Source organism: Motiliproteus sp. MSK22-1, from assembly GCF_001968815.1.
Lineage (GTDB): Bacteria > Pseudomonadota > Gammaproteobacteria > Pseudomonadales > Balneatricaceae > Motiliproteus.
Map to the genome: position 1 here is coordinate 1 of NZ_MIEQ01000029.1, position 57671 is coordinate 57671.

A 57671-nucleotide genomic window follows, 5' to 3' on the forward strand; every position below is an offset into this window, starting at 1 on the left:
TACCCTGGAACGATCAGCCCTCCTGATCAAAAGCTGTTGTTGGGTTACGTTGCGCTAACCCAACTTACCCTTGGCTTTAGCTGAGTCCTAGTTTACAGAAAACCGACTACCCTAGAATAACAAACCCACCCAATCAAGGTGGGTTCCTCAATCGCTTACGGTAGTATGGAGATACGGCGCATATCTACGAAGGAAGAAATTAACGGGCATCCAAGCATTGAAAGCTATCCTCAGAAAAATAACAATTTGATGGATATCCTTGAATTTTTGTTAGCCACGTCGATGGCTGGGAAGGGCTTGCCCAATATGAAATCAAATAGTGCTTAACAAGGTCAGTCAGAGGGAATAAAAAACCGCCGCTTCGCTCTCATTTTTCGTCCACTGCTGGCGGTGTTATTCCCAAGAGAATCCAGTTTTATGCCTGAACCCGATCCAGAGAGAATCATGACCTTTGCAACGCCGAAAGATCTCGGTCGGTGGCTCAAGGTGAATCACGCTACAGAAAGTGAGCTTTGGGTGAAGATATTCAAGAAAAAAACGGGTATTCCAAGCGTGACCTGGGACGATGTGGTGATTGAGGCATTGTGCTGGGGCTGGATTGACGGCGTCAGGAAGTCAATCGATGACCAAGCTTATATCCAGCGAATTACTCCCAGGAAAGCGCGAAGCAACTGGTCTAAAAGGAACAGAGAACATGCGGAGCGTTTGATAAGCGAGGACCGGATGGCGGAGCCAGGGCTCGTGCATATCCGTGCCGCCAAAGCGGACGGCCGATGGGAGAACGCCTATACGGCAAGTGAAATGAAAGTGCCTGCAGATTTCCTGGTGGCGCTGGAGAGCAACCTGAAGGCTAAACAGTTTTTTGAAACGCTCAATAAATCGAATCGTTATACTATTGCGTACGGATTGATAAGTGCGAAGAAGCCCGAAACCAGACAAAGGCGATTCGCAAAGTTTATGGATATGCTTATCCACGAAGAAAAGCCGATTTAGGTTTCGAAAGAAAATAAGGAACGTCCAAACATTAAAAGCTATCCCCTGGAAACAGTGATTTTTTCACAATCGTGGCAGGAACTCAGATGTCTACCACTGTCACATTAATCAATACTGATTCTATAAGCAGGTTAGCTGATCGTAAATCAGCCACTTTTACTGTATAAGTTTTGTTCATGTGTTTGCCCTGACGCTGGGAGGAGTTCCAATGTTCAATAAGGTCTTATTGGGCTAGATACTGCTTTTGTGGGGGAGAGTCGGATAGTTTCTACATCAAATGTCATCAACTAAGGAAAAGGTTAATTCGAAATGGAGAACTCAACTGTAATACTGTTAACAAAGGCCAAGAGGCAGGTGGCTTTAGAGAGACTAATCGCTGTTATTGGCTTGGTGCTGATTTCAATTCAGTTCCTACTTATGCTGTTCGAACTTACGTACCCTAATCATAGCGTTGTTACATGGGGGATGATCATCGGATTAGTTTTAGTCAATAGTGATATTCTTGGCATGAGCCGTGTTACGAAGACACAACTTATTTCTGCATTGGAATCTGAAATTAACAGAGATCCAAACGCTATTGTTTCGAATAGCGAACCAAATTCACAGTAGGGCTGTTAAGGCTATGGAAGTAGTAGTACCGGAACGCTTTGTCTCTGGTCGTAAGTCCCAACCAGAATAGGCATACTTTTCTCTAGATTGGGTGTTTGTGCCCCCCGGCGCTTTGTAGAAGGAATAGTTTTTTATCGTATCTCTTACCTATACTGTTCCATTGGAAAGCATGGGTAAGTTTATTCCTGAGCATATTGAATTCCGAAATGAGCAATATTCTCAGGGACACTTTCAGCTTTTAATCAGTGGTTCTGGAATTATTTGTTTGTTTTATGTACAGCTTTACTCGACATTGAGACCTCAACTGGTTAAAGTTCGCCCCCCTCTTTGACTATGCCTTTATAGGCGCTGTTGATTAACATCCTAATCCGTAAGTACCCAGGAATACTCCCTTGATATCCACCGCTAACATCACCATGCAGTTTGGCGCAGAGCCTTTGTTTGAAAATATTTCCGCCAAATTCGGCAATGGTAACCGTTATGGCCTGATTGGTGCGAATGGCTGTGGCAAATCGACATTTATGAAAATACTGAGTGGAGACTTGGTTCCTACCTCTGGCAACGTTTCAATCAGTCCTGGAGATAAGCTGGGCATCTTAAGCCAGGACCAGTTTGCTTTTGAAGAATATAGTGTGGTCGACGCGGTTATTATGGGAGACGCTGAACTGTGGAAGGTAAAACAGGAGCGTGAGCGTATTTACGCATTACCTGAAATGTCTGAAGAAGACGGCATGAAAGTCGCGCACCTGGAGTCCGAATTTGCAGAGATGGATGGCTACAGTGCCGAAAGCCGTGCAGGAGATCTGCTTCTGGAAGCCGGTATCGCTGAACAATATCATTTTGGTTTGATGAGCCAGGTTGCTCCCGGGTGGAAGTTGCGGGTATTGCTTGCTCAGGCGCTATTCGCCAATCCTGATATATTGCTTTTGGATGAACCGACCAACAATCTGGATATACATACCATTAGCTGGCTTGAGTCGGTACTTAACCAGCGTAATTGCACCATGATTATTATTTCCCACGACAGACACTTCTTAAATTCCGTATGTACCCATATGGCGGATATCGATTATGGTGAATTGCGTATTTACCCAGGTAACTATGAAGCTTTTATGGCTGCTTCGTCGCTTATCCAGGAACAGCTGCTGACAGAGAATGCTAAAAAGAGTGCGGAACTTGATGAGTTACAATCATTTGTGAATCGCTTCTCGGCCAACGCTTCAAAAGCTAAGCAGGCCAGCTCCCGGGCTAAAAAAATGGATAAAATAAAACTGGATGAAGTTAAAGCCTCCAGTCGAGCAACACCATCGATCACGCTTAAACAGGATAAGAAACTTCACCGGCAAGCCTTGATTCTGGAAGATCTCAGTCATGGTTTTGACAATAAGACACTATTTTCCAAAGGTAATTTGATTTTGGAAGCGGGTGCTAAACTTGCTGTGATTGGAGAGAATGGTGCAGGTAAAACTACATTCCTGCGTTGCCTGATCGAAGAAATCAAAGCCAACGAAGGGGGTATAAAGTGGTCTGAGAATGCCTCCATAGGATACTGTCCTCAGGACAGCACTGCTGACTTTGATTGTGATCTGACTCTGTTTGAGTGGATGTCTCAGTGGCGCACACCCAAGCATGATGACCTAAAAGTCAGAGCAATGCTTGGCCGTTTATTGTTTACTGCGGATGACTTTAATAAGAAGGCAAAGGTTTGTTCTGGTGGTGAAAAGAACAGACTGTTGTTTGGCAAGCTAATGATGATGGACATTAACGTATTGATTATGGATGAGCCCACCAACCATTTGGATATGGAAGCTATTGAAGCATTAAACAGCGCGCTGGAAGCTTTTGATGGTACGCTGATTTTTGTCAGTCATGACCGGGCATTTGTATCTTCATTAGCGACCCGTGTTGTTGAAATTAAAGACAGGGGAATGGTGAACTTCTCCGGCACGTTCGAAGAATACCTTGCTAGCCAGAAAGAAGTTTTTAAGGTGGCATAAATCAGGTCTGTTAAAACCTGGGCTGGAGAGAAAATATAACAGAGCAGATATAGCTAATAAGGCTCAACAGCGAGGACCTCAATACAGAGAATGGATATAGTCACTCAAGGTTTGATCGGTGCAACGCTTGCACAGGCATGGGCGAGGCCTGGTGAGGTGCGGTTGGCGTCATTAGTCGGTTTTTGCGCACCGTTACTTGCTGATGCCGACGCACTAATTAGCTCAATTGAAGATCCACTTCTGTACTTGGAGTATCACCGCCACTTCACTCACGCTCTGTTGTTTATTCCCTTCGGTGCCTTGTTTGCTTCGGTGCTGCTCTGGCCCGTATTAAGAAAACGGTTGGCATTTAAGAGAGTCTATTTCTACGCCCTGATCGGATATGCCACAGCAGGTTTTTTAGATGCCTGCACCAGCTACGGCACCCACTTGCTGTGGCCATTCAGCGACGATCGAATCGCATGGAGTATTGTCTCTATCTTCGATCCAATGTTTTCCTTGGTTCTGATCGCAGCCATGGTTTTTGCGGCGGTAAAGCATCAACCGTTCGCAGCGCGGGCCGGTATAGTGTTCGTTGCAGTCTATCTGTCACTGGGTGTAATTCAGCACAATCGCGCTGAATCACTTGCTCAGTTGCAGGCCCAGCAACGGGGCCACGTCGCCGAGCGGCTAATCGTTAAACCCACTCTGGGTAACCTGCTACTATGGCGTTCGGTTTACGAGGCGGATGGTAATTATTACGTTGACGCTGTGCGTGTGGGTCTAACCGGCAACGGCAAGGTTTTTACGGGTCGCTGGGTGAAGGCTTTCGATATTAATCTCGACCTGCCTCAGTTGACGGATCAGATGATGCTTTATCGAGATATTAAGCGTTTTGAATTATTCTCTGATGGCTTTTTGGCCTGGCATCCAGATCACTCCAATGTTCTGGGTGATGTACGTTATGCCATGCTACCGACCAGCATCAGCCCGCTTTGGGGGATCGAATTAAATTTAGAAGCGCCTGACCGGCATGTCAGCTTCGATACTTATCGCAGTATGTCTGGCACTGAGCGCAAGACGTTCTTTGCCATGTTGTTTAATGACTGGCCCCCGGATCCATTGATAAAAAATCCCGGTTAGAGAGAAAACTTCGCTAGCATACTATCGAAAATCAGGGATGCCAGTGTTGCTTTCAATTGGCTAATAGAATTATGTTCGATGAAATATCTCTCTGAAAATCATCCAGCGTTTAGGGGCTGCTTTTGATAGCAAAGGTTTATTCCCGATGGTAGGTTACTTTCTGAGCCTGAACTACTCAGAGTGGATAATAAACAGTCTGATTTTCGCCAACTTTAGTGAACAAAGAAGAAAAGGGATAGGTGTATGAAGAAATTTTTTTTAGTCTTGGGTTTAACTGCTTTTTTCTCTCTGACGGGCTTTACCGCTGTCGCATCAGAAAAGCCAACTTGTGAAGATCTTACTCAGATTGCCGATGATTTGGATGAGATTTCTGCTGCTTTTGCTGATGTAGAAACAATTAAAGAGGGAGATGCAGTTGATGTTGCTCTTGGCGAAATTGTTGATGCTCTGTACTGGGTTTCAGAAGCTGAAGGTGAGGATCATATGACTGCTGCTGTAAACAGTCTTACTGATGCATATGACAATATGGATGGCGAAAAATTTGGACTTGCACTGGATAGCGTTGTCGCTAACATGGATCGTCTTTATAGAAGGGACTGTCAGTAAGGGAGGCTTCTGCTTTCTTTGCTCCTTATTCTGATTTTATCGATTTCCTGGGCAGGTCCAGGGCCTGCCCTGTAAGCGCAGAGAAAGGCGTGGTGAAACGTTCACGCCTTTCTCCAGCAAGGCTGATTAGTTCAGGTCAAACCGGTCTGCTTGCATAACCTTGACCCATGCTTTGACGAAATCATTCGCAAATCTTTCTTTTGAATTATCAAAGGCATAGGTTTCAGCAATGGCGCGAAGTTCGGAATTTGATCCAAAAATCAGATCAACCGGTGTTGCGGTATACAGCAGTTCACCACTCTTTCGATCTAAACCCTGGTAAAGCCCGTCAGTGTCTGACTTTTTCCATTGGGTCGACATGTCTAACAGGTTGACAAAAAAGTCGTTGCTTAAGGTGCCAGGCCTAGTTGTGAACACTCCGTGTTTAGAGTGGTCTGCATTGGTGTCCAGTACACGCATTCCACCCAGTAGTGCGGTCATTTCAGGTACCGTCAAATTCAGCTGGTCGGCCTTGTCGATCAGCATCTCTGCTGGAGAACGGTAGGCTTCACTGGCATTGAAATAATTGCGGAACGCATCGGCTTTTGGCTCAAGTAGGGCAAACGAATTTTGGTCGGTTTTGGCCTGGATTGTATCCCCGCGACCTGATTGAAATGGCACCTGGAGTGTAATACCAGCGTCCTGTGCGGCTTTTTCTATTGCTGCTGCACCACCAAGAACAATGAGATCTGCTAAAGATACCTTATCTTTACCAAAGTTGTCCTGAATCTTTTTTAGCTTGCTTAACACTTTTGCCAATTCTGCTGGGTTATTGGCTGCCCAATCTTTTTGAGGTGCTAGCGCGATACGTGCGCCGTTTGCACCGCCGCGCTTATCACTGGCACGGAACGTAGAAGCTGATGCCCAAGCTGTACGGACCAATTCAGAAACAGTTAAATCAGCAGCAAGAATATCCTTTTTAAGTGCATCGACGGCTTGATGACTAAGGGGTTTTGCTGTCGATAGCGGAATCGGATCTTGCCAGATAAGTGCTTCATTTGGCACTTCTGTTCCTAAATAAAGTGCTCTTGGTCCCATATCGCGATGAGTGAGTTTATACCAGGCTTTAGCGAATGCCTGCTGGTATTCATCTGGATTGGCTAAGAAGCGTTCGGCAATTCTCTTGTACTTAGGGTCGAACTTCAGCGCCAAATCAGCGGTAGTCATGACAGGAGCATTAAATTTTCCTTTAATATGTGCATCAGGCACCGCGGTGTGTAACGACTCATCCGTTGGAATCCATTGAATGGCCCCGGCAGGACTGCGGGTTTGCTCCCAATCAAAGTTAAGCAGGTTTGATAAATATAAAGTGGTCCAGCGTGTTGGTGCCTGGGTCCAGGCTCCCTCTAAACCGCTGGTTACCGTGTCTTCCGAATGACCTTTACCACATTTGTTTTTCCAGCCAAGGCCCTGGTCTTCAAGCGCAGCAGCACCGGGTTCCGGGCCTACACAATCACTGGGTTTATGAGCACCATGCATTTTGCCAAAGGTGTGTCCACCAGCAACAAGTGCAACTACCTCTTCGTCATTCATTGCCATGCGAGCAAAAGCGACACGGATATTTTTAGCTGATCCCATTGGATCGGGCTTACCTCTGGGGCCTTCTGGATTCACATAAATCAAACCCATATGGGTTGCGCCCAGAGGGCGTTCCAACGTTCCATCTTTGTCCTCACGGTCGCTGGCAAGCATTTCTAGTTCCGGTCCCCAGTAAACCAAATCGGGTTCCCAATCGTCGGCGCGACCACCGGCAAAACCATAGGTTTTAAACCCCATGTTTTCCAGCGCCACGTTGCCAGCTAAAACCATTAAGTCTGCCCATGACAGACTGTAGCCGTATTTCTTTTTCACTGGCCATAGTAAGCGCCGGGCCTTATCCAGACTGGCGTTATCTGGCCAACTGTTAAGAGGATTAAAGCGCTGCTGTCCACCGTCTGCACCACCTCGTCCATCTAGTGTGCGGTAGGTACCGGCGCTGTGCCATGACATACGGATGAAGAAGGGGCCGTAATTACCAAAATCTGCAGGCCACCAATCTTGAGAGGCTGTCAGTAGAGAGTTGATATCTTGCTTAACTGCATCTAGATCCAGCTTATTGAATTCTTCGGCATAATTGAAATCAGGACCCATTGGGTTTGAGCGTGAGTCCTGGTCACGCAGTGCTGACAGGTCCAACTGGGCTGGCCACCAAAATTGATTTGATTTAGCCTGTCCGGCAGTCACTTTACCGCTACCCATAGCACCTTTGGGTTTTGATATTTCATCGGTGCCAGCGTAGGAGGTTGTTGCTGCTAACATGCCTGCTATTGCTGTTGTCATCAGTAGATGTCGCTTTTTCATGGTAACTCCCTTTATTTAATTCTGCTTTAACAGCAGTGATTGAATTCACTACAACAGAATAGAAGGGCTGTTGGTATTGATAAAATTGATAAAACTAATTCGCTTGATAGCTTTTAGCAATCAGTAAGGAAAAGACTTGGGATATGGCAACGGTATTCAATAAAATACCGCTGAAGTATCATTGAAATACAGGATAGTAATCAGTTTTCGGCTTGAATTGACTGTTGCAGTATAAGGTTTAAGAATTGTTCATTGTTTTTGCTTTATTCGCGTATGCTTATAACAACAGTATGCGCAAACTTCCTGAACTGCTCGTTACCACCAAACTCAGGGATGAGGTCAAGTCGTAGTCGCTACGAATCATCCGCAACAGCAAAGGTTATCATTACTCATGCGAATCTGGTCAATTCACCCAAGTTACTTGGATTCCAAAGGTCTGGTTGCGCTGTGGAGAGAAACATTGCTTGCTCAGAATGTTCTCAAGGGTAAAACGAAAGGCTATGTCAATCACCCACAGCTGATAAGATTTAAAGAAACAGCAAGTCCCATCGGAGCTATTGCTACCTATTTGAGTGAAATTGCTGAAGAAGCTGATCGCAGAGAGTATAACTTTCAGAAGAGTAAAATCAGCCCAGATAGATATACGGAAAAAATACCTGTTACATCGGGGCAGTTGGAATATGAGTTTCAGCATCTTTTGAATAAACTGGAAACACGTGATCCTGAAAAATATGAAGCTATTTCGGGCAATAAATCTATTTTGGTACACCCTGTTTTTCAAGTGATTTCTGGTGGGGTGGAAAGCTGGGAAATAGTTAAATAGTAACCCCAATCAAGTAAGAATTGGGATCAATAATTAACTTCTCCAATTGTCTCCGTATCGATGTATCTGTTAAAAGGACTGTATAAATGGCGACGATTTTTACACACCCAGCGATTGCGTTAGGACTTAGCCCTTTATTTGGTCCTGTTTTTAGATCAAAGAGTATTTTACTGACGGGAATGATTCTGACGATTATACCTGATCTTGATGTGATTGGCTTACGATTGGGAATTCCATATAACCATCTATTGGGGCATAGAGGAATAACTCATTCACTATTTTTCGCTGCTGGTTTTAGCTGTTTGGTTTCATTATTGATGACCAGAAATATAAGGAATCATTTTTCTAAAATATGGCTTTATTTTTTTCTTTGCATGGCATCTCACGGTGCTCTTGATGCGTTAACGAATGGGGGCCTGGGTATAGCATTTTTTTCACCATTCTCAAATGAAAGGTACTTTTTCCCATATACTCCAATCGACGTTTCCACATTAAATATAGCGCGTTTCTTCCAGGGGCAGGGTATTTCTGTAATTAAAAGTGAAATAATATGGATCTGGATTCCTTGTCTTTTTGTTTTTGTAGCGGGCGTATTTGGTTTAAAAAAATATAACAAAAACTTGTATAAAAATACGAAAAAACACGATGATTAGCAGAATCATAATTTCTGTAATTTCCTTTGTATGTCTGAAAAAACACACACCAAACCTCTCTTATTTTCCGACAGGGGTCTATTCTTGATATTCATTGGTATCTGAAGCATCAGTGATGGAATGGCAACCTCATCACTGCCGGACGTTTACTATCAGAGACAGCCAGCTGTCTCTAGGCTTCAGACGTTAGCTGTATCCATTTAGTGACAATCTATCTCGTTGATAAATAAAATAATTCTATTATATTTTTGATTTTTGTCGCTATTTGGAAACAAAGATTACCCTTTTTCTCTGGAATCTGGATCAAAGGGTGATGTCTTTTATAGGTAACCATTTGAAAATTAAAAAATATTTTTGAATGGCGTGTTTTTTGTAATGCAAGGTTCTGTAGGCTCATTTGATTGCCGGGGGGCGCGGCTGAAAATACGGGAGCATTTTTAGGCTTGTTAACAAAAATAGCTATTAAAACCCTATGTGACACACCCTGTTTTCTAATACCGATGTGGGTAGTAACCGTTCGAGCGCTATCTGGTTTAATCCTTATGCGAATGTAAATAACAACAGGTTGTCTAACAACGGGGTTTATAACAATGACGGGACCGGAATTAATGGAAATCTCAGTTATGACTATAGCAACGTATTTGGCAATAAAAATGGCGATGATTATTATAACGATCTTGCAGAATATGATATTTCAATAGAGCCACAGACTGAATATACCCCTCGGATTGAACCGAACTTTGCCCAATAAAGGATCAGTCAGAGATCATTTGGGTATCGGGGAAACCCCAGTCAATCAATGATTGTTGCTGCCCGGAAGTGACGTTTTTGTCAGGTGCCCATGATGACCGTTGGGGTCATGATCTGCTTCGATAACTGAAATGTATAAAGGCCTCCGGGTTTGAGGCCGTCTATAGCGGTGAGGTTATTAGCTATTAAAGTGTCAGTTTTAACGTGAAAATGTTAACAAAAAATTGTTTTTTTAGCGTCCTATGCGGTCATTGCGTGGCGAGATGCCGAAGAAATCCCGATAACATTTGCTGAAGTGAGGGGCTGAAACAAAGCCACAAGCCATTGCTACATCAATAATGGCTTTGTTGGTTTGTAGCAATAATTGACGAGCGCGCTTTAATCTCAGATCCATATAGTAGCGGGTAGGTACACAGTTGAGGTGCTTCTGAAAAAGGCGCTCCAGTTGACGACGGGATATTCCGACATACTGTGAAAGTTCTTCGAGACTGATGGGCTCTTCAATATTGGCTTCCATCAGGGTGACCGCTTCAGTGAGCTTTGTCTGATTGCTACCCAGTTGTAATTGAAGAGGAATACGCTGTCGGTCCTGATGCCCACGGATGCGGTCACACATAAATTGTTCGGATATGTTCACCGCTAATGTCCCACCGCTGTTCTCGCTGATTAATCCCAGCATCATATCCATGGGGGCATTGCCTCCGGCGCAGGTATAACGGTCCCGGTCTACTTGATAAAGTTCATCTTTGATCAATACCGAGGGGAATTCTTCCCGCATACTGGCCATATTTTCCCAGTGAATGGTACAGCGATACCCATCCAGTAACCCGCAACGCGCCAGTAAATAAGTGCCAGTGCAGATTCCGCCAAGTTTGACGTGTTGTCGAGCAAGCCCACAAAGTGCGCTCTGTAATGTTTTGGTAAAAGCGCCTGAGACATCAATACCAGAACAGATAAACAGAATATCCAGTTTGGGGGCTGAATTGATCGAATAGTTCGGTGTGATGATCAAACCGTTACTGGCTTGAACAGGATTTCCATCCAAGGTGATAAATGGCCATTCGTAGAGGGTTTGCTCTGATAGCCGGTTAGCCATGCGTAACGGCTCAATGGCAGAGGTCACCGCAATCATAGAATAATTGGGGACGACTAGAAATCCATAACGTAGGGGAGTGTGTGGCTGCTCAGCTGTCATTTCGTTCAATAGCCTTAAGCGTTTAGGGGTTTTATTGTTATAGCAGATTAAAGAACCCAGGCAAAACCCCAGTGACGCAGATAGAACACTGTATGCGCTTACGTATGGTTTTTTGGCAATTATTGCCACCTTCAAACAGATCTGTGTTTGCACGATCGTTAAGTGATCAACGCAATACAGAGCGGCGATAGAAGTTTTTTGGTCTCGGCTATAACGCTTTTATTTATAAAGATCCCTCTTCGGTGACGACGAAGCCTGCTTCATCGTCTTATCTATCCAAGCTTATCCAGTTTCGTTTACCTGAAACGATTTTACCTGCTCATCTAGACTTATGACTAAGACTTTTATCAGTAAGTTCGTCAAAAAATCAACAGGATATTCCAAAACGTCCGGAGCAGTTAACAGAGATCAAAAAAACCGCGAAGGTCGGGTACCTTCGCGGTTATTAAGGGAATGGTCTTGAAGCGATATATGTATTGAAATTATACGTTTGAATCTGGGAATGCAGCCTTGCGGCTTTCAATATAATCAAGCAATGCCTGATCAATCGCGGGGTCCAGTTCAGGAGCCTGATAATCCGCCAGCATTTTCTTCCAGATCGCGTTAGCGCGTTGCTCTTGCGTCTTGCAGCCTTCAGCTTCCCACTGTTCGAAGCTGTTGTTGTCGGCAATAGGAGAGCGATAGAAGGCGGTTTTGAAGTTCGCCTGGGTATGTGCGCATCCGAGGAAGTGATTACCTGGTCCAACTTCGCGAATGGCATCCAATGCTTGTCCGTTTTCGGAAAGGTCCACGCCTCTCATCATGGTTTCCATCATGCCTGCCTGATCGGCATCCATGACGAATTTCTCATACCCCATGACTAGTCCGCCTTCCTGCCAACCGGCTGTGTGCAGCGCAAAGTTGACACCCGCAAGTGCGGTTGGAATCAAGGTGCTGACTGCTTCGGACGCGGCTTGTGCATCTGGAACCTTGGCGGCACAGAATCCACCACCAGACCGGAAGGGAACACCCAGACGGCGAGCCAGATTGGCCATAATGTAAAGCACCAGTGCCGGCTCTGGAGTACCAAAGGTTGGAGCACCGGATTGCATGGATATGGAGCTTGCAAAGCTACCCATAACGACCGGAGCGCCTGGATTAACCAATTGCACAAAGGCCATACCAGCGAGTGCTTCGGCCAGAGACTGGGCTGCGGTACCGGCGACAGTCACCGGTGACATGGCACCCGCCAGGATAAACGGCGTAATGACACAGGCCTGGTTGTTACGGGCATAGACCTTGGCCGCACCAAGCATGGTGTCATCAAAGGTCATGGGGGAGTTGGCGTTGATCAAGCTGGTAACGATTGTTTTAGGCTTGCCTGTTTCTGGATCGATGTAGTTATCACCAAACAGGATTTTACACATTTCGACAGTATCTTCGGCACGCTCTGGAGCGGTAACAGAACCCATAAACGCCTTGTCGGAGTATTTCATATGGGTGTAGAGCATATCGAAATGACGCTTGTTGACCGGCAGGTCGACAGGCTCACAGATAGTACCACCAGAATGGTGAAGGCTGGGTGACATATAGGCTAACTTGACGAAGTTCTGGAAATCTTCGAGAGTTGCATAGCGACGGCCTTTGTCCATATCGTAGACAAATGGGCTGCCGTAAGCAGGAACAAATACCGTGTTTTTCCCGCCGATTCTTACGTTACGGGCTGGATTACGGGCGTGCTGAGTGTATTCTGCAGGGGCAGAAGCCTGAATAATCGAACGACACATACCGCGTGGAAATTTTACCAGTTCTCCCTGAACATCAGCGCCGGCATCTCTCCAGATCTGTAGTGCTTCCTCATCATCACGAAACTCGATGCCCACCTCTTCCAGGATTGTTTCGGCATTTTGTTCGATCAGACTTAAGCCTTCATCATCCAGGACTTCGTAGTAGGGGATCTTGCGAGTGATGTAAGGAGTGATTTCTACTGTTTCGGTTTCTGCCCTGCGACCAGCACGGCCTCTGCCTCTACGTCGTCCGCGTGTTGGTGCTTCTGCTTCGCTCATTATCTGTACTCCGTTATTTCCGGCAAACCTTGGTCAATAATGCCAATGTTCTACATCTGTTATCGAATTAAGTGGCTCGAACAAGCAATTGGAAGTCGGATGCCGCGCCGCTGGCCTGACTTCGCTAGACTTCCGTCAGTATGGTTTGGCGGCTGTAGTTAGGCTGATCTACGAGCGACTTTGATCTATGTCTGAGCGTCATTAGCGACCTTTCATTATCACCATGAGGCATTAGCAGCGCTGAGGTCTTGCCATAGATCTGGGTGCGAGGTAGATTCGCGATCTTTACTTCATGCTGACATGTTTAACTGCCATGACTCGCCAGATCGTTTCGCTAATAATTGCTCTGTTGCTACATACCGTTGTGCTTTATCTGGTCTCGGGCTATCCGGAAAATAACGGCCTGGCGGCGGGGGGCGAGGCCCGTTCATTACAAATTACTATGAGTGGTATTAGCAGAGAATCAGGTCCGCCCGAGGATACTGCGACGACAGGAATTACAGGATCTGTCCCAAGACAGAATATGTTGTCTTCCGAGGTGCTTGTCGCGTCACCATCAGAGCCGCAAATAACGGAGAATAGTTTCTCAGAAATCAATGCTTCAGCGCAGAAGATCTCCCTGCCTGATGCCCCTGTTTCCACAACATCAAACCTTTCAGAAACATCAGTCGTTTCCGCTACATCATTCATTTCCAACAACTCAATACCGGAAAATACTATCTCGAAACGCACAGAATCCAGGGATAATCCATCAAGCAATCAAGCTTTTAAGAAAGAGTCATCAATGGTTCAACGATCGATTATGGATCAACCGGCTGCACCCTTATCGGTTGTACAGAATCAGGAATTCCAAGTTGGCACAATGAAAATGAAGGATCAGTCCCGGACAGTTGCAGCCGTTGGCTCAACTCCACAAGCGACTGTTGGGCAATCAAAGAGCGAGGTCGAGGGTTCAAAATCTGCTGCTGTTGGCAGTTCTTCATTAAAACAGCAAGCAGAACAGCTTGAAGCGAATTATCGGACCGAGCTGGTAAATGCCATTTCCCGTTACAAGCGCTATCCCATGAGGGCCCGAAAAAAGGGTAATGAAGGCGATGTTGTCGTAGCGTTTACGATAGAAAAAGATGGACGTATAACGGGGATTGCTGTTGTCGAATCTTCTTCCTGGTCCGCTCTCGACAAGGCCGCCGTCAAGGCTCTTGAAAAACTCAATCGTTTTAAACCGATTCCGGATTCCTTCTTCAGGAAGCAATGGTCCTTCCAGATACCGATTAAGTTCAGTTTACAAAGCTAAACGCCTCTGTTTTGTTTTTTTGCTCAATAATGCCACTTCATCAGAGCCATTGTTGAAGTTCGGCTTTGAACTAATTTCTGTCGATTTCAGGATTGTGGGTAACGGCTGCTATCGTATAGAATGCGCCTCGGAATGGTGCCCTCAATGGGTTAAAAGGGAACAAGGTGCTACGTTTTTACGTTATTCCTTGGCTGTCCTCGCAACTGTAAGCAAGTAGCCCTATTCAATTAGACCACTGGTCATTTCAGGCCGGGAAGGTGGAATAGAGTGTTGATCTGTAAGTCAGGAAACCTGCCATTTCAGCGTCGCGATTCTACCGGACGAGGTATTCAGTAGAGCGGAAATCCGTTAGCTGACGCAATCAAGCGGACCAACGATTTTGGTGCTTGTTTGCGGTTTATATCTCAAACACCCCCTTCTTCATGTCCGCATTTGCTGAACTGATCGACTCGAACCGCCCTTTATGGGTTGTATTTCGGGCGATTCGTTTTGAGCTGTTTGTTTCAAGCTGTTTGTCTCAAGTATGCCGATGACAATGTACTTCTACAAAAGGGTTTTGCGCATGAAGTTTCGCGATGAATTATGTAAGCAACCAAATCAGACTATATCTATCAAAAAGAGCCCCCTGCTGGCCACCGCAGTCACCCTGGTTGCCTCAACTGCAGCATTAAATAGCCACGCAACTGAAACGTTGAATGCAATCAATGTGACGGCGACCCGAACAGCTCTTACTGCTGACGAGACGCTTGCAGCAGTGACCGTCATTAATCAACAGGAAATCGAGTCCAGTCAGTCTCGTGATTTGGTGGAATTATTGGATGGCCTGCCTGGCTTGAGTATGAGCAGTAATGGCGGTTTTGGAAAGAATGTAAGTATTCGCTTACGGGGGACGGATTCAAAAAATGTTCTGGTACTGATTGATGGTATTCGGGCCGGTTCTGCAACCTTGGGTACCGTCGCCTGGCAGGATCTGCCCCTGTCCCACATTGGCCGTATCGAAGTGGTGAGAGGTCCTCGTTCCCACCTCTATGGCTCAGATGCCATCGGTGGCGTGATTCAGATCTTTACCCTAAAAGGACAAAAAGGCCTGCACCTGAATGCCGATGCCGGTTACGGTACTCACAATACTGTTGATACTGCAGCAAGTATTTCCGGGGGGGATGAGGATACGCGTTTTAGTCTGCGGGCTTCTCACTTCAGCACGGATGGTTTTAGTGCGCTTGAAAATAATAATCCGGATAACGACGGTTACGAAAACAACGCCATTTCTGGCAACCTCAGTCATCAGTTTACTAATGGTGCTCAGATCAAAGTGAGCGCTCTGCGGGCAACCGGAAATAACGAATATGACAGTTCCTGGGGGGTGACTAATGACTACGACTCAGATATTGAGCAGCAGGTAATCAATGGCCAGTTACTGTACTCACCCAGTGACAGTTGGGATATGACCTTGATGGTTGGTGAAACCCGGGACCGCAGTACTAACTTTGAAAATGCTGTGTTGAAATCGACGTTTAATACCAAGCGCCGTCAGGCATCCTGGCAGAATGATCTGATGGTGGGGGAAGAGGCTGTGGTTACCCTGGGGTTGGATTTTCTCCGGGATGAGATTGATGGTAGCGCCAGCTATACAGTCCATGAGCGGGATAACACCGGTTTATTTGGCCAGTACCAAAATCAGTTCGATGATAGCAGTCTGACGTTAGGGCTGCGCTATGATGACAATGATTCATTTGGAGGGCACACAACTGGCAATATAGCCTATGGTTATGACATCTCCAGCACTTTGCGGTTGATTGCTTCCTATGGGACAGCCTTTAATGCGCCCACCTTTAATGATCTTTACTATCAGGATCCTTGGGGATCTAATGGAAATCCTGACCTGGAGCCAGAAGAATCCAAAACATATGAGCTGGGGTTAGTGGGTGAGAGTGCAATGGGCCATTGGGATCTGCGCTTATTCCGCACTGAGATAGATGACCTTATTGATTGGATAGAAGTTGCTCCCTGGACTTACCAGCCTCAAAACGTTAATCAGGCGCGAATCGACGGATTGGAATTCGGCCTTAGTACCACTTTGGCAGAATGGAAACTGGCGGGTAGTCTTACATTGCTGGATCCGACGGATAAGAACAGCGGCAAGCGGCTGACTGATCGCAGTAAACAAACCTTACGTATCGATCTGGATCGCAAAATCGGTAAAGCTGATGTGGGAGTGACCTGGCGAGTGCGCAGTGACTCATATAGCGATGCAGACAATACCAAATCCGCAGCAGGTTTTGGTACCGTTGATTTACGTGTTGCTTACCCTTTGGGTAAAGATTGGAGTCTGCGTGGCCAGGTTCGAAACCTGACGGATAAGGATTACCAGACCATTCGTGGTTATAACACGCCAGGGCGTGAGCTTTTCCTATCTGTCGTTTATAAACCGGTCCAGTTGTAACTAGATTGATCTGGCTAAAACCCTGACCGAAAAAAGGAAAGCAAGGTGAACAGTGCTCAGCGGTTATTGATTTTGCTGCTTTGCTGGCTATTGTCAGTAGCTGCTGTGGCTGCCGCACCTCAGCGAGTGGTTTCCATCAACCTTTGCACCGATCAATTGTTGTTGATGTTGGCTGGTCCCGATCAGATCAGTTCCATCAGTCATCTTGCCATAGAGCCGGAAAGCTCTTTTATGGCTGAGCAGGCTTCAAGGTATCCGGTCAATCACAGTAAGGCCGAGGAACTGCTGGCGTTAAAGCCGGATTTGATTGTTGCAGGTCAGTACAGTGCGTCGAGAATGGTCCGGTTAATGAAAGAGCTTGGTTACCGGGTGGAGACATTTCCTATTGTTAATGATCTTGAGGGTATCCGGGCCGCAATTAGCCGTATGGCAGCTTTGCTGGGCAAACCAAAGCGGGGAAAGCAGTTAATTGCACAAATGCAACAGCGATTAGCGGCCGCCAGGCTAAACAGACCGAAAGTGAAACCCGGTGCTGCAATTTACCAGCCTAATGGATACACCAGTGGCAGCAATACTTTGCAGGATGTTGCATTGACATTGGCGGGCTGGAAAAACGTCGCAGCTACCATGGGGATCGATGGCTATAGCACTATTGATCTTGAGAGTCTGCTGCTGGCCAGACCGCAGCAACTGTTCAGTTCGGCTTATGCGCCCGGGACTCAGTCCCGTGCTCAACAGCAGTTGAATCATCCTGCCTTGAAGCGAAGTACGCAAGGGCGTGAGATTGTAAATATAGATTACCGTTACTGGATTTGTGGTGGGCCGATGATCACCGAAGCAGTAGATCAACTGCAAAAAAGCCTGCCTAGATAAATACGAGCATGCTCAGCAAGCACCGCTGGGTGTTACTGACCCTCAGCTATAACGCTATTGACGTCAAATATGACGCTGTTGATGGCAGAACATGACCCTAATATAAGATATCGGGCAATAGAATGCAGGAAAATGAAAAGCTATTGATTCTTTCGCTGGGCGCAGCGGTTATTTTTCTGTTTTTTGTCTCTCTTTTTATCGGTAGTAACCCTGTGCCGGTATTTCAGGCTGCCCGTGAAGCATTCAGCTTGAGTTTATCTGCTGACGGCAAGCCATCGATTATTGCCATTATTCTGACTGAAATTCGACTTCCCCGAGCTTTGATCGGAGCATTTGCAGGTGCGACACTGGGGCTTTGTGGGGCTGTTATGCAAGGGTTATTGCGAAACCCGCTGGCCAGCCCCGGACTTATTGGCAGTTCCAGCGGTGCGGCCTTGGGAGCAGTGATACTGCTTTATTTTGGTTTGGGCTACGACCATATTTACGCCTTGCCTCTGGGGGGGATTCTGGGTGCGTTAGGGGCAACGGTAGTGGTCTATTTTCTGGCTGGGCGTGGTGCCGGAACGCTAACTCTGATACTTGCCGGAGTGGCTATTAATTCTTTGTCTCTGGCGTTGATCTCATTGCTACTTAATCTGGCTCCCAGCCCCTTTGCTGTTAAGGAAATCGTGCTCTGGATGATGGGCTCTATTGCTAATCGCAGTATGAATGATTTTCTGATCATGCTACCGGGTGTGTTAGTCGGTTGGATTATACTGGCCGGGACCGGAAGAGCGCTGGATGCGCTTACCCTGGGGGAGGAAACGGCCCATACGATGGGGATTGACCTGGTGCGTTTACGCTGGCGAATTTTTCTGGCGGTAGCGCTGGCATTAGGATCCGTGGTTTCAATAACCGGATCTATTGGTTTTATTGGTTTGGTTGTACCTCATCTGTTGAGACCTCTGGTGGGTTATCAGCCTAGAAAACTGTTGTTATTAAGTGCATTGGGTGGTGCAGCATTATTACTGACGGCAGACATCTGTGTGCGTTTATTCCCGGCAGGTAGCGATATAAAAGTCGGTGTATTGACTTCATTGGTGGGAGCCCCCTTCTTTCTTTATCTGATTATTAAAGGGAGGAAATACGAGTCATGAAACAACTTTCCGGTCAACAGCTCAGGGTTTCTTTAGGGGATAAAACTATCCTGCATGGCATCGATTTTGATCTTCAGGCAGGAGAGATGTCAGGGCTTATCGGGCCAAATGGTGCAGGGAAGACAACGCTGTTGCGTGTATTGGCAGGATTGCTTGCTCCCAGTGAAGGGATTCTGACGCTGGATGAGTCGGAAATGGTCTCGATTGATCCGCAACAGCGGGCAAAAAAAATTGCCTACCTGGCTCAGAGTGGCACAACTCATTGGCCCATGAGTGTTGAGCGAATTGTCACCCTGGGACGGCTTCCCCACCTGACAGACTGGCAGCGTCTCAGGGCGTCAGATCAGTCGTTAATAGAAGATATGATCCAAAGGACTGATATCGATCACCTTAGAAAGCAGCCTTTTAACACCCTCTCGGGTGGGGAAAAAGCCCGGGCATTGTTGGCCAGGGCGTTGGTGACAGAACCGGATATCTTATTGGCCGATGAACCTGTTGCAGCGCTTGATCTGGCTCACCAGCTTGAAGTAATGGCGTTGCTGCGGGAGTTTTGCGACCAAGGTGGTGCGGTGGTCGTTGTACTTCATGATTTGCGTCTTGCGGCTCACTACTGTGATCAGCTACAACTGCTGAAAGCCGGGTCAACGCTTGCCTCCGGGTTACCCTCGAAGGTACTGACTAATGAGCATATTGAAAATGCCTACGATATTCGTATTCGCCGGGATGCCGGTTCAGTTACAGAGGCTTTCGCACTGAACTGGGAGTTGTCTTAGAGAACCTTCGCTCCTCTTTATTAATCAAATTCCTGTTATTTCTTTACAAACCTCCGCCTCGGTACTATTAGATTAACGAATACCAATAATAAAAAGGTGGAATTAGGTATGCTCAGATCAGTCGACTTAAGAGACTATATGATTGATAACCCAGTCGAAATCTCAAAAGATGCTGGGATTATGGAAGCTGTTCACCTTATTTTGGTGAATAAAATTTCAGGTCTGTGTGTGGTTGATGATGATCATAAATTGGTCGGGGTGTTATCAGAGCTTGATTGTCTGGATGGAATTCTAAAAGCTTCTTATAACGACAGTGGTATCGGCAAGGTCGAAGATGTTATGAGTACCGACCTGGTCGTAGCCTCTCAGGGGGAGGATATCGTTGACGTGGCCAGTGATATGCTTAAAACCAATAGTCGGCGTCGACCCGTTGTGGAAAATGGCAAGCTTATTGGCCAGATTACCTGCAGGCAATTACTTCGAGCAGTTAAAGAGTTCAGTGTCCCTAAGGACAAGCGCGAGTATTAAACTTCTGACGAACCTGACTTGGTGAAGCGCCAAAGTAGTCTTTGAAGCAGTGACTAAAGTGAGTGGAGCTTAGGAAGCCACTCGCCAGTGCGATATTGGCGATAGAGTCATTGCTTTGCAGTAACAGCCGACGGGCATGAGTGATGCGAAGCTCAAGATAATAACGGGAAGGGGTTGTGTCCAAGTGAGTCTGGAATAATCGTTCCACCTGACGCCGGGATATACCGACATAGGAGGCCAGTTCTTCCACACTGAGTGGTTCTTCGATATTTGATCTTATCAATTCCAGTAAGCTGTGCAGGACATCTGGAAAAGCCGGGTTATCCGTCGCCTTTATCAATTTGGTCGCTTCCGGAGTGGATGCCTGTCTGTTGATTTCTGCCGTTTGATCACAACTGAGTATTTCACGCACCGCCCGTACGATTTCTTTGCTCTGAACCTGCTCGACCAGTCTTAGCATCATCTCCAAAGCACTGCTGGGGCCGGCGCAGCTGACTCTCTTTTTCTCAACAACCAGGACGTTTTCGGAAACGGTTACCTTGTTGAAGCGCTCCTGCATAAAGGCATGATTATCTGGGTGTACAGCACAATTCATATTATCCAGTAACCCGGCATGTGCCATTGCAATAGCTCCGTTCCAGAGTCCTCCCAGGGTCATGTTGTTTCTGGCCGCTGTTTTTAAGGTGCTGCTTAGAGGTTGTTGTTCTGCCAGGGAGCAGCGAAAACCGCCACAGACAATGATAATTTCAACCGCCTCAGCCCCTGTCATCGGTAATTGACTGAGCAATCCATCAGTGGATATATCGATCCCAAGATCGCTGGTGACCGTTGTTGATTCCAGGCTGAACGTAGAGAAACGAAATAGGGGGGCAGTGCGTACGAGGTTTGAAGTCACCAGCACATCGATGCTGGCGGTAAACGCCATCATAGAAAAGTGCTCCAACAGGATAAAGCCGACCCGCACGGGCTCTTTGCGTGCCTGTTGAGCTGGGAGGAAGGCACTGTTTGCATCTTGCATTAATGTACTGAACTGGCGCTTGTCTTTGGGACTGTTCATTGCAGTGGCCCTTATCGTTTTGTCATGGTCAACTGAATTTGTACTTATTCTGTTGTTTGTTCTTCCTCAAAAAAATATACCTATCTCAGTCAATAAGCAAAACTGGACGTTTATGATGTAATTATATGTAATGATTTGTAATTATGAATTTATATTTTCTTTGTTTATGTAAAGTTCCTATTTACATCTGTGTGTTTTTATACTTTTTCAGATACCTGGTTTTTTTGGTGATATCCTGTTTGTACCTGATTTTTGTAATTTTGTATTTACAACTCTATCTGTTCTTGCTCTGAAAAGGTACTTTCTTACAAATTATTGTTGGCTGGTTTCTAACAGATTTTGAATGTATAAATCTATTCGTTCTTACCAACTTTCCTACATAAAAGGTGCTGTTTTTCTGGCATTGAAAATAAACGGATCGTAAGAATAAATCGCGAAATTAAAAAAACAATCTTCCAACAGGAAGCCGCGGAGCAGAAAATGAAAAAGGTTATAAATCGTTTTAGTCTCAAATCCATCGCAGCAGGTACATTGATGTTAGGTGTTGCTATGGCATCCTCAGTACAGGCCGCTACTGTATTACGAATTGCTACCACTCATGCACCGGATCAATATGCATCTGAAGTTATTCAGCAGGTGAAGAAGGATCTCGAAGGAGCGGGTGTTGACCTGAAAATAAAGCTCTATATGGCCAGCCAGTTGGGTTCTGGCGAACAGCTGATGGGAGAGGCGGTGCGTGGCAGTATCGATATTGTTCATGCCTTTGTTTACAGCCACAAAGATCCTGTTCTGGAAATCAATTCCCTGCCTTATCTGGTTTCCAGCTATGACGAAATGGAAAAGGTCTTTAGTCCCGGATCAAATTTTTATACTGTCTTTGAGCAGCGTATGGATAAATTAGGCCTGAAACTGCTGGGTGTGACTGGAGAAGGGTTTATTGGTGTCATGTCTTCATCAATGCCTGAAAACTATCGTTCTACCGGCCCTAAAGGTCAGAATATCAGAGTGTGGAGCGCCCAGGCAGCTAAGCTGGCGACTCATGATATGGGATACAACACCACAACAATTGACTGGGGTGATGCTTTCCCTGCTATTCAGCAAGGTGTTGTGGATGGCATGATCGGTGCGACTCCCGAAGCAACCTTTACCACTTTCAAAGAGGCGATTAACCATTATGTGCCTTACAACGCCTTTGTAGAGAATACCGCCTATTACGCCAGCAAGAAAACCTGGGAGAAAAAACTGAATGATGAGCAGCGTAAAGTTGTAAAAGAGGTGTTCGCCAAAGCTGCTTCCAAATTTGTCGCCTGGAGCCGTGAGAACGATGCTGCCAATCTGAAAAAACTGGAAGAGTTTGGTGTCACAATCCTGCCTCTGTCAGATGCCGAGCGTAACGATATAGCGACTGAAATCCGTTCAGCAACCTGGCCCAAGCTTGAAGAGCGACTGGGTAAAGATGTACTGAAAAGTATTGTTGCGGATCTTTGACCGTTGCAGTTTTTGATAATTGTCGTTTTTGACAGTTGTTGTTTCTGACAGTACAGAGGTCATTCAGAGAGTCTTTCACTAGATTATTTTTTATTTTGGTCTGACTAAAAAACAAATCCAGAACCAGGTTTTCAGTTTTTTGGTCGGGCCAATAAAACAGTCTTTATTCTAATTATCTTCTTGTTGATATTTTATAAATTCCTGTCTGGTTGTTTGTTAATGACTTGTGGGGTTATATCTGAATGTCAACTATTAAATAAGAAAAGGTAAGGTGTATGCATTTAAATATACCCAATCCACTCAATAGGTTGGTTTCTTTTCTACTTCGAACAAAAGAATATATTCTGGCTGTTTTCAGCCTTGTATTGGCTTTTGTTTTTTTCTTTGTGGTTATATTACGCTATCTTTTTCAAGCGGACTTATTTGCCTACGAAGAATGGGTGTTGATTATTGCCTTCTGGGTTTATTTCCTTGGGGGGGCCATGGGTAGTTATGAGAATACTCATGTCAAAGCCGATTTTTTACTTTCCCTGATTGATAATCTGCGCACCAAATGGATTGTGATTAACTTTACTCTGTTTGTTGAAGTGTTGATTGGTGCCGTACTGACCTATTGGGGTTGGTTGATGTTGTATGAAGAAATTGCGGCGTATCCCAGTTGGCAAACGACTACTGGGCTACAGCTACCCTTTGCTCTGCCCAAGCTAGGCATATTTATCGGATTTGTACTGATGACCTTCTATACGGCACTGCATCTATACAGTGGGTTGCGGGATGGACCCAGTGAGGAGTGGGAGTCTGACGAAGCGCCCCCTCACCTGTAAACGCTGTTTGTTGCACTTATTCTGACGGAAAAAACCTATGTTTATTTTGCTGACACTTCTGGTGATCTGCGTCGCGCTGGTGGCCGGTATTCCGGTACCTTTCGCCTTTGGTCTGGCGTTGATCTATATGTCGTTGACCGGAGATCATGATCCGGCTGGATTTCTAACTTCGGGACATTGGCGGATGAATGTTCTGGTCTTGCTGGCCATTCCTCTTTTTATCATGGCCGGTACCATTATGGAGCGGGGCAAGATTGCACAACCGCTGGTCGAGTTGGCAGAACTGTTTGTTGGTCGGTTTAAAGGGGGGATGGCTTATACGGCTGTGGGTGCCAGTGCTGTCTTTGGCTCCATTGCCGGTAGCGCCACAGCTACTCTAACCTGTATTGGCAGTATTATGATGCCGCAGCTACGCCGCGCAAATTATCCGCAGGGACTATCAGCAGCGTTAATCACCAATGCAGCGCCACTGGGTTTATTAATTCCTCCCAGCGCTATCCAGATTATCTACGCCTGGGTTACACGCCAGTCAGTGCTCAAGTGTTTTCTGGCGACCATTGTTCCGGGTATTATTCTGGTCATTCTCTTGTGCATTGTAAATTACGTTATGTTGCGCAAGCACAAAGATATCAAAGTGTTACCACCTTCTGATGACTTTACCGGTGATGTGGTTAAAAAAGCGCGCTTTGCACTGCCTGCTTTATTAATGCCATTTATGATTCTCGGGGGAATCTATGGTGGGATTATGACTCCGACAGAAGCTGCTGGAATTGCCGTTGTTTACGCCATTCCTGTAGGTTTTTTCATATATAAAGGGCTGAACAAAAACAACTTTAAAGAGGCTTTGGTCCAGTCTGCAACCACTACTGGTGTGGTTATGGTGATGTTCTTTATGGTGATGATCGTCAGCAGGTTGTTTATCTTTGAAGATATTCCAGACTTGGCAAAAGAGCTTATTTTTTCAGTCTCTGATAACCCGATCATTGTGCTTATTATGGTCAATGTGGTGATGATTTTAATTGGCATGCTGATGGATGATGTCAGTGGTGTTCTGCTGGCCTCACCACTACTGTTCCCAATCGTGATTGAGTTGGGTGTCGATCCGATTCAGTTTGCTGCAATTGTCGGTGTTAATCTGGGGATGGGGAACATTACTCCACCAACGGCTCCTTTGCTTTATCTGGGCTCGCGAGTCACTCAGGTGCCGGTGAGGGAAATGTTACGGCCCACAATGATAATGATTCTGTTTGCCTGGATTCCGACACTTCTGATTACCACTTACGTTCCCCAGATATCACTGTTCTTGCCAGAGTTCTTTCTGGGGTAGCGGGGCAATACCTAAAACCTTGTTGCCTAACTGTTGTCTATTGGCGATTCAAAAAGAGAAGATCAGGCGGTTGAAAAACGGCCTGTTCTTTTTATTAAATGGAAGCTAACTCAAAATCCAGCCCATTATTTTTTCGTCTTCAAATCTGTTGTTGATATTTATGGCGCATCTTTTTATTCCCTCGGTCTCAAACCCCAAGCGGGAATAGAGGGCAATTGCCCGGTGGTTATTGGGAGATACGGTCAGCTCCAGACGTTTCAACTCTATGGACTTGGCCCATTGCTGAGTCTGAGTCAGCAACTCAGTGGCTATGCCCTGTCCCCAGTATTGTTTGCGGACACCCAAAAACAGGCTGGCGCTATGTCTTATCTTTCGCAGGCTACTGCCGGCTGCAGCGAGAAAACCGATTAACTCACCGTCCAGTTCTGAGACCAGAATAGTGCTGTTCTTCCCCTGATTGAAACGATTAATAAAATCTATTTCCTGCTCAAGAGAAGGTGAGTATTCATCGGTTTCAAACAGCATAAAGTCTGTTTCTGAGCATAGCGATTTTCGCAACCTGATCAGTGCTGAAGCGTCGAGAGGCGAGGGTTTTCGGGTAATTGCTTTTATCACTTCCGTGTTGTCCGGCTAAGTAGATTGTTGAGTTGATCCGCAGCTTATAACGTTGCAAATTATCCTAATGCTGTAGTCTTAAAGCATCAACCCCTTTCAGGTAAAATCCTCGGTTGTCTAAGGTGTGAGTTGTTCTTCATAGGGGTCAGGGTAAGTTTGATGCGCTTCCTTTCGACCACGTTGAAACAGGTAAAGACCGCTAGCGATTACAATGGCCCCACCGATAAACGCATAGACATCCGGCAGGTCCCCGAACATCAGCCAACCTAACGCCAAAGCCCAGAATATTTGTGAATACATGAAAGGGGCGACTGTCGTGGCTGCTGCGTACTGATGGGCGATGATAATCAGGCTGTGAGCCAGGCCGCCAAACAGGCCGATCACTGTGAGCGCAGTCCATTGTTCGATGTTACTGGGGGTTTGCCAGATAAAAGGGACGTAAAAACTGGTGACCACGGCTCCTACCATGGCGGTATAAAACAAGGTTACTGGAAGGGAGTCACTGTCCGAGAGCTTGCGGGTGCTGACATTGTAAATGGCGGTGCAGCAGGCTGCGCCGAAAATAAATAATGCTCCGATCCCCAGGCTGCTTGTACCAATACTATCGATACCGGGGCGCACGATCACCAGGGTACCCATAAATCCGATAATAATTGCGATAATGGAGTGAGTGCTTACTCGCTCTCCCAGCAAAGGGATTGAAAGCAATAGGACTAGCAGTGGTACCGTAAAGAAAATAGCGGTTGCTTCGGCCAGTCCGATCATGGTCAAGCCAAAAAAGAACAGGATGGTATCGATTAACAGAATCAGCGATCGGCCTATCTGCATGGAGAGGCGGTTGGCTTTTAGCAGGGCTGTTCCATGCCTGGGCCAGAGTAGCACTGTCATCAATGCCAGATGGCCCAGATAGCGAGCCCAAACAACCTGAGCAACAGGAAGTGTTTCTCCTAAGTATTTGGCGAATGCTTCCTGAATGGATATCAGAAACATAGCTCCGATCATGCAGGAAATACCCTTTAGTTGATCCGTTTTCATCTACATGTCCTGAGCTGGTGGTTGCGGCAGCGGTTGTTTTATCGACCTGTCAGTGTCTTGTCAAAAGACTGGTTATAAATTTTTACAAATGGTCAATAAAGCGTCTGTTGATGGTACCTAAGCGGCTTGCGGATGCAAAATCTTATTATGATTTTTGGGCCTGAGCTTGGCTATGAGTCGACTGTTCTCTGGTTCTCTAACCATTGCTGTGCGGCGACCAGAGTTTGGGTCATGACCGTTTCTAAATTCTGATGTAATACTGCTGGATAAGTTTTGTTTTCAGATGCTGCCATCTGTTCCAGTTCCAGAAGTAGCCGACTGGCGCGGCAGAACCCCAAGGTGTCGCAGGCACCACCCAGTTTATGAGCGATTTCAGTACAGTCGCCGTCAGTCTGATCTAATAGGCTTTGCCGCAACCGGGGCCAAAGCTCGCTGTGAACACGGCAGAAACTGTCCATTAGCTCTGCGAGTTTTTTCTCTCCCAGTAATCGACAGTGAGCGTCTACAACGGTCCTGTCCAGCAAGGGTGCCTCCTGTGGGGTAGAAGAAGAGACTAAGTTTGGTGTAAGTTCCTGTCCAGAGGAATCTGTTTTCCCGGTTAGCTGGTGAGAGGGCTTTTCGAAATTGGTTTTAACATAAGGGTTAGCGATAACCTCCATCAGTTGAATTTCGTTGACTGGTTTTGCGATGACACCACAGAGTCCTGCTTCAAAGTAGCGATGGATATCTTCAGATCTTACACTCGCGGTCAGTGCGGCAATGGGCGTTTCTCTGTTACGGTTGCTTTGATCTGTTCTGATCCGATGGCTGACTTCCAGACCGCTGATCCCAGGCAAATGCATGTCCATTAAAATCAGTTCAAACTGTTGCTGCTGGGTTATGCTCAACGCTTGATAACCATCGGCGGCAACAGTGACCTGATGATTGTGGTGCTCCAGCAGACCGATAACGACCTGCTGGTTGATTCTGATATCCTCAATCAGCAATATTTTAAGGGGATTGGATGGCTTTTGGTCTGGTCGCACCTGGTTTGGTGATTCTCTGTTTTGTAGCCTGTTATTCAATTGTTCTTGACCGTTCCGTGGTTTTGAGAGGATGTCTTTTGAACTTGGGTGAGCCGATTGAGCTGGCTTTGCTTCAACGGTTAGCGGAATTTCCAGCCAGAACAAACTGCCGTTGCCAGGGCTGCTGGTCAGTCCGATTTTTCCCTCCAATGCGGTAGCCAGTTCTTTGCAGATCGCTAATCCGAGCCCGGTGCCGCCAAAGCGTCGAGTAATGGTCTCATCAGCCTGAGTAAAACGGTCAAAAATACGCTCCTGTAGTTCTGGTTCAATGCCAATGCCCGAATCCTTCACCTCAAAACGCAACTGTTGCTGTGAGCCGGAGCTGGACTGCCTGAATACAGATAGTTGAACCGCACCGCTATCCGTAAACTTGATCCCGTTGGCCACCAGGTTAGTTAAAATCTGCCGCAGACTGCCTGCTGCTGCATAGCACTCGTCAGCTATGTCTGGGTCGGTTTTCAGCTCCAGCGCTATGTGTTTTTGATTGGCACTGGGGGTCATCAGAGTGATCAGATTGCCGAGCAGTTTTCGTATTGAAAAGTGGGTTTTTTCGGGGATGTAGGCTCCTTCTACCAGGCGTCCATACTGCAAGACGTGATTAAAGGTCTCCAGCAATGCGCTGGTGGCATCATGCAGCACTTGCATATGTTCTCTTTGGGAAGCTGATAACGTACTCTTTTCCAACAGTTGAATCATGCCTAGCATGCCGTTCATCGGGGTGCGGATTTCATGACTCATGGTTGACAGGAATTGTGACTTGGCATTATTGGCCTCTTCTGCCGCTTCCTTCGCCTGTTGCAGGCTTTCAGTACGCTGCTCTACCATCTGTTGTAGCTGATCACGATTATATTGAAGGGCTTTCTGCTCCTGATCTCGTCGTAGCATGTCTTGTTGGATGGCCTGACGCATTTCGTTCAGGGCTGAGGCAAGCTGGTCGAGTTCGTCGGGGCGTGAGGGCTGATTTCGATCCAGATGCAAGCTGCTCTCCAGCTCTCCTGTACCAATACGACGGCTGTAGTTGGCCATGGTTTCCAGATGGCGGGTAATCTGTCGCTGAAACAGCACCAGTATTACCACCATAATCAGCAGTGCCAGCAGGGTTTGGTTCAACAGGGTATTGAGCCCTGTTTGCCAGACGCGGTGATTAAGCGCCTGCTGATCAAAGATGACTTCCAGGCGCCCCAGTGGGCGGTTCTGCTGGTTGGCTGTGGTGTGTATCAGATTGAAATTTTGGCGACGGATGCTCTGCCCCTCGTCAGGCTGCTGACCGGCAGACATCTTTAAGCTTCCATCAGTGTCCTTGTAGTCCAGTTGCAGGTAGGTGACATCAGGCAGGCTTTGTATGCCCTTCAGTTGTAACTGGATCTGAGCTTTATCCAGATCCCATAAGCTTTTTGCCAGATTAGCCAGATAGCTGCTGCGAATAAGTTCAGCCTGTTGGCTGACCGAGCTGAGTTCGCGACGATAGTCCAGTGTCAGTTGCAGTGCCGTGGAAAGCAGAATGAATGCACAACTACAGGCAGTTACATAAACCATCATGCGGTAACCCAATGGGTGCTCCTGAGCATAATGGGCCAGACTGCGCAGCCGCGACAGGGAAGGGGGCATCCTGATACCTCCAGATAGCTGAATAAAGAAAATCAATCAGGAATCGTTGATATGGGGATCGTCGATATATTGCTGACTGAATTGTTTGGTTAAGCGGCGAATCGTACCGTCTCGATGCATCTCCCTCAGTCGCCGGTTAACAGCAGGCAGGTATTGCTGTAAGCCGCTGTTTTTTCCTACTGCCAGATAATAATATTCAGTGGTAATTACTTTTTGCAGGGCCGTTATATGCTGATAAAACCCCAGTTTACGGCTTTGTAATTGACCGCTGAGTTGTCCTAAGGGCATATAGTCAATGCGTCCCAAAGCCAGTTTCTGAAAGTTCTGTTGCCCTCTGGAAACATATTCAATAGGGCTGTTTTGCTGAACAAAGCGGTCAAAGTTATCACCGAAGCTATCGCCCAGTAAGAGTCCAACGGTTTTACCTTGCAGATCTTCCAGTTGCTGGAAATGAATTGGATTTTCGCGATTAACAAACAGGGTGACGATATCGGAAATCATGTGCTGGTTGCTGTAATTCAGGTAACGTTCGCGACGGGCAATACGATAAGCAGCAACCACAATATCTGCATTTCCCTGCTGCACTTCCAGCAGGCAGCGTTTCCAGTTGCTTTCAGCGCTTAAAATAACCTGTTGACCCAGTTCGGCAAAAATCTGTTGGGTTACTTTCGGGGCAAGACCGGTCAACTGACCATTACTGACCCAGGATACCGGTGGGTAAAAGGGGTGACCGCAGGCAATCAGTGGACGAGCCTTTGCTGTCTCAACGTTGGGCAGTAGCAATAGCAGACCAAGCAGAGTCTGTTGACAATACTTTCTGCAACCGAGCTTCACGTTAGATCCGAGGGTCTGGGGGTGAATAGATAACCGGCGCCATGAATGGTTAATATCAGTTTCGGATTAGCCGGGTCATCACCGAGCTTGCGTCTTAAGCGTCCGACCAGTACGTCGACAGTACGATCGCTGGGCACCCACTCCCGATTGCGAATCAGCTCAAGAATTTGTTCGCGACTCATGACTTGACCCGAATGGTTGATCAGGCTGTTGAGGAGTTTAAATTCGCCTTCTGTTAATTGAGTCGATTGCTGCTTTTCATCAATCAGCTGGCGGCGATCGATATTAAGCTTCCAGCGTTCGAAGCTTTTAAAACTATGGCTGAGAGAATCTGTTGGTTTAGCATGACTGCTGTTACGGACTCTGCGTATCAGGTTTTTTGTGCGGGCAAGAATTTCCCGGGGGTTAAAGGGTTTAGTCACGTACTCGTCTGCGCCACACTCCAGTCCAATTAACCGATCAACTTCGTCTTGTCGTCGCGTGACCAGAATAATTCCCACTTCAGAGTGCACTCTCAGCTCCCGTGTCAGGGTTAGACCATCCTTAGCCGGTAGTCGAATATCCAGCAGAATAACGTCGATAGCTTCACTGCGCAGAATTCCTTCGGCCTGTTCTGCGGTTTCGGCGCAGAATACTTGATAGCCTTCATTTTCGAAATAGCTGCTCAGACACTGTCGGGTAATCTGTTCATCATCAACCACAAGAATCTTGGCATCTGCGTACATAATGATTTATACCCGTAGGTTCCTCAGGCGACGGACTCTGACATCCTGACCTGTTCTTTTTATAGGCTTTATAAACTAGCGCTTCAGATACAGTCAGGGCAAGAGTTGTTTACATTCTGTTTACAAGTATGGACAACTTTGCACGCCATGAGTCCATTATTGATCGGCTGCTATTTATCTGAGTGTAATGACTTCGCGGTGGTTCTGATCAAATAATAACCGTAACTGGGTGTTGTGATATGTCATTTGCATGTCGCATATTTATTGATAGAGGTCGTAGTCAGGCAGTTCGAAGGTGCGTTCTCTGATTAATATCATTGAATTATACAGACCGTAGCTACCCAAAGAGGTGAACAGACCCAATCAGTTTTTGTTTCAGGGCTACGGGTAGTATCTGATACGTTTACAAGTGCTAATTAACGGGTAGGTAGCTCCATGAATGATGCTGAATTAATCGCACAGGCTGAGATGTCCCCTTGTGTTGGGGTATGTAAGCTCGATGAAGCTTCGGGCTGGTGCTTTGGTTGTGGCCGTACAGATGGAGAAATTGAAAACTGGCAGAATCTGGACACTTCAGTTCGGGAAGCTCTGGAAGCGGATCTGCCGGGACGTGTCGAGCAGCTACTGGCAGAGCGTCGTGCCAAGCGTGCCGCACGAGGTGGTGCGAGAGGGCGCAAACGGGCCTGACCCTTATTCAGGAGCAGGGGATGAATATTGTGTTCATCCCATTGGTTGATTTTTGCCCCGGAAGATTATTGAAATCTGTAACTCATACCGTTCTGTAACTCATTCTGTGTAGCAGCCGGTTTTTTGTTCTCTTCTTACCTTCGTTCTGAACATCATTCATTGTTGTTCTGGTTACTCTTTTTTCAGAGTGCTTTTTTCAGAGCACTTTTTTCAGAGCTCATTTTTCAGGATTCGCAGACCGGTTTTCAGCATACAAAAACCTGCTTCTGACATGCACTTTTAAGCGCTGACTTGAGACGCTTTTTCTTTGTAATCGTAGTAACTGATACCCCGCTGAAAGGTAGGTGTTTTAAGGGCTTCCGCTATTGGTGGCTTGTTCCAAATTATGGCCGATGAGTTGTTCTGAGCTTAGAGCGGGATCAAATGATCAGTTCCATAGACGCAATGCCGTTTTTCGTCATTGATTGTCGCAAATCCATAGTATCGGGTCGCTGGTAGGCAGTATGGAAATCTTGTCACTCATTACTATGTTTTCTATCAACACCATCCGTCTATAAAGCCTAAAGCGCGTTGCAGCGGGATTCTGAGGAGAATAAGAACAATGTTTAGTAAGAACGATAAGATCGAAAATTTTGATGAAGTGCTTTGGAACGCAATGCAAGACGAGGTGGCACGTCAGGAAGATCATATAGAGCTGATTGCTTCAGAGAACTATACCAGTCCACGGGTAATGCAGGCTCAGGGATCTCAACTCACCAATAAGTATGCAGAAGGCTACCCGCAGAAGCGTTATTACGGCGGTTGTGAGTATGTGGATATTGTTGAGCAGCTGGCGATTGACCGCGCTAAAGAGCTGTTTGGCGCAGATTATGCGAATGTTCAGCCTCACTCCGGTTCTCAGGCGAATGCGGCTGTTTATATGGCCCTGGTTGAGCCTGGTGACACGGTGCTGGGTATGAGTCTGGCCCATGGTGGTCACTTGACTCATGGTTCTCATGTGAATTTCTCCGGTAAGATCTATAAGGCTGTTCAATATGGTCTGAACGATGCCGGTGAAATGGATTATGACGAAGTTGAAGCGTTGGCCAAAGAGCACAAGCCAAAGATGATTGTGGCGGGTTTCTCCGCCTATTCCCGCACTGTGGACTGGGCCCGGTTCCGTGAGATTGCTGACTCGGTTGGCGCATACCTGTTTGTCGATATGGCGCATGTTGCTGGATTGGTCGCAACCGGTCTGTATCCAAACCCAATGCCTCATGCGGATGTTGTTACGACTACGACACACAAGACCCTGCGTGGTCCTCGTGGTGGTCTGATTCTGGCCAAGGCTAATGCCGAGATTGAAAAGAAACTGAACTCCGCTGTTTTCCCGGGTGGACAGGGTGGACCTCTGATGCACGTGATTGCTGCAAAAGCTGTTGCGTTCAAGGAAGCTCTGGAGCCAGCGTTTACCGACTATCAATCTCAGGTTATTAAAAATGCTGATGCCATGGCTAAGGTGTTTATCGAGCGGGGCTACGACGTGGTATCCGGCGGTACTGATAACCACCTGTTTCTGCTTAGTTTGATCAAGCAAGGGCTGACTGGTAAAGATGCTGATGCGGCATTGGGTCGTGCCTCTATTACCGTTAACAAGAATGCTGTGCCTAATGACCCTCAGTCTCCTTTTGTTACTTCCGGCCTGCGTATTGGTTCACCCGTGATTACAACCCGTGGACTGAAAGAGGAACAGTGTGCAGAACTGACTGGCTGGATTGCCGATATTCTAGATGCAATGCAGGCCGGAAATGCTGATAGTGCCATTGCTGAAGTAAAAGAAAAAGTTCAAGGGCTTTGTGCTGACTACCCGGCTTATAGCTGAGGGCTTTGCCCTGGGTTAAGTAAAGACCTACTTATCACTAGAAAATAATCCGGGCAGGACTCAGCGTTCTGCCCGGCTAAGAGATTGTATCGGTATGGCCATTAGTTTGTTTGACATGCTGAAAGTCGGCATTGGTCCCTCCAGTTCTCATACGGTTGGACCGATGAAAGCCGCTCATATGTTTGCCTCTGCACTGGAGACAGACGGATTGTTGGAGCGCGTTAAGCGCGTTCAGTCTCAATTATTCGGCTCTCTTGGGGCGACGGGCAAAGGCCATGGTTCTGGTCCTGCGGTTTTGCTGGGATTGGAAGGGCAGCTGCCTGAGCTGATTGATCCTGTGATCGTAACCCCTCGTGCAGAGGAAATCAGTGAGCAATCGCAGATTGTCCTGTTGGGTGAATACCCCATTCCCTTTAACGAAGCAGAGGACTTGATCTATCACCGTCTGGAGTCGCTGCCTTTTCATGCTAATGGCATGAGTTTTACAGCCTGGGATGAGGCCGGGCAGGAAATCAGCCATCGTGTTTACTATTCAGTAGGTGGCGGATTTGTGGTGGATGAAGCTGCCGCAGGGGCTGACCGAATTGTAGAAGATACAACCAGGTTACCTTACCCGTTCACCACGGGAGAGGAACTGCTGAAAATCTGTAAGCAGAATCAACTGTCCATTTCCGATGTGATGCTGGCGAACGAGCAGGTTTGGCGAACTGAAGCAGACATTCGTGAAGGCATTCTGGATATTTGGAAGGTCATGCAGGAGTGCGTTAAGAACGGCATTCATAACGAAGGTATTCTACCGGGCGGATTGAAAGTCAAGCGTCGTGCAGCGTCGTTGCACCGTGAACTTAAAAACCGCACTCGAATGGATATGATTACGCCGTCCCTCGGCGCGATGGACTGGGTCAACCTTTATGCATTGGCGGTTAATGAAGAAAATGCAGCGGGTGGGCGCATGGTGACTGCTCCGACCAATGGTGCAGCCGGTATTATTCCTGCTGTGCTGCATTACTACATCAATTTCTGCCCCAATTCTGACGAAGAAGGGGTGATTCGTTTTCTGCTCTGTGCCGCAGCAATTGGTATCTTGTTTAAGGAAAATGCCTCCATCTCCGGCGCCGAAGTGGGTTGCCAGGGAGAAGTTGGTTCAGCCTGTGCGATGGCCGCTGCCGGACTGGCAGAAGCGACCGGTGGCACTCCTGAACAGGTAGAAAACGCGGCTGAAATCGGCATGGAACACAATCTTGGCCTAACCTGTGATCCTATTGGCGGTTTAGTTCAGGTTCCTTGTATAGAACGCAATGCCATGGCTTCGCTTAAGGCTATTAACGCAGCATCGTTGGCCCTTCGTGGCGATGGTGAGCATTTTGTGTCTCTTGATAAGGTGATCCGCACAATGCGGGACACTGGCAGAGACATGTTGGATAAATATAAAGAAACGTCTCGAGGAGGGCTGGCCGTCAACGTTATTGAATGTTGATGGATTAGTTTTCTCGAAGCTAGATTCCAGCCGATGGAGGCTGGATCCCAGTGAGGGTAGAGCAATGCAAAAATACTCAGGATTCGGGCTGTTTAAACACTCCCTGAGCCACCACGAGAACTGGCAGCGGGTTTGGCGTAACCCTAAGCCTAAAAAGAAATATGATGTCGTGATCGTCGGTGGTGGTGGCCATGGTCTGGCGACTGCTTATTATCTGGCGAAAGTGCATAACGTCACCAATGTGGCTGTTATTGAAAAGGGCTATCTGGGTGGTGGTAACACTGCCCGTAACACCACTATCGTTCGATCAAATTATCTGTGGGATGAGTCTGCTCACCTTTACGAACACGCCATGAAATTGTGGGAAGGTCTATCTCAGGATCTTAACTACAATGTGATGTTCTCCCAGCGCGGCGTACTGAATCTTGGTCATACGCTTCAGGATATGCGTGATATTGAACGCCGGGTAAATGCCAATCGTCTTAACGGAATCGATGGTGAAGTACTGGATGCCAAGCAGGTTCAGGAGATCGTACCGATCATGGACTGTTCAGCTAACAGTCGTTATCCGGTGATGGGTTCTTCCTGGCAGCCTCGTGCTGGAGTAGCACGTCACGATGCCGTGGCCTGGGGGTTTGCCCGAGCTGCTGATGCATTGGGTGTGGATCTGATCCAGCAGTGTGAAGTAATCGATATCATTACTGAAGATGGCGCCGCTGTGGCTGTTGAGACTAAACAGCATGGCACCATCAAGGGAGATCGAATTGGCTGCGTAGTGGCAGGCAACTCCAGTGTTCTGGCGAAGATGGCAGGATTTGACTTGCCGTTGGAATCACATCCGCTGCAGGCGCTCGTGTCTGAGCCGATTAAGCCGATTCTCGATACTGTCGTCATGTCCAACCATGTGCATGGTTACGTTTCCCAATCTGATAAGGGTGATTTGGTCATCGGGGCAGGGATTGATGGCTACAACGGTTATGGCCAGCGTGGTGGTTATCACACCATCGAACATACCGTTCAGGCGATTGTTGAGCTGTTTCCGATCTTCAGCCGTGTACGTATGAACCGACAGTGGGGGGGAATCGTTGACACTTGTCCGGATGCCTGTCCGATTATCTCCGATACGCCGGTCGAAAATCTGTTCTTCAACTGTGGTTGGGGTACCGGTGGTTTTAAAGCAACGCCTGGATCTGGTCATGTGTTTGCCGAGACATTGGCCAAAGGTGAAGCCAATGAAATGGCCAAGCCATTCTCCATGTTCCGTTTCCATGACGGTGCGTTAATTGATGAACATGGCGCAGCTGGCGTCGCCCACTAACCGGAGGAGTAACACGATGTTTTATATCTACTGCCCTCATTGTGAGGAGCACCGGGAAGAGGAGGAGTTTCATTCCTCCGGTGAAGCACATATCGCCCGTCCCCTGGACCCGGAAAGCTGCAGCGACGAAGAGTGGGGCAACTACCTGTTCTTCCGCAGAAACCCTCGTGGCCTGCATCATGAACTTTGGGTCCATGCAGCCGGTTGTCGTAAGTTTTTTAATATGACTCGTGATACCCAGACTTACGAAATCAAAGAAGTCTACAAAATTGGCCAGTTGCCACAAGCGGTTGCGGAAGGCAGTTTGCTAAGCGAAGGCGCAGTACAAGAAAGCTCAGAAGAAGCGGGGCGTACAACATGACACAGATAAATCGTCTCCAGACTGGCGGCCGTATAACTCGCAGCAAACAGCTGACTTTTACCTATAACGGTAAGAGCTATCCTGGTTTTGAAGGTGATACGCTGGCATCGGCCATGTTGGCCAATGGCATTGACGTGGTTGCCCGCAGCTTTAAATACAGCCGTCCTCGTGGCATTGTCGCAGCAGGCGCTGAAGAGCCAAATGCGGTCTTGCAGTTGGGCGCAACTGAAGCGACTCAGGTACCGAATGTGCGCGCAACTCAGCAGGAGTTGTTCCCGGGTCTGGTAGCCCAGTCAACAAATGGCTGGCCTAGTACTGAATTCGATATGATGAGTGTGATGGGTAAGGCCGGTGGCAAAATGATGCCTCCGGGCTTTTACTACAAGACATTCATGTATCCCCAGTCACTGTGGAATACCTATGAAGGAATGATTCGTAAGGCCGCAGGTCTGGGCCGATCTCCGCGTGAAAATGATCCGGATATCTATGATCATGTCAATCAGCATGCTGATGTGATGATCGTCGGCTCTGGTCCTGCCGGACTGGCCGCTGCATTGAGTGCTGCCCGTTCCGGTGCCCGGGTGATTCTGGCTGATGAACAGTCTGAATTTGGTGGATCACTGTTGCACAGTACCGAAACTATCGACGGTCGCCCGGCAGCAGAATGGGTGAAGGATGTCGTCGATGAGCTGAGTAATTGTGCGGAAGCTATTCTGTTACCGCGTTCTACTGTTAACGGTTACCATGATCATAATTTTCTGACCATTCATCAGCGCTGCACCGATCATATCAGCGACAAGGCACCGACCGGACAGGTGCGTCAGCGTATGCATCGTGTGCGTGCCAAATGGGTAGTGTTGGCTACTGGTGCTCATGAACGTCCATTGGTTTACGGTAACAACGATGTGCCGGGCTGTATGGTTGCTTCTGCTGTTTCAACTTATATTAACCGTTATGCCGTTGTACCAGGTTCTGAACTCGTACTGATGACGACTAACGATGGTGCTTATCAGGCTGCTCTGGATTGGGCTAATGCAGGTCGTAAGGTTGTGGCCATTGTTGATACCCGCGCTAACCCCTCAGGTGATTTGGTTAGTCAGGCTCGAGAGAAGGGCCTGAATGTAATCACCGGTTCTGCTGTTATCGACGTACAGGGCAGCAAGCGCGTGACGGGCGTATCCGTGGCGCCTATCGATGCAACCGGTGATCGCGTAACCGGCGCGGTTCAGCAACTGAACTGTAATACCGTGGCCAGTTCCGGCGGTTGGAGCCCTGCGGTACACCTGTCCTGCCATACCGGCAGTCGTCCGCAGTGGCGAGATGATGTGATTGGTTTTGTTCCCGGTGAAACCGTGCAAAAGCAGCTGACTGCAGGTGCGATTAACGGCAGCTTTAGCCTTAAAGCTTGTCTTGAAGAGGGCTCAGAGGCTGGACACAAAGCTGCTTTCAATGCTGGCTTTACCGACCTGCCTGATGCGGTTGTTCCTCAGGTAGAAGAGATCAATGCAGGAACAGCCATGGCACTGTTCCACATTCCTCATACTAAGCCAACCAGTCAGGCTCCCAAGCAGTTTGTTGACTACCAGACTGATGTGACCGCAGCCGGTATCGAACTGGCGACGCGAGAAGGTTTCGAGTCGATCGAGCACGTCAAGCGTTATACGGCGATGGGATTTGGTACCGACCAGGGTAAGCTGGGTAACATTAATGGTATGGCAGTAGCCGCTAAATCCATGAATAAGAGTATCCCGGAGACTGGCACGACTATTTTCCGCCCCAACTATACCCCGATTACTTTTGGAGCCATTGCTGGTCGCCACTGCGGTGAGCTGTTTGATCCGAAGCGTTATAGCTCAATGCACGCGTGGCATCTGGAAAACGGTGCTTTGTTTGAGGATGTCGGTCAGTGGAAGCGCCCCTGGTATTTCCCCAAGGCGGGGGAATCCATGCAGGATGCCCTGAACCGTGAATGTAAAGCGACCCGGGAAAGTGTAGGCATTCTGGATGCCTCCACTCTGGGTAAAATTGATATTCAGGGTAAGGATGCACGCGAGTTCCTCGGTCGTGTTTACACCAATGCCTGGGCCAAGCTGGCTGTTGGCAAGTGTCGCTATGGTCTGATGTGTGGCGAAGACGGCATGGTCTTTGATGATGGTGTCACCTCCTGTCTGGCTGAGAATCACTTTGTGATGACCACAACGACCGGTGGAGCTGCACGCGTGCTTGAGTGGCTGGAAATTTACCATCAGACCGAATGGCCTGAGCTGGAAGTCTACTTCAATACGGTCACCGACCATTGGTCTACCATGACTATTTCAGGCCCTAATGCGCGTAAGCTGCTGTCTGACGTATGCAATGATATTGACCTGGATCGTGACAGCTTCAAGTTTATGGATTGGCGTGAAGGTACCGTTGCCGGCGTTCCTGCCCGTGTCTTCAGGATTTCCTTTACCGGTGAGCTGTCTTATGAGATCAACGTTCAGGCGAACTACGGTCTTCATGTCTGGGAAGCCTTATTCGAGCAGGGGGCCAAGTACGACCTGACGCCCTACGGAACTGAAACCATGCACGTGCTGCGTGCTGAGAAAGGCTTCATTATCGCCGGTCAGGATACCGATGGATCAGTCCACCCTTATGATTTGGGCATGGGCTGGTGTGTCAGTAATCAAAAGCCTTTCAGCTACATTGGTAAGCGTGGCATGAACCGTGAGGATTGTGTTAAACCTAATCGTAAACAGCTCGTTGGCTTGAAAACTAAAGATGGTCAGATTGTGATCCCAGAGGGTTCACAAGCTGTTGCAGATCCGAATCAGCCGATTCCGATGACCATGCTGGGTCATGTTACTTCGAGTTACTACAGTGCCTGTCTGGGGCACAGTGTTGCTTTAGGTATGGTTCGCGGCGGACTGGATAAGATGGGAGAGACTGTCTACTACCCGCAGCCCGATGGCTCTGTTATTGAGGCAGAAATCTGCAGCCCGATCTTCTTGGATCCAAAGGGGGACCGCCAAAATGTCTAATGCAGCAACCGCAGAAAAAGATCTGCAATCTCCAGCCCAGGACGCTCAGGCCCCCGCAAAAGTGGCCGTTATGGATTTGCTACCGGGACAGGGGCCACGGGCGGACAGTCCTCTGGCTCACGCTGACCTTGCCACGCTTGCCAAAAAGGGAGCGCAGCAAGGAGGTGTTTGCTTACAGGAACTAAAGCTTCTGGGGCATTTGGTATTACGTGGTAGTACCGAAAATAAAGAGTTCGTGGCGGGTGCCGAAAAAGCGTTGGGTGTGGCCCTGCCTGGGCCTCTGCAAAGCGCTGAGTCCGGAGAAATGTCCATTCGTTGGATCTCACCGGATGAGTGGCTGATTATCGTGCCGGGTCCCAATGCTTTTCAGCTGGAACGAGAATTGCGCGAGGCCATGGGCAGCGCTCATTGTGCTGTTGTGAACGTGTCCGGAGGTCAGACTGTACTGAGCATCAGTGGCGCGAATGCCCGTGATGTTTTACAGAAATCGACCCCTTACGATGTGCATGACCGCAACTTCCCTGTCGGGAAAGCCGTTACCACGGTCTTTGCCAAATCCCAGGCGGTGATTCGCCGTACGGGTAATGAAAGTTGGGAGTTGGTTATCCGTCGTAGTTTTGCCGATTATCTGTGGCTTTGGTTGCAGGATTCCAGTCAGGAGTTTGGTCTGGTAGTAAAAGACTAAGCGCTGTTCTTAAAATAAAAACCATGAGCCCGGCCCCACTTCTCTTCTTGTTTTTTTTGGGAGAGGAGGGGAGGTCGAGCTGCTCAGTCCTATGAGTTTGTTCTCCATCTGTCAGTCGAGACAACGTTATGAAACAACAAGAAAATTACTGGACTCTTACCGCTAACTGCCCTAATCGCCTGGGTGCCCTTGATGTGGTGACTCGCTATTTGGCGGAAACCAAAAACTACGTTGAGGAAATTCACTCCTACGATGACCGTGCGCAGGATCACTTCTGTGTTCGGGTACAGTTTCGCCCGACAGCAGAGCAATTCAATGCCGATGAATTTAATCAAGGATTTGTTGATCGTGCCGCTGAATTTAATATGGAATGGGACCTTACGGAGCCGGGACACAAGACACGTGTGGCGATCATGGTTTCCAAGTATGATCATTGTCTGAATGATCTTCTTTACCGCTATCGTACCGGTGCATTGGCCATTGAAATTCCGGTGATCATTTCTAATCACCCGGATTTACAGGGGTTAGCTGAGTGGCATGGTATTCCATACTATCACCTCCCGATTACGGCAGAGACAAAACCTCAACAGGAAGCACAGATCTGGGATCTGATAGAGGAATATGACTGTGAGCTGGTTGTTTTAGCCCGTTATATGCAAATACTTTCCGATGATTTGAGCCAGAAACTCAGCGGAAAGGCGATTAATATCCATCATTCATTGTTACCTGGTTTTAAGGGTGCCAAGCCTTATCACCAAGCCTGGGAAAAAGGAGTAAAACTGGTGGGAGCTACTGCCCACTATGTTAACAGTGATCTGGATGAAGGGCCGATTATTTCTCAAGGCGTACAGGCTGTCGAGCACAGTCACTACCCCGAGGATTTGGTTGCTAAAGGACAGGATATCGAGGCTCATACTCTGGCGCGTGCAGTTCGTTATCATATCGAAAAACGTGTATTCCTGATGGGCAATCGCACAGTCGTCTTTTCTGACTGATCAGCAGCAAGTTGTTTCCAACAAATATGATCGATGCGTGATTGTTTATAAAAAGAGGGCCTGGACCCTCTTTTTTATTGTTAGGAGAGCGCTTTTATATTTGGGCGCGATGGTGATAACGAAGCTAGACTCAATAAATAAAAGTGTCATTAGGAGTTCGTTATGTATAAGAAAGTTGTTCTTGCCGTTGCAGCTTTATTGTTGATTCTGTCGCCGGGATTGAAAGCAGAGAGCCTGGATCTTGTCTGCAGTGAGTGGGAACCCTACATCAGCAAGAATCTGGATAATATGGGGCCTTTGGCTGAACTGGTGACCGCAGCCTTTGAAAAAAGCGGTTATCAGGGGGTCGTAACCACTCATCCTTGGGCTGATGCTATCAACGGTGCCAAGAGTGGAGAACATGATGCCGCAGTCTGCGCCTGGTTCAGTAAAGAACGTAATAAGGAATTTCGTTTCAGTACACCGATAATACTGAACCGTATTTCATTTCTGAAACGCAAGGCTGACCGTATCTCCTGGGACCGCATGGCAGATCTTAAGCCTTACAAGTTTGCTAAGTTAAAAGATGGGGTTATCTCGAAAAAATTCGACTCATCAGGTTTGCAAATTCGAGAAGAGAACGAGCAGATTGATGCGGTACGGCTGTTGATTGCCGGAGAGGTGGATATGGTCCCCGGTGATGAAGGTGAAGCGCTTGCTGTGATTAAGCGCTATGTTCCTGAATCTGCAGACAGTCTGGATTTTGTCGATAAATCAGTATCTTCCAATACCGTGCATGTCATGGTGTCTCGCAGTCACCCCAAGAGCAAAGAAATTATTTCTGCTTTTAATAAAGGAATTGAAGCGATGCGGGCGGATGGAAGCTATAAGGCGTTACTGGCTAAACATGGTATGGAACGCTTAGCTGTAGAGTAGCTATTTTAGACCAAGCCTTTTTAACCAACCACATTTTTCCGGCTCCTGTCATAGGGCCTTAGTAAGGATAAGTATCTAACAAGGCCAGCTCAACTGCCAGGGATGGCAATGGTGTTATCTAACTCTCTGCATTGCTGTAACTGTTTTTAATTGGTTTTACTATCCGATTATAAGCTTTGCACTTGCCAAGCAAGACAAGCACAAAGCTCAGTCGATCAAGTGTGGTTATGCGAAGATAAAGTCGCTATCGTGAAGACTGGCCATGGCTACACCGGTCAGTGTTACGCTGCTATCGACTCCAAGCGTCAAAACGGTATCAGAGCCAACCTGGTTGCTATCAAGCAATAGTTCGGCTAATCCTGAATAGCTTAGGGCACTGAGATCAATGAGGTCGTCAGTCCCATTGCCAGCTACAAAATCAAGGAGAGTATCATGACCTGAATTGAGTCCAATGATAAAGGTGTCATTGCCTGACCCTCCCGTCATGATGTCGTCACCAGAGCCTCCGTACAGTTGATCATCATCGTTACCACCGCTTAACGTATCATTACCCTCACCGCCAAAAAGTAAATCATCACCACCGCCTGAAGAAAGCTGGTCATCACCAGAACCACCATCGAGAAGGTTCTGTCCAATGTTCAGAGCTTCTAGCCGATCGTTACCATCTTCGCCGTAAAGGCTGTTTGCCCCTGCGTGCTTTTCTGTTAATACGTCATCGCCGTTTCCACCAAATAAAGAATCGATACCGCCGCCACCGTTGATATAGTCATTACCTTCTCCGCCATACAGCATATCGGCACCGCCGCTGCCCAGGACGATATCGTTACCACCATATCCAAATATGCTTTCGTCCGCCGATGTGCCTACGAGTCGTTCACCGTTTTCTGTACCGTTAATGACGTTAGGTGGGATTTGGGGTTGGGTAACATTAATACTGACAAGACCTTCTGTTTCGCCTCCTGCACCATCGGAAACCCGGTAGCTGAAGCCTGCAGCGCCTGTGTATCCAGAGTCAGGTGTGAAAATCGCCTCGCCGGCAGCATTGAGTACAACAGTCCCGTGAACAGCCTGATCCACCGCTATAATGGTCAGCTCAGCATGGCTATTATCAACATCAGTATCGTTATCCAATAGATCGGTAAGGACCAGTGTAGCGTCATTGTCCACGGTGTAACCGCCATCGCTGTTTGCCACAGGAGCATCATTGACCGGGAGGATATTGAATGAGATTACTTTATTGCTGCTGACACTCTGACCCGTACTGGTCTCAGTTGCAGTTGCAGTGAGGGTTAAATCAAATGTACCGTAATAATCATCAACAGATGTCAAACTTAAAGCACTCAGGTCCCAGCCATCCACATTTACCTGGGTCACTCCAGCTGAGGCGGTAAATTGATGGACTCCATCACTAAGGGTCCGTCCTTCGGGAATATTGCTGATAATAACCGTCAGGTCCTCTTGTCCTTCGGCCAATGAAGCGGTTATTGCAGGCAATAGCGTCAGGTTATCTTCGTCATTGGTAATTGAGCCGGTAAAGGTTGCTGCCGAATAGTGTTGGGCTACGATTTCTCCATTAGACTCCCAAGTAATGACATACTCATTGCCATTCAGGGCTGTTATTGACGGATACGCTTCTTGAGTATTGTCAATACTGATTAGAGTTTCCCCGCCCACTGCATTGCCAAATTTATCATATTGTTGAGCGAAAATGTCATGGCCGTTAGAGTGCCAGGTAATTACATAGCCTCCATCACCTAGTGATGTTACAGAAGGAGCGGATTGGTATCCGCCAGTATAAGTGTTGACCTGGAACTCACTCCCCATTGGATTACTGTTAGCGTCGAATTGCTGAGCAAAAACACCGACCCCTGAACCGTCCTGCCCTCCCCATGATCCCCAAGTGACTATATAGCCACCGTCTTTAAGTGCTGCTATTGCTGGATCAGCTTGATCCGTTGGACCTGTAAAGGTATTAACCTTAATCTCATTACCGATGGGGTTAGAGTTGGCATCAAAATGTTGTGAATAGATATCTAGGCCTGTCGTTCCAGATTGGGTTCCCATTGCCCAGGTGATGACGTAGTTTCCATTGTCTAGTGTTGTTATAGCGGGAAAAAACTGGCCCACGCCGTAGGTAGAAGTATTTACCTGAAATTCATTGCCTATCGAGTTACCATTGGTGTCAAATTGCTGGGCATTAATATTGGTTCCATTGGGTGATTTTGACCCCCAAACGATGATATAACCACCATCATCAAGTGATGTTATTGCAGGAGCTGTTTGTGAATCACTGGTTTCTGTATTGACTCCAAATTCTGGGCCTATTGGGTTACCTTCAGCGCTAAACTGCTGGGCAAATATACCCCACAAGGAACCATCCTGATCCATTGAATGCCATGTGATGACATAACCACCGTTCTTAAGTCCTGTTATTGATGGATAATACTGATAAGAGTCAGTGAAGGTGTTTACTTGAAACTCTCCCCCCCCAGGACTTTTATTTGCGTCATATTGCTGAGCAAATATACCAGCGTCAGAGCCGTCTTGATCGTCGGATTGCCAGGCTATCACATAGCCTCCATTAGCCAGTGAAGCTATTGAGGGTAGGTTCTGATAGTGCACGGTATCGGTATTAACCTGCTGTATGCTGCCAACTTTTTCGCTTTGCGTTCCTGCTATCTCAATGATAGGTGTACTCATAATAGTAATAATCCTTTACATGGTTTTAGGTTGAGCGCCTATACTATTGTGTTTTACGTTATGTATGAACTTGTTTTTTAAGTGGTTTTGTTTCTTAATGATTGTATTTCTTAAGGTGTGCCTGCTGTTCTTGAGTTACCTTCTGCCATCGATTTATTAATATCCGTGCTTATAAGGTTGGTAAATCCGTTGTTACGATAACTGTATATTTTCTGCCCAGTTTGAGAACATTTTTTCGCTGAAAAAAGGCGGATATTACGCTAACTGATAATCAGTACGGGAAAACCCTAATACTTTGGTCGCTTGTTGCCACCAAAGTTGTATCCCTGTGTATCGACTTGCCCGGGCCGTTGCTCTAATTTGGCGCCGGACGCGGTCGCCCGAACAAAAATAATTGCGGCACCAACGCATCACTCAAACGCAATTATTCAATCGGGAATTATTATGGCAATACTCAAGCGCAAGCATGGTGAGGAGCACCCGTACTGGGCCGCCGGACCGTTTAAAATTCGTTTACCCCTGGTTCACTATCGCTGGGAAGTTGCGGAAACTGTCCAGGCAATGATTATGTTTGTCGTTGCCATGGCGATGATTCCATTGTTAGAAAAATACCTCGGTTTGCCCTACGATGTAGCGCTTGCTTACGTTGTGGTCTGTGGGCTCGGTTTTATGCTGCCAAACTTGCTTGGCAGTCCTTTTGTTCCCGGTTGGATCACTCCGGCGATACCTGTGGTGCTGTTGTTTATTGGTCAGTTTGAACCGGGACCGGAGGCTATTCGTGCGCTGGTCGGGCTACAGCTGGTTGTGACCTTTATCTTCTTCTTTCTCGGTGTTACCGGTCTTGGCAGTAAACTGGTCAATATGTTCCCGAACTCTATTAAAGCCGGTATTTTGCTGGGCGCCGGTATCGCTGCCATAACCGGCGAAATTCAGGAAGGGGGGCGTCTGGCCAATACCCCCGTATCATTGATTCTGGGGTTTGCGGTGACGGGATACGTGCTGTTCTCTCTGTCGTTCCGCGACCTGATTGAAAAGCACAAGTGGGCAAAGATTATATCCAGCTACGGTATGGTACCGGGCACTCTGGTGGCCATGGCAATTGGCTGGATTGTCGGGGAATACGAATTGCCTGTTGTTGAATTCGGACTCAGCTCACCGGCTTTTGCTGAGATGTGGAATTACCTGCCGTTCACCGTCGGTTTCCCTGATCTGGAAATCCTGTGGATGGCGATTCCGACCGCAATCATTGCCTATATCATTGCCTTTGGAGACATTATTGTTGGCCAGAGTCTACTTGACCGGGTTGATCATCTGCGACCTGATGAAAAGATCGAGGTTAATGTGGATCGGGTCCATATCATCACAGGTATTCGTAACCTGATGCACTCTTTCTTTGCTCCTTATCCAGGGTTGGCTGGCCCCTTGTTTACCGGAGCCATGGCGACCATTGCCGAGCGTTACCGCTACGGTCGCCATGCCATGGATACCATCTACAGCGGTGCAGGAGTCTTCTGGATCGTAGCCTTTATCGCCTTGTTTATGTTGCCACTGGTAACGCTGTTTAAGCCGGTACTGCCGATTGCACTGTCAATTACGCTGTTGATCACTGGGTATTTGTGCATCAGTGTTGGTGTTGAGCAAGTGGATAACGCTACAGCCATGGGGGTAGCCGGAACTATGGGGGTCGTGTTGGCTATCTACGGAGCAGCCTGGGGGCTGGGGGCCGGTGTGGTGCTGTATCTGCTGATCGAAAAGCGTTCAAAGCGGGCTTTGGCTGAGCATGCGGGGGAGGCGCCGGAAGAACCTATACATATCGAAGAACGACCCTCCGATTACGGCAACACCTGAGCCTTGATGGGGAGCTCTTAGCCATTGATGGGTAGAGGGCACTGATCGCTAGCCGGTTCAACTAAACTAGTTTCTACTAAAGCATGGCTTTGCAACAAAGCTGTGCTTTGTTTGCAGGTTCTCCAGCAAGCTTCTATCGGTTCAAGTGCGGATTACTACAGAGATATAACTCTGTGTGAACTGCATTTTTGTTTCTTTTTCTTTAATGCACTGTCGGTTATTCAGGATCTCCCTAAAGGGACCTGAGTTAGTGGATCGACAGCTGTCAGAAGTGGCTATCGGTTTAGCCAGAATATTGAATCGGTTGATACCGGATACTTCAGAAATATAAGGATTACTGTCGCTGATGCTGCTACAACATTCCCGCATTGACGCTCGTGCCGACACCAAGGGCGTACCGATAGCTCTGGAGCAGCGGGACCGAAGCCTTTGGAATCAGAAGATGATTGCTGAAGGACTGGTTATGCTGGACAAAAGCTTGAGGCCAGATCAATCGGTAGTATTCAGGCCGCAAGAATTGAAACCAGAGCTAACACCTCCCATACCTAGACGGTATAGCCTGCAAGCCGCCATTGCTGCTGTTCACTGCCGAGCAGATAAAGCGGAAGAGACGGATTGGCAGGATATTGTTCAGCTTTATGAGCTGCTGGAAAATATTATGCCTGGGTGGGTGATCAATCTTAACAGGGCCATTGCTTTATCCCGATGGTAAAGTCTAGAGGCTGGTTTAACTCTGCTTGATTACTTAAGGGATGATAAACAACTGGCAGGGTTTCAGTACTTCCACTCAGAACGGGCTGGCTTGCTGGAAGAGGTTGGAGATTTTGTTGCAGCCACAGCGGCCTATTATAGAAACTCGTAAGTATTGTGACAACGAAGCTGAAGAAGCTTATCTGATGTCCAAAGTCAGGGGGCCAAAGAAACAGCCTATCAACGACGCGAACTAGTATTTAATTGCTTATAGCTATTCCTGATTGAACTGTATGCATGTAACGGGAGCAAAGTCTTCTAAGGTTAATGTTTAATTTTACAGGAATGCGGTTAAAAGTTAGAAAATGTCGATATTAGAAACATTTTTGAACGGTTGTTTTATAGTTCCAGTTTGTTAGGATCAGAACTCAACAATTTACGGATAATGTAAAGCTGAAAGGATTTGGTACAAGATGCCTGCTGTTCCTTCTACGTCCCAGAGTTTCAGAAAAGATCAAGACACCGTTGTGGATGTAGGTCTTTCCTGCTTAGTTATAATTGCCCGCTTTCTCCAGATGGCTGTTGATGGTGTACAGCTGACCCATCACTTTGCGAGTCATGAAAAATCTGTTGATAGCAACGATCTTGTCCGTGCAGCCCGGCATCTCAAACTCAAATCCCGCAGTTCCACCGTTCAGTTTCAGCAATTGGAGAAAATCGTTTTTCCAGCTATCTTGCAAGATAAAGAGGAGGCTTATTTTCTGCTGGCCCGAGTAGCAGAAGAGAAGGAATACGGATTGGGCGTAATGAATTTGAGATTAGTTTTTACGCCACTGACGCTGCCTAATAGGAAATTATATTATTGTATACCTGAGAATAATTTGTGGGGTATCTAAATGAAAACAAATTTTTATATGGTGTCATCACTTTCTAGAAATAGAAATAAATTGAAGATATTGTTAACAATATTTTGTTTTATTACTGCGTTTTCATATATCTCACTCTACCTAAGATTAATGAGTCATGAAGACCCATACTGGGGTCCTATATATGAACAATATCAATTTGATATAAGAGTACTGTTGTTGCTGTTATCAACCTATATTCCTTTCTTCGTGATCAGTTTTGTTCGAAAAACTAGTCACAAATTCGAGCAATATTTGTCACTAACTATCCTTCTATTATTGCTAGTCGTTATTTTCATTGAGATACCACTTTTGTTTATAGGTCTAAAACATGATATCGATGAAAGTTACTTGTATTCTATATTTATAAGATTATTTTTAGGTGCGATTGGCCTTTTTTGGGTGGGAACTATTTTTATTGGTAAATGGATGTTCCGTAGTTTTTACAGGGAGGATATATGGTCGAAAAAGTGAAGAACTTTCATTTAATTGCGAGATGAAAATGAAAAAAATTCAATTTTATTTATTATGATCTGCTTTTTATTTCTTATTTTGAGTGGGTGTTTTGAAGGCAGTAGTACCGACAGTCGGTTTTACCAGGTCTTCGACAAGATCAAAACCGATCAGTTTACCCGTAGTTACGGACGAGGTGGAATTTACTGGGTTTCTGATAATCGCCTCATACTGGATGGGATAGTTAAAAATAAACAAGGTGTCTCAGAGCACGGAGTTTATCAGGTAACACTGGATGGAACTTATACTCGTTTGGTAGAGATACTTGATTTCCCCGTTTGGTATTACTGTTTTTCAGATAACATTTTATATGTCCGCAATCTATCTAAAAAATTTAACATTGTTACTGAACCCAAGGACTTTGAAATACGCAAAGAAGTTCGGCTTGATAAGCCGGATGATAGTGAATATAGCCCTCTTCGATGTAGTTACGCTAAAAGACCGGGATCAACTGGGGGTTACATATCACTCTTAAAAAAAGATGGTTATATAAGAAATACATATGTAACCCCAGAAGGCGAAATTACAAATACGATTATTGTCAATGATACTGATGAAACACTCGTCGAACTGAATATAAAAGCTGGAGAATTAATTGGTAGGCCGAGCTTCTTACAAGATCGAAACGCCTATTTTGGTTATATACAACAAGACAACTGCGCATTGCTCTGGTGGTTATACCGTGATGACTGGTCATCCAAAACTGAAAAACGCTGTTTTGGTGGTTGGGCCAGTTCCGGCAGTATAAAAGTTCTCTCGACTCGCGTAGGTTTGTTTGTCGTAGATTACAGCAGGAAAGGCTACAAAACCTATCTGTTTTCAAAAGACCAGGAATTTAAATTGGAGCGCGTGTCAGCCCGGGCAGCCACAGTTTCACCGGATGGCTGCAAGGTTGCCTATGCCTCTGGAAAAATTGGATACGGAAAAACACGTTTTTCGCAAGTTTTAAAGATTTTTAATGTTTGTCAATTTATAAAGGAACAGGGAAGCAGTACGGATGAATCTTAACGAGTTTAAAGTGAGTTTTTACGCCGCTGAAGGTGCCTATAATGTTGATGTGGGCAGGGGGAATTTAGAGGGCTATAGCAGTGTTTCGGGAGGAAACTGGGTTGATTCAGCTACGGGCTTTAAAGCAACGGCCTATAAGGACACACAAGGTAACTATATCCTCGCCTTTGCTGGTACCGAGCCTGATCAGGACCCTTACCAGGATATCGCCTCTTTTGGCTGGGGCCAGTGGGAATCGAATCGTGACAAAGTATTTACGCTTTTCCGACGTTTTATAGAAGACCTTGATCCTACAAATGATGTATCCAGCCTCACTTTTGTCGGACATAGTCTAGGTGGCGCACTGGCACAATACGCAGCCTATGACTTCGTTAAAGAAGGCATAGTAACTACTGCACAAACCACAATCACAACCTTTAATGGCCTCGGCGGCGTATCAGGATTGGAAAAGAAATATGGTGGTGAGTACCAGTCTACTCTTTTGAATGGTGCCGATATTCATCACTACTTTGATCCTTCGGATATGGTATCCATGTTATCGAAACATGTGGGAGGCTCAAGCACTAATTATCAATTAAGAGCTGATGATACCCCTGTTTTTACCGGTACTGCCCATACCATGGGAATGATCGAAAGTTATATGCGAAACGGCACGTTAGAGCTAAGCTTGCAAAGAACGCATGACTATTTCGATTTGAATGATGCGGTCCCCATTCTTCAGACGTTTGGTGATTTCACCAATGGCTGGATTTACGGGGGTGAATTTGATGCCAACAGTGTGGAATCTGTTGCACGGCTGCTGTCGATGATTTCCTTTATACCACTCTTAGAAGCCTATCCAGCAGGAGCCCAGGAGTGGGATGCACTAAAGGAATGGCTTTTAACCAACGTAGCAAAAACGGTGTTTCATCTTGATGGTACTGCTGCAGTCCTTGCTGTTGTTGCCATGGATGAAGCGTTGGATTCTATCGGAAAACTCCTTCTTAAAGAGCAGCCTGAAATCCAGGCTGGGTTAGCGGTGACAAGTTTCCTGGCAGAAGCTTATGATTGGTTTACCGATGATGACAGTCCAGATCCAGCGACTAAGGCGCTGGTCTATGACTTAATCAACAACCTGGTAGGAACATCTCCTTATACCGATTCACAAGGTAATACCTGGGATGAGTTGGTGACTGAGGAGATGGTTGAAAGAATGCTGGATAGTGCTTCCAATAATGAGCAAAGTACCTATTCAACTTTTCTGGGTCATCTCGGAACGATGCTAGGCCGACCTTCGACGGGATCCTTGTTGGATACAATTGAGCTGCATAATTTTATTTCAGAAAACCCCATTCGAGCTAATTATGTCCTTCCCGTCACAGACCTAACAAAGGACGAATTAATCAACTGGGCCTCAGCGGATACGAAATTTGGTTTGCTGGGGCGTTATGCATTAGTGGAGTTGTCTTCATTTCTTTTAGTCGTTGATGAGGATAACAGTTCAATAGCCTCAGCCGTTCTCAATAACGAACGCTATAGCCTTGAGAAGTTTTCAGAGCAGTATATTAGTGACCGCGCTCACTTTTTACTCCAGATTCTGGATCGCAATTTAAATGATTCAACTGCAGTTACACGAGGGGTCGCTTCTGGTGAGCATAGTAAAGAATACTATCTGGACTATGGCACAGATACGTTTGCGATGACATCCGATGTTTCCGCATATAGTGAAGGCAGACCAGCTGTTCCTGATGGTGTGAAGGCATATATCTTCGGAGATGAAAACAGCAATCTTGACATCACTGGTGGCGATCAGGCAGACCGCCTTTACGGCGGTGCAGGAACCGATGTTATAAAAGGTGCCGAAGGCAACGACTACATTGAAGGCAACCAAGGTAACGATATCCTTTACGGCGGTGAAGGTGCGGATGAAATTCATGGTGGTGATGGCAAGGATTTTCTGCATTCCAATGGCCAAAGCAATGCGACCGATGGAGCCGTAGATACAGTTTATGGCGATAAAGGTGATGACAAATTCTTCCTTAATTCAGGAGACCTGGCTTACGACAGCGAAGGAACTGATACCTATTACGTAGCTACCGAAGCTGGTGGTGGGCGGGTCATCATTGATGACTCAGACCAAAAAGGCTCATTGGTTATCAATGGCCAAGTGATCCAAAACGCCTTTTATGAATCAGAAAACCAGTGGAGTGATCTTACCTACACTCTTGAATTAAGCGGTTCCTCACTATTGATCAGTGGCCCTGACGGCACGGATGTCGAGTTGAAGAACTTCACCAACGGTGATTTCGGTATTCATCTTGAAAGCGCTAGTGAGGAAGAGCCCGAAATCGTTACAGACAATGTGATCCAAGGTGATCAAGAGTCCGATCCTGACGATGTCATTTATGATACCGCCGCTAACGATACCATTTTGGCTGGAGATGGTGACGATGTGGTTTATCGACGAGACGGCGGTGATGACATCATTGAACTTGGAGACGGCGACGATAACCTTTTGAGCCCAACCGACGTTTCTGGACGTATTATCGCAAAGGGTGGAGCAGGTAGGGACGCTTTGGAAGTCAGCGCTGAGGGAGGTGTGCTCGAAGGTGGTGTTGACGCTGATGAGCAAGGTGACGCCGCAGACTTTATTTTACTAGGCGCTGATGAGCCGGGCAGTGGTTTGCAAGGTGAATGGTTTGATGCTGAGGGTGGTAATGATCAAATATTCGGCGGTGCGGGCAATGATCTTGCCGCGGGTGGTGAAGGAGATGATCTAATTGTGACCGGTGGCGGGAGCGACTGGATCTGGGGGGATTTGAATACGCACAGTAGTGGTGATGAGTGGAAGCAGTGGAGTGTAATCGAGGAATTCGATGGAACCCAATATACTTATCATCTGGAGAATATATATACGCAAAATGATGAAGGTGTTGGAAATGATGTGATCTATGCCGGTGCGGGTAACGATGTTGCATTTAGTGAAAAAGGCAATGATACACTTTTCCTTGAATCTGGGGATGATAAAGGGTGGGGCCAGGAAGGGGATGATGTGCTACTCGGGGAAGGGCCAATCCCCCATGGGGCGACAGAATCGCGGTTTTGGACTGTTCTAGTTTAAAAGTACGTATGACAAGAAGTTCACTGACTGGGTGAATGAAAGCCAATGGGGATTTTACTGCTAACAACCCTACGATTGTAGGGCTTGAAGCACTTTTTGTGACTTTGATGTCACTGATTCAGGAATAAGACAAAAAAATTTAAAGCAAAGACGTGACATGAATCAATAGTAAACGATTGTTTTATAATTTCGCCTTGTTAGAATCTAGTCACACAATTTACGGATAATGTAAAGCTGAAAGGATTTGGTACAAGATGCCTGCTGTTCCTCCTACGTCTCAGAGTTCCAGAAAAGATCAAGATACCTTTGTGCATACTGGCCTTTCCCGCTTGATGGTGATTACCCGTTTTAGTCAGATGACCGCCGATGGTGCGCAACTGGCCCATCACTTTGGTATTCATGGCAAACCTCTTGATACCTATGATTTAGTCCGTTCAGTCCGTTACCTCAAACTCAAATCCCGTAGCGTCAACGTGCGGTTTCAGCAATTCGAAAAGATCGCCTTACCGGCCATTACCCAAGATAAATAAGGGGCAATTTTTCTACTGGCTCGGGTAGCTGATTTTGATCATGCATCGTTCGGTTCTGCCGGGTAATTGAGTATTTTCTGTCGCCATTGTTTCGGTATCGACAGGAAAGTGGAAGAGAGGTTCGAGTAATCGAAATGTACTTACGTTACCAGCACTGCTTAGAGACATTTAATTCAAAAGACTGAAAGTATTACAGGGAGGCGATTTGAACGAAGTGGCCAAAGGCGCCCAGTTAGGAGTGAGTAATAGGCTAATGAAGATGGAAAATAAACCTGTCCTCATTTTAATTGCATTTGTGCTAACAGACGAATTAATGAGTTTAACCAATGGATAATGATAAACCCCCTTGGGGTCCTTCCCATGAAAAAGTAGAACGAAAGCATAAGTTTTTAAAAAATGCTTTATCAAGTGGCGCTGCCTGGATTTTTTCTGTTTGGCTGGTAGCCATGCTGGGGCTCGCTATCTGGCTGTTTGGCTCAAGTGATTCTATAGAAGGCAAACCTTCAAAACAAAACCAGCGATCATTGCCAGAGGTTGTACAGCTTTCACTGGGAAAGACCCGACTATATATCCCATCCAAATATTTGAAAGGCCGAAAGGTTGGAAAAAACCACTTAGGCCAAGCTGTTCATATTGGGCTATGGGCGCTGTTACCAGATTTTGATTGGTATGAGCCATCACGTAATCATTTTGAGTTTGTAGAACAACTGGGGCAAGGACGGCGGATCCAAATTAGCTTGGATGCTAGAGAAGGGGGGCTGCCGTTAAACAAGTTTTTCAAGGAGCATCCCTCTTATCAAAAATACACTTACTTTCTGGACGGCCAGTATGATGAGTTGAAGTATGGATTGGAGTTCTATAACAATCACCACCCTCGTTCGGAGTGGTATTGGCTTCGTGATAAGAGGGGAGAACCGATACTTCGCGGGACTTGTAGAAAAGATGAAGTATCTGTATCGCCCGGGTGTGAGCTGATGTGGGAGCTGAGTTCCGACGTCAGAGTAAGGGTGGATTTTAATAAGGGCTATCTTCCCGAGTGGAAGCTTATTTATTCTCAAGTCAATCGATTACTGAGCCCATTCCCCAGATTCGGTGTAGTTTCTGGCTTAAATAATAAAGGGAAATAAAATAATGGCATTAAAAATCACAAACGCAATATTGGAAACCGCTAAAGGGTTAGCACTTCAGGGTGATGTTGCGGGTGCCTGGAAAGTATTGGAACTGGCGGGTGATACCTATGCTGCGGGGGCTTATCAAATTATCAACGAGTATGGGGATCCTCAATCCGCATTCGCTCGCATTGTTGAAGCTCAGTGGACGTTACACGCGAACACTGTGAATCCAGATGCTCTTGACACATTATTTTTGTCAGTGGGCCAGCAGCATCTGGAACAGTATTTGGACCTGATTGAAGATGGCCTTGAAGCTGATCTATATCGCTTGCCAAATACTAAGCAAATTGAAGCCAGTTATCGAAAGGCTGTAGAAGATCATGGATTACCTGCTTTGACAGCAATTGATTCCGTATTCAGCTATTGGGACTTGCAGTTGGAAAGTACGGCACAGCTAGGTGATGCTAAGGATTTGAGTTGGGCGACTATGTTACAGCTCGAACCAGAACGGATCGTTTACGATTCGGATGTGTTTGAGGATCTGAGTTTTAATCCTATTGAAGAGGTTTTAAAAACAACGGCCAAATTGTTCGAAAATAGTGCGTTTGAGTTCAGATTCGAAGCAGGGGCATTTTATGATTTCTTTTATGAATCGGTAGAACTCCTATGGTCAGCAGCAGAGGAAGTGTTAGGACAACAGTTTGCTAATAGAGACCCGCAGATCGAGGGAGCTATCCTTAAGGTCTTTGAAGCCATTGAAATAAACTATGATCCTGACAAAACCAACCGGATAATTTCTCAAGCTATTAACGAGAATAAAGGAGGTAATGATCAAGCGAAATCTTTGTTAATTAGCCAGTTAGACTTACTTATTGGTAACAGCTTTCAATCCGATGGCATGACAAGAGAGGAAGCCATTGTAAAAGCACAAGAGCTATATCTTGACCTCCGTGATAATCCTCGTGATCTAAATCTTATTGATTTTTCATCACAAACTGCCACGCAGATAGACAATGCGGTTAGCCAGACTAATGCTGAAGGTCTTGCGTATCGTTATGCGTTGTTAAATCTCAACCCCTTCGTCATTACAGGAAATGACGATATCTATAGCCAATATAATCAAAACGGAGAGCTGGATCTTTATGATCCAGAAACTGAAACGGGTGGGATCACGGAGAGCTACTTGGTCGATCGTACCCATTTCCTGCTCCAAATACTGGATCGCAATTTAAATGATTCAACTGCCGTTACACGAGGAGTAGCTTCTGGCGAGCATAGTCAGGAATACTATCTGGACTATGGCACAGATACGTTTGCAATGACATCTGATGTTTCTGCATATAGTGAAGACAGGCCCGCTGTTCCTGACGGAGTTAAAGCCTATATTTTCGGGGATGAAGCCAGCAATTTCGATATTAATGGTGGTGATCAGGCAGATCGCCTATACGGCGGCGCGGGAACCGACATTGTAAAGGGGGCTGAAGGCGACGACTACATCGAAGGAAACCAAGGCTATGATATTCTTCATGGCGGTGAAGGAGCTGATGAACTCCATGGCGGTGAAGGTAATGATTTTCTGCATTCCAATGGGCAAAGCAATGTCACTGACGGAGCTATAGACACGATTTACGGCGATAAGGGTGACGACAAGTTCTTTCTTAACTCAGGAGACCTGGCTTACGACAGTGAGGGAACTGATACTTATTATGTAGCTACTGAAGCTGGCGGTGGACGGGTCATCATTGATGACACTGACCAAAAAGGTTCATTGGTTATCAATGGCCAAGTGATCCAAAACGCCTTTTATGAATCAGAAAACCAGTGGAGTGATCTTACCTACACTCTTGAATTAAGCGGTTTCTCACTATTGATCAGTGGCCCTGACGGCACGGATGTCGAGTTGAAGAACTTCACCAACGGTGATTTCGGTATTCATCTTGAAAGCGCTAGTGAGGAAGAGCCCGAAATCGTTACAGACAATGTGATCCAAGGTGATCAAGAGTCCGATCCTGACGATGTCATTTATGATACCGCCGCTAACGATACCATTTTGGCTGGAGATGGTGACGATGTGGTTTATCGACGAGACGGCGGTGATGACATCATTGAACTTGGAGACGGCGACGATAACCTTTATACCCAAACTGACGTTTCGGGGCGTATTACCGCAAAAGGTGAAGCTGGTCGGGATTACTTGGGTGCCGGCGTGGAGGGAGATGTGCTGGAAGGCGGTGTTGACGCCGATGCCCTCTATGGTAACAGTGGCGATGATCTATTGTTTGCCGAAGAGCAAGGTAGCGCCACAGACTTTATCTCACAAGGTGCTGAAGAACAGGGCAGTGGTTTGCAAGGTGAATGGTTTGATGCTGAGGGTGGTAATGATCAAATATTCGGCGGTGCGGGCAATGATCTTGCCGCGGGTGGTGAAGGAGATGATCTAATTGTGACCGGTGGCGGGAGCGACTGGATCTGGGGTGATTTGAATACGCACAGTAGTGGTGATGAGTGGAAGCAGTGGAGTGTAATCGAGGAATTCGATGGAACCCAATATACTTATCATTTGGAGAATATATATACGCAAAATGATGAAGGTGTTGGAAATGATGTGATCTATGCCGGAGCGGGTAACGATGTTGCATTTGGTGAAAAAGGCAATGATACACTTTTCCTTGAATCTGGGGATGATAAAGGGTGGGGCCAGGAAGGGGATGACGTGCTACTCGGGGGAGCGGGCGATGATCTGCTTCTTGGCGATAATGGAAGTCAAGAGAATGCAGATCAGGATGGTTCTGATTTTCTCGATGGTGGCGCTGGGAACGATTTTCTCCAGGGGGATGGGGGTAATGATACGCTCTTTGGCGGTGATGATGACGATGAATTATACGGCGACTCCGATGATCTTCATTCGGGCGATGACTACCTTGATGGTGGAGCGGGAACCGACATTCTGTTCGGAGCCGGAGGGAACGATACGCTCTACGGCGGTGACGGGGATGACAAGCTCTATGGTGATGGCTCCAACGTGGCTGAGCAATACAAGGGCAATGACTTCATTGACGGTGGTGCCGGTAATGATGAGATAGTCGGCGATGATGGCACTGATACCTTGCTGGGGGGCGATGGTGAGGACCTTGTATTTGGCGGTGCAGG

At 46.8% G+C, this 57671-nt stretch carries 42 protein-coding genes and 1 riboswitch (1 of these 43 running past the window's edge); of the genes, 32 read left to right on the forward strand and 10 right to left on the reverse strand.

Annotated elements, in window-relative coordinates:
• The first annotated feature begins 417 nt into the window (after positions 1 to 417).
• The 4 genes from BGP75_RS08665 to BGP75_RS08685 all read left to right on the forward strand — a co-directional run bounded on the left by BGP75_RS08665 (position 418) and on the right by BGP75_RS08685 (position 5327).
• On the forward strand, positions 418 to 993 hold the full coding sequence (locus BGP75_RS08665) for a YdeI family protein (protein WP_076717771.1): 576 nt from the start codon (positions 418 to 420) through the stop codon (positions 991 to 993).
• A gap of 1001 nt (positions 994 to 1994) precedes the next feature.
• Positions 1995 to 3599, forward strand: coding sequence for an ABC-F family ATPase (locus tag BGP75_RS08675; RefSeq protein WP_076717776.1), 1605 nt, complete (start codon positions 1995 to 1997; stop codon positions 3597 to 3599).
• 90 nt (positions 3600 to 3689) lie between these two features.
• On the forward strand, positions 3690 to 4721 hold the full coding sequence (locus BGP75_RS08680) for a metal-dependent hydrolase (RefSeq protein ID WP_076717778.1): 1032 nt from the start codon (positions 3690 to 3692) through the stop codon (positions 4719 to 4721).
• Between the two features lie 243 nt (positions 4722 to 4964).
• Positions 4965 to 5327 carry a hypothetical protein gene (locus tag BGP75_RS08685; RefSeq protein ID WP_076717780.1) on the forward strand — a complete coding sequence of 121 codons (363 nt, stop codon included), beginning with the start codon at positions 4965 to 4967 and terminating at the stop codon, positions 5325 to 5327.
• Between the two features lie 126 nt (positions 5328 to 5453).
• Here the strand turns inward: BGP75_RS08685 and katG are convergent, their stop codons facing one another.
• On the reverse strand, positions 5454 to 7706 hold the full coding sequence (katG, locus tag BGP75_RS08690) for a catalase/peroxidase HPI (protein WP_076717782.1): 2253 nt from the start codon (positions 7704 to 7706) through the stop codon (positions 5454 to 5456).
• A 391-nt stretch (positions 7707 to 8097) separates the two neighbouring features.
• On the opposite strand from katG, the gene BGP75_RS08695 reads away from it, so the two are divergent.
• Both BGP75_RS08695 and BGP75_RS08700 read left to right on the forward strand, forming a co-directional pair.
• Positions 8098 to 8529, forward strand: a complete 432-nt coding sequence (locus BGP75_RS08695; protein WP_076717784.1) for a pyrimidine dimer DNA glycosylase/endonuclease V — start codon at positions 8098 to 8100, stop codon at positions 8527 to 8529.
• An 86-nt stretch (positions 8530 to 8615) separates the two neighbouring features.
• Positions 8616 to 9182, forward strand: a complete 567-nt coding sequence (locus BGP75_RS08700) for a metal-dependent hydrolase (protein WP_076717786.1) — start codon at positions 8616 to 8618, stop codon at positions 9180 to 9182.
• A 982-nt stretch (positions 9183 to 10164) separates the two neighbouring features.
• Here the strand turns inward: BGP75_RS08700 and BGP75_RS08715 are convergent.
• Together BGP75_RS08715 and BGP75_RS08720 are read right to left on the reverse strand one after the other, a co-directional pair.
• A complete protein-coding gene (locus BGP75_RS08715) occupies positions 10165 to 11127 on the reverse strand; it encodes a GlxA family transcriptional regulator (protein WP_076717793.1) in 963 nt (320 codons plus the stop codon).
• Positions 11128 to 11609: 482 nt separating this feature from the next.
• A complete protein-coding gene (locus BGP75_RS08720; protein WP_076717795.1) occupies positions 11610 to 13172 on the reverse strand; it encodes a trimethylamine methyltransferase family protein in 1563 nt (520 codons plus the stop codon).
• Between the two features lie 313 nt (positions 13173 to 13485).
• Between BGP75_RS08720 and BGP75_RS08725 the strand changes: the two genes are divergently transcribed.
• From BGP75_RS08725 to BGP75_RS08750, 6 genes are all read left to right on the forward strand, one after another.
• Entirely contained in the window at positions 13486 to 14466 is a 981-nt protein-coding gene (locus BGP75_RS08725) for an energy transducer TonB (protein ID WP_158070079.1), read from the forward strand.
• A gap of 116 nt (positions 14467 to 14582) precedes the next feature.
• Positions 14583 to 14780, forward strand: a riboswitch (cobalamin riboswitch).
• Positions 14781 to 15028: 248 nt separating this feature from the next.
• Positions 15029 to 16909, forward strand: coding sequence for a TonB-dependent receptor domain-containing protein (locus BGP75_RS08730; protein ID WP_158070080.1), 1881 nt, complete (start codon positions 15029 to 15031; stop codon positions 16907 to 16909).
• A gap of 45 nt (positions 16910 to 16954) precedes the next feature.
• A complete protein-coding gene (locus BGP75_RS08735; RefSeq protein WP_076717800.1) occupies positions 16955 to 17782 on the forward strand; it encodes an ABC transporter substrate-binding protein in 828 nt (275 codons plus the stop codon).
• 122 nt (positions 17783 to 17904) lie between these two features.
• Entirely contained in the window at positions 17905 to 18918 is a 1014-nt protein-coding gene (locus BGP75_RS08740) for an iron ABC transporter permease (protein WP_076717802.1), read from the forward strand.
• On the forward strand, positions 18915 to 19691 hold the full coding sequence (locus BGP75_RS08745; protein ID WP_076717805.1) for an ABC transporter ATP-binding protein: 777 nt from the start codon (positions 18915 to 18917) through the stop codon (positions 19689 to 19691). The genes BGP75_RS08740 and BGP75_RS08745 overlap by 4 nt, the downstream gene beginning before the upstream one ends.
• 138 nt (positions 19692 to 19829) lie before the next feature.
• Entirely contained in the window at positions 19830 to 20219 is a 390-nt protein-coding gene (locus BGP75_RS08750) for a CBS domain-containing protein (RefSeq protein ID WP_083704714.1), read from the forward strand.
• On the opposite strand, the gene BGP75_RS08755 is transcribed toward BGP75_RS08750, so the two are convergent.
• Positions 20197 to 21276, reverse strand: coding sequence for a GlxA family transcriptional regulator (locus BGP75_RS08755; RefSeq protein ID WP_076717808.1), 1080 nt, complete (start codon positions 21274 to 21276; stop codon positions 20197 to 20199). The two genes, BGP75_RS08750 and BGP75_RS08755, sit on opposite strands and share 23 nt — an antisense overlap.
• A gap of 480 nt (positions 21277 to 21756) precedes the next feature.
• Between BGP75_RS08755 and dctP the strand changes: the two genes are divergently transcribed.
• The 3 genes from dctP (at position 21757) to BGP75_RS08770 (ending at position 24915) form a co-directional block, all read left to right on the forward strand.
• On the forward strand, positions 21757 to 22764 hold the full coding sequence (gene dctP / locus BGP75_RS08760) for a TRAP transporter substrate-binding protein DctP (protein ID WP_076717810.1): 1008 nt from the start codon (positions 21757 to 21759) through the stop codon (positions 22762 to 22764).
• Between the two features lie 275 nt (positions 22765 to 23039).
• Complete coding sequence (locus tag BGP75_RS08765; protein WP_076717812.1) at positions 23040 to 23588, forward strand: TRAP transporter small permease; 549 nt, start codon at positions 23040 to 23042, stop codon at positions 23586 to 23588.
• 37 nt (positions 23589 to 23625) lie between these two features.
• The gene (locus BGP75_RS08770) at positions 23626 to 24915 is read left to right on the forward strand and encodes a TRAP transporter large permease (protein ID WP_076717814.1); all 1290 of its coding nucleotides are present in this window, start codon (positions 23626 to 23628) and stop codon (positions 24913 to 24915) included.
• Between the two features lie 105 nt (positions 24916 to 25020).
• Here BGP75_RS08770 and BGP75_RS08775 read toward each other — a convergent pair whose 3' ends face one another.
• From BGP75_RS08775 to BGP75_RS08795, 5 genes are all read right to left on the reverse strand, one after another.
• Complete coding sequence (locus tag BGP75_RS08775) at positions 25021 to 25530, reverse strand: GNAT family N-acetyltransferase (RefSeq protein WP_083704712.1); 510 nt, start codon at positions 25528 to 25530, stop codon at positions 25021 to 25023.
• A gap of 117 nt (positions 25531 to 25647) precedes the next feature.
• The gene (locus BGP75_RS08780) at positions 25648 to 26565 is read right to left on the reverse strand and encodes a DMT family transporter (RefSeq protein ID WP_076717816.1); all 918 of its coding nucleotides are present in this window, start codon (positions 26563 to 26565) and stop codon (positions 25648 to 25650) included.
• Positions 26566 to 26735: 170 nt separating this feature from the next.
• Complete coding sequence (locus BGP75_RS08785) at positions 26736 to 29237, reverse strand: ATP-binding protein (RefSeq protein ID WP_076717818.1); 2502 nt, start codon at positions 29235 to 29237, stop codon at positions 26736 to 26738.
• Positions 29238 to 29273: 36 nt separating this feature from the next.
• On the reverse strand, positions 29274 to 30071 hold the full coding sequence (locus BGP75_RS08790) for an ABC transporter substrate-binding protein (RefSeq protein ID WP_233152885.1): 798 nt from the start codon (positions 30069 to 30071) through the stop codon (positions 29274 to 29276).
• Positions 30068 to 30796, reverse strand: coding sequence for a response regulator (locus tag BGP75_RS08795; protein ID WP_076717820.1), 729 nt, complete (start codon positions 30794 to 30796; stop codon positions 30068 to 30070). Before BGP75_RS08795 ends, BGP75_RS08790 begins: the two co-directional genes overlap by 4 nt.
• Positions 30797 to 31231: 435 nt before the next feature.
• Here BGP75_RS08795 and BGP75_RS08800 point away from each other — a divergent pair, with 435 nt between their 5' ends.
• The 9 genes from BGP75_RS08800 to BGP75_RS08840 all read left to right on the forward strand — a co-directional run bounded on the left by BGP75_RS08800 (position 31232) and on the right by BGP75_RS08840 (position 42115).
• Positions 31232 to 31483, forward strand: a complete 252-nt coding sequence (locus BGP75_RS08800) for a DUF1289 domain-containing protein (RefSeq protein WP_076717823.1) — start codon at positions 31232 to 31234, stop codon at positions 31481 to 31483.
• A 601-nt stretch (positions 31484 to 32084) separates the two neighbouring features.
• Positions 32085 to 33344 carry a serine hydroxymethyltransferase gene (glyA, locus tag BGP75_RS08805; protein ID WP_076717825.1) on the forward strand — a complete coding sequence of 420 codons (1260 nt, stop codon included), beginning with the start codon at positions 32085 to 32087 and terminating at the stop codon, positions 33342 to 33344.
• A 94-nt stretch (positions 33345 to 33438) separates the two neighbouring features.
• Positions 33439 to 34821, forward strand: a complete 1383-nt coding sequence (locus BGP75_RS08810; protein WP_076717827.1) for an L-serine ammonia-lyase — start codon at positions 33439 to 33441, stop codon at positions 34819 to 34821.
• 64 nt (positions 34822 to 34885) lie between these two features.
• A complete protein-coding gene (locus BGP75_RS08815; RefSeq protein WP_076717829.1) occupies positions 34886 to 36139 on the forward strand; it encodes a sarcosine oxidase subunit beta family protein in 1254 nt (417 codons plus the stop codon).
• A 16-nt stretch (positions 36140 to 36155) separates the two neighbouring features.
• Positions 36156 to 36500, forward strand: a complete 345-nt coding sequence (locus BGP75_RS08820; protein ID WP_076717831.1) for a sarcosine oxidase subunit delta — start codon at positions 36156 to 36158, stop codon at positions 36498 to 36500.
• Positions 36497 to 39520, forward strand: a complete 3024-nt coding sequence (locus tag BGP75_RS08825) for a sarcosine oxidase subunit alpha (protein ID WP_076717833.1) — start codon at positions 36497 to 36499, stop codon at positions 39518 to 39520. Before BGP75_RS08820 ends, BGP75_RS08825 begins: the two co-directional genes overlap by 4 nt.
• Complete coding sequence (locus BGP75_RS08830) at positions 39513 to 40205, forward strand: sarcosine oxidase subunit gamma (RefSeq protein WP_083704713.1); 693 nt, start codon at positions 39513 to 39515, stop codon at positions 40203 to 40205. Before BGP75_RS08825 ends, BGP75_RS08830 begins: the two co-directional genes overlap by 8 nt.
• A gap of 128 nt (positions 40206 to 40333) precedes the next feature.
• On the forward strand, positions 40334 to 41200 hold the full coding sequence (gene purU, locus BGP75_RS08835; RefSeq protein ID WP_076717835.1) for a formyltetrahydrofolate deformylase: 867 nt from the start codon (positions 40334 to 40336) through the stop codon (positions 41198 to 41200).
• Between the two features lie 162 nt (positions 41201 to 41362).
• Positions 41363 to 42115, forward strand: a complete 753-nt coding sequence (locus BGP75_RS08840; protein WP_076717837.1) for an ABC transporter substrate-binding protein — start codon at positions 41363 to 41365, stop codon at positions 42113 to 42115.
• 225 nt (positions 42116 to 42340) lie between these two features.
• Here BGP75_RS08840 and BGP75_RS08845 read toward each other — a convergent pair whose 3' ends face one another.
• A complete protein-coding gene (locus BGP75_RS08845; protein ID WP_076717839.1) occupies positions 42341 to 44815 on the reverse strand; it encodes an Ig-like domain-containing protein in 2475 nt (824 codons plus the stop codon).
• Positions 44816 to 45259: 444 nt separating this feature from the next.
• Here BGP75_RS08845 and BGP75_RS08850 point away from each other — a divergent pair, with 444 nt between their 5' ends.
• From BGP75_RS08850 to BGP75_RS08895, 8 genes are all read left to right on the forward strand, one after another.
• Positions 45260 to 46663 carry a solute carrier family 23 protein gene (locus BGP75_RS08850; RefSeq protein ID WP_076717841.1) on the forward strand — a complete coding sequence of 468 codons (1404 nt, stop codon included), beginning with the start codon at positions 45260 to 45262 and terminating at the stop codon, positions 46661 to 46663.
• A 343-nt stretch (positions 46664 to 47006) separates the two neighbouring features.
• The gene (locus BGP75_RS08855) at positions 47007 to 47375 is read left to right on the forward strand and encodes a DUF6596 domain-containing protein (RefSeq protein WP_369832111.1); all 369 of its coding nucleotides are present in this window, start codon (positions 47007 to 47009) and stop codon (positions 47373 to 47375) included.
• A gap of 505 nt (positions 47376 to 47880) precedes the next feature.
• Complete coding sequence (locus BGP75_RS08865) at positions 47881 to 48249, forward strand: cysteine peptidase family C39 domain-containing protein (protein ID WP_158070081.1); 369 nt, start codon at positions 47881 to 47883, stop codon at positions 48247 to 48249.
• Positions 48250 to 48747: 498 nt separating this feature from the next.
• Positions 48748 to 49779, forward strand: coding sequence for a hypothetical protein (locus tag BGP75_RS08875; protein WP_076717851.1), 1032 nt, complete (start codon positions 48748 to 48750; stop codon positions 49777 to 49779).
• Positions 49769 to 52879, forward strand: coding sequence for a lipase family protein (locus BGP75_RS08880; protein ID WP_076717854.1), 3111 nt, complete (start codon positions 49769 to 49771; stop codon positions 52877 to 52879). The genes BGP75_RS08875 and BGP75_RS08880 overlap by 11 nt, the downstream gene beginning before the upstream one ends.
• Before the next feature lie 254 nt (positions 52880 to 53133).
• Positions 53134 to 53409, forward strand: coding sequence for a hypothetical protein (locus BGP75_RS08885; protein WP_076717856.1), 276 nt, complete (start codon positions 53134 to 53136; stop codon positions 53407 to 53409).
• 326 nt (positions 53410 to 53735) lie between these two features.
• Entirely contained in the window at positions 53736 to 54536 is an 801-nt protein-coding gene (locus BGP75_RS08890; protein ID WP_076717858.1) for a hypothetical protein, read from the forward strand.
• 4 nt (positions 54537 to 54540) lie between these two features.
• Positions 54541 to 57671 carry the start of a calcium-binding protein gene (locus tag BGP75_RS08895; protein ID WP_076717860.1) on the forward strand. 5479 nt of this gene lie beyond the right edge of the window, so 3131 of the gene's 8610 nt are visible here — the first part of the coding sequence; its start codon is at positions 54541 to 54543; the stop codon falls past the right edge of the window.

Bases quoted from the DNA above. Each gene is read 5' to 3' on its own strand.
- purU (WP_076717835.1), top strand. From the start codon at position 40,334: ATGAAACAACAAGAAAATTACTGGACTCTTACCGCTAACTGCCCTAAT.
- BGP75_RS08850 (WP_076717841.1), top strand. From the start codon at position 45,260: ATGGCAATACTCAAGCGCAAGCATGGTGAGGAGCACCCGTACTGGGCC.
- BGP75_RS08730 (WP_158070080.1), top strand. From the start codon at position 15,029: ATGAAGTTTCGCGATGAATTATGTAAGCAACCAAATCAGACTATATCT.
- BGP75_RS08715 (WP_076717793.1), bottom strand. From the start codon at position 11,127: ATGACAGCTGAGCAGCCACACACTCCCCTACGTTATGGATTTCTAGTC.
- BGP75_RS08825 (WP_076717833.1), top strand. From the start codon at position 36,497: ATGACACAGATAAATCGTCTCCAGACTGGCGGCCGTATAACTCGCAGC.
- BGP75_RS08755 (WP_076717808.1), bottom strand. From the start codon at position 21,276: ATGAACAGTCCCAAAGACAAGCGCCAGTTCAGTACATTAATGCAAGAT.
- BGP75_RS08750 (WP_083704714.1), top strand. From the start codon at position 19,830: ATGATTGATAACCCAGTCGAAATCTCAAAAGATGCTGGGATTATGGAA.
- BGP75_RS08695 (WP_076717784.1), top strand. From the start codon at position 8,098: ATGCGAATCTGGTCAATTCACCCAAGTTACTTGGATTCCAAAGGTCTG.
- BGP75_RS08890 (WP_076717858.1), top strand. From the start codon at position 53,736: ATGGATAATGATAAACCCCCTTGGGGTCCTTCCCATGAAAAAGTAGAA.
- BGP75_RS08770 (WP_076717814.1), top strand. From the start codon at position 23,626: ATGTTTATTTTGCTGACACTTCTGGTGATCTGCGTCGCGCTGGTGGCC.
- BGP75_RS08785 (WP_076717818.1), bottom strand. From the start codon at position 29,237: ATGCCCCCTTCCCTGTCGCGGCTGCGCAGTCTGGCCCATTATGCTCAG.
- BGP75_RS08800 (WP_076717823.1), top strand. From the start codon at position 31,232: ATGAATGATGCTGAATTAATCGCACAGGCTGAGATGTCCCCTTGTGTT.
- BGP75_RS08725 (WP_158070079.1), top strand. From the start codon at position 13,486: ATGACTCGCCAGATCGTTTCGCTAATAATTGCTCTGTTGCTACATACC.
- BGP75_RS08780 (WP_076717816.1), bottom strand. From the start codon at position 26,565: ATGAAAACGGATCAACTAAAGGGTATTTCCTGCATGATCGGAGCTATG.
- BGP75_RS08885 (WP_076717856.1), top strand. From the start codon at position 53,134: ATGCCTGCTGTTCCTCCTACGTCTCAGAGTTCCAGAAAAGATCAAGAT.
- BGP75_RS08680 (WP_076717778.1), top strand. From the start codon at position 3,690: ATGGATATAGTCACTCAAGGTTTGATCGGTGCAACGCTTGCACAGGCA.
- glyA (WP_076717825.1), top strand. From the start codon at position 32,085: ATGTTTAGTAAGAACGATAAGATCGAAAATTTTGATGAAGTGCTTTGG.
- BGP75_RS08665 (WP_076717771.1), top strand. From the start codon at position 418: ATGCCTGAACCCGATCCAGAGAGAATCATGACCTTTGCAACGCCGAAA.
- BGP75_RS08840 (WP_076717837.1), top strand. From the start codon at position 41,363: ATGTATAAGAAAGTTGTTCTTGCCGTTGCAGCTTTATTGTTGATTCTG.
- BGP75_RS08845 (WP_076717839.1), bottom strand. From the start codon at position 44,815: ATGAGTACACCTATCATTGAGATAGCAGGAACGCAAAGCGAAAAAGTT.
- BGP75_RS08830 (WP_083704713.1), top strand. From the start codon at position 39,513: ATGTCTAATGCAGCAACCGCAGAAAAAGATCTGCAATCTCCAGCCCAG.
- BGP75_RS08765 (WP_076717812.1), top strand. From the start codon at position 23,040: ATGCATTTAAATATACCCAATCCACTCAATAGGTTGGTTTCTTTTCTA.
- katG (WP_076717782.1), bottom strand. From the start codon at position 7,706: ATGAAAAAGCGACATCTACTGATGACAACAGCAATAGCAGGCATGTTA.
- BGP75_RS08795 (WP_076717820.1), bottom strand. From the start codon at position 30,796: ATGTACGCAGATGCCAAGATTCTTGTGGTTGATGATGAACAGATTACC.
- BGP75_RS08745 (WP_076717805.1), top strand. From the start codon at position 18,915: ATGAAACAACTTTCCGGTCAACAGCTCAGGGTTTCTTTAGGGGATAAA.
- dctP (WP_076717810.1), top strand. From the start codon at position 21,757: ATGAAAAAGGTTATAAATCGTTTTAGTCTCAAATCCATCGCAGCAGGT.
- BGP75_RS08700 (WP_076717786.1), top strand. From the start codon at position 8,616: ATGGCGACGATTTTTACACACCCAGCGATTGCGTTAGGACTTAGCCCT.
- BGP75_RS08880 (WP_076717854.1), top strand. From the start codon at position 49,769: ATGAATCTTAACGAGTTTAAAGTGAGTTTTTACGCCGCTGAAGGTGCC.
- BGP75_RS08685 (WP_076717780.1), top strand. From the start codon at position 4,965: ATGAAGAAATTTTTTTTAGTCTTGGGTTTAACTGCTTTTTTCTCTCTG.
- BGP75_RS08820 (WP_076717831.1), top strand. From the start codon at position 36,156: ATGTTTTATATCTACTGCCCTCATTGTGAGGAGCACCGGGAAGAGGAG.
- BGP75_RS08740 (WP_076717802.1), top strand. From the start codon at position 17,905: ATGCAGGAAAATGAAAAGCTATTGATTCTTTCGCTGGGCGCAGCGGTT.
- BGP75_RS08720 (WP_076717795.1), bottom strand. From the start codon at position 13,172: ATGAGCGAAGCAGAAGCACCAACACGCGGACGACGTAGAGGCAGAGGC.
- BGP75_RS08810 (WP_076717827.1), top strand. From the start codon at position 33,439: ATGGCCATTAGTTTGTTTGACATGCTGAAAGTCGGCATTGGTCCCTCC.
- BGP75_RS08815 (WP_076717829.1), top strand. From the start codon at position 34,886: ATGCAAAAATACTCAGGATTCGGGCTGTTTAAACACTCCCTGAGCCAC.